Here is a 44,725-nt window from a genome sequence, read left to right on the forward strand (position 1 = left end):
AGCACAACGTGCATTAGTGGTACAGGCAAAAGCGAGTTGGTGTATTGTTCAACGTTTATCTCGCAACAGTGATGTGGAAAAACGCCTCAATCGCCGTGAATTAGCTTATCAATCGGCAGAAGAGTTACGTTCTATTTCCGATAAAGCCTTAGGTGCATTGCGTACAGCGGTGGCGGATAATGAATACTTGCGTGACAGCTTGCGAGCATCGGAAGATAGCCGTAAGCCGGAGAACAAAGTGGCGTTCTTTATTGCGGTTTACCAACATCTGCGTGAGCGTATTCGTCAGGATATTATCAAAACAGACGACCCGATTGATGCGATTGAGCAGATGGAAATTGAGCTTTCTCGCTTAACGAATGAGCTAACCGGTCGTGAGAAGAAATTAGCGATCAGTGCGGAATCGGTGGCAAATATTTTACGCAAAACGATTCAACGTGAGCAAAACCGTATTCTTCAACTGAACCAAGGGCTACAAAATATCGCCTTCGGTCAGGTGAAAGGAGTGCGTTTGGTGGTGAATATTCGTGATACGCACGCCATTTTACTCAATGCGTTATCGAATAACCGTGAAGAGCATAAAGATCTATTTGACAGCCAAAAACTCAGTTTCTCAGAGGCGTTGGCAATGCTTTATAAACGTGTGAATCCGCATATCGAAATGGGGCAGCGTACACCACAAACGATTGGCGAAGAGTTGTTAGATTACCGCAACTACCTCGATTTAGAAGTGGAAACCTTCCGTGGGGCAGATGGCTGGATGCGTGCAGAAAGTAGTGCGTTATCCACCGGTGAGGCAATCGGTACAGGTATGTCGATTCTCTTAATGGTGGTGCAAAGCTGGGAAGAAGAGGCTCGCCGTATGCGTGCGAAAGATATTCTGCCGGCTCGTTTGCTCTTCTTAGATGAGGCGGCTCGTTTAGATGCAACTTCCATCAACACACTCTTTGAATTGTGTGAGCGTTTGGATATGCAGCTCTTAATTGCGGCTCCTGAAAACATCAGCCCTGAACGTGGTACAACTTATAAATTAGTGCGTAAGATCGCTAATAACCAAGAGTATGTTCACGTAGTGGGCTTAAAAGGTTTCGCTAAGTAAAACTTAGAAAGCGATTCTTATTTTTCATACACCCAAAAGCTCTTTCAGCTTTTGGGTTTTTACTTTTCTCGGATTTTTGTATATGAAACTTGCTCGAAAAGCTCAACGGAAATTATCTTTCCTAAGAGTATTTACCCTCGCCTTTGCGGCATTTATTGTTATTACAACAGAATTTATCCCTATTGCCTTGCTGTCAGATATTGCTGCGAGTTTTCAAATGGAAACCTCTAGCACAGGTATTATGATTACGGTATATGCTTGGGTGGTATTTGGATTATCGTTGCCATTGATGTTGCTGACAGCAAAAATGGAAAGAAAAAAATTACTTATCCTGCTTTTTACTCTCTTTACTCTTAGCCATATTTTGTCGGTTATTGCGTGGAATTTCTGGGTGTTATTAATTTCTCGTATCATTATTGCAGTGTCTCACGCCATTTTTTGGTCGATTACCGCCTCATTGGTTATTCGTGTTGCCCCGAAAGACAAGAAAAGACAAGCACTCGGTATGCTGGCACTAGGAAGTTCACTAGCGATGATTTTAGGTTTACCTCTTGGGCGAATGATCGGGCAAGCATTAGGCTGGCGAGCAACCTTTAGCATCATTGGTGTTATTGCTTTTATTGTGGTAATAATGCTCTGGCGATTGTTGCCTTATTTACCAAGTAAAAATGCAGGCTCAATAAAAAGTTTGCCGATTTTATTTAAACGTCCATTGCTAGTAGGTATTTTCCTGCTAGTTATACTGATTGTTTCCGGACACTTTACGGCTTACAGCTATATTGAGCCATTTATGGTTCAAATTAGTGCTATTAGCCCGAAAACGACCACATTAATTTTATTAGTCTTTGGCTTAGCGGGTATTACAGCCAGTTTCTTATTCGGCAAACTATACGGTAAAGCCCCGAATAAATTTATTTTAGGTGGCATTGGCATTATTATGTTAAGCCAGTTAAGTTTATTACTACTAAGCGGTTCTACGATGGCAATGTTCGTATTAGCATTTGTATGGGGCATTGGTATTACTGGGATGAGTATTGCACTACAAATGAAAGTACTCGAACTCGCTCCTGATGCCACGGATGTTGCAGCTGCGATTTTTTCCGGAACTTATAATTTAGGCATTGGCACAGGAGCATTACTGGGTGGAATTACCATCAATCAGCTCGGCTTGCCTAACATAGGATTTGTCGGTGGAGGCTTAGCTTTTATCGCTATTTTATGGTTTATCTTTATTACGTTAAGATATAGAACGGCTAGATAATAAAGCAACAAGCGGTCATATTTTCTTTAATTTTTGCAAATTTTTCGGAAAATATGACTGCTTGTTTATTTTTATTTCTCAATAAACTGATTGCTTTGCTGAATCATTTGCAAGAACAAAGCAAGTGGTGGGCGAGTGTCCTTCTCTATTTCTCCATTTGCATTGAAATGTTTGAAATTCCCTTTGCGATCAATATGGTATTGCTCGCCATTTGGCATTATTGCCACATTCCATTTATGGTTAGAGCTAGATACCCACAGGCGTTGGCTCTGGGTACTTAAATCAATACCTTGTGCATAATCGCTAAGCGGATTTTGCACTTTAAAGAAGCCACTTAATAACGTTGGCATAATATCTAAATGGCTTGAGAGGAAATTGTACTCTTTACTTTCGCCTTGCCAATAAAATAGCATTGGAACTTGAATGTGTTTCTTCGCAAACGGATTTTCATCGGTTGAGTCATTGTTGGTAGTATCAGAAGTAATCATAACCAACGTATTACCTAATAATGCATTTTGCGTTAAGTGTTGCCAAATTTCAGCGAATTGCAGATCGAATAGTTTTTGTTGATCTTGACTAGATGCTGCTGATGGCACACTTAAATCCAAATAACTAAAAAACGGATTATCCAGCGAACGACTGCTAATCCAACTTTTCCATTGTGAAATTGCCCCAACATTGCTATGTGCTGTAGGTAATAAAATACCAGAGAAAATAGCTTGATGATAAATCGGATCAGCAAATCCGTTATGGGAGAAAAGCCCTAGCTGATAATTCGATTTTTTGAAAACTTGAATTAATGGTGAAACGGTTTTATCTGCCAATACAGAATCTAAATATTTCCCACTTAAACTATAAAATAACCCTAACGCACCTGCTGAATGGTTATCGCCACTGCTATAGTGGTTCATAAAGCGATAAGAGTGCTGACTGACTTCGGAGAGATAAGGCATATTTTCAGCATTAATCATCTCTTTAGCCAAACCTGAGAGATTAATTAATAAAATATTTGTATTTGATTGCTGAGTTGGGACTAAAGAAGCCTTAGGATAATTTAAGAAAAAGGTATCTAAACGCCCGCTTTCTTCAATTTCTTGATCTAATTCCGCTCTATCAATAAATCCGTGTTTTTCTAAAAAGTTACGAGCGGTCATCGGGTGAGACAACGGATAATTCGCTTTTTGGGCGGTAATCGGGCGATAAGCATTCATATCAGCCCACGCATAGATTAAATGGGTGGCAGTAAAGCTTACTAAGAAAAATAACGCAACATATTTTCCCCATTTTTGGCGACTGAAGCTACGCAGCTTCTGCCAACACCAACGAGAGTAAATCATTTCTGCTAATAAAATCAGTGGCATTGGCACAAATAATAGTTGCCATTTTCGGGTAAGTTCACCTTCTTCGGGATTGACTAATAAATCCCATACAAGCGGTGATAAATGCAAAGAAAATTGCTTAAAGACTTCAGTATCAACTAATAAAACAGTTTGCCCGATTGTGGCAAGAATAACCGAAAGCCCTCGATAGGTACGGTCATTTTTAATGATGAAACTGAGTGGAAACAAAATTAGTAGAAAAGCCGCAAAAACGACAAAACTGAAATGCCCAAATAAGCTGACAAAAAAGTAAAGTTTGCCGACAAGAGTATTTGGCCAGTCTGCATTAAATGCATAACGAGACGAAATGAGTAACGCTAACACAATATTAAATAGTGCAAACCAGTGTCCCCACGTTATTTTCTGTGAGGTGGCATCCCGATATTGGCGGGAGTTTGCCGGCAATAAAGCGTGTAGGCGTTTAAACATAATTGTTATTTAGCTTTTAATGATTGTTTTAGTGCGTCTGCAAAAGCTTCTGCGAGAGCTTCACGCTGCGAGGGGTTTTGAATATTTTCGCTTAAAATATTCGTTACCATATTACCTAATGCCATTAAAGATAAATCAACGGGAGCTTTGTGCTTTTCAATAGTTACAATAAGATCGGCTAATAATGCATCAAATTGCTTTGTATGATATTTAGATTTTGTTGCCATAAATAGATAAAAGATATATTAAAGATATATTTCAATAGTAGCATAAAAATAGGCAGAAAGTAGCATTCAGACTTATTGTTTGGCTGATTTTTGCAAAGTTTTGACGAAATCCGACCGCTTGTTCAAAAAAATTTAATTTTTTCAATGAATTTATTCATCATTTTCATCATTTTTATGATTTTTCTGCTTTCTTTTTTCCTAAAAATGGCTAAAATGAACGACCGTTCATTATAGGCTAGGAGATCAAATGTCTAGGCGGATCGAGCCAAAAGAAGAGATGGTAAATCGTATCTTATCAGCCACTGAAAAGCTAATCGTAGATGAGGGTTTACAAAACCTTTCAATGCGTAATATTGCCAAAGAAGCAGGTATTGCTTCGGGTACATTGTATCTTTACTTTAAAACAAAAGATGATTTATTGCACGGGTTAGCAACTCAATTGCTTGAATGTTATAACAATTACTTGTCTTTTGAGTTTATCTCTGAAATGGACTTGTTTCAGCAATATCAAGCATTGATGCAAAAGAAATGGCAGTTTTTAACAGAACGATTGGAGTTGGTAAAACAATTTCAGGCAGTTGTTGGAATTGATGAGCTAATTCGGGAAACCATTGCAGATGAAAATTCATTTTGGAATAAGTTAATTTTTAAAGGTAAGAAGCAAAAAATAATTGTAGATTTACCAAATGAATTACTCTATGCGTTAAGTATTGGTACATTGGTAGATATTAAGTATCTACAAAAGCTCAATCAAGACAGTAATTTTGAAGCATATCTTGATGAGATTATTTTACGCACTTGGAAAGCAATTACTTTTTAGGTTTATTTTTTATTTATTTACGGAGAATGTATGACAACGGAAACGCAGAAGCCGGGCAAAGGCAGAAAGTTTTTAATTGTACTCACATTGTTAATTGTATTGATTGTATTTGCTGCAATCGTAGGATTACAAAAAATCGGGGCGATGAAAAAAACAGAAGCTGCGGCAAATATGCCTGAATCTGTTAGTGAAGTAACGGCAATGCAGGTTACTACACAAGAATGGACACCCACAATTTCAGCAGTTGGTTATATTCGCCCAAATCAAGGGGCGATGTTGAGTGCTGAAACTTCAGGTGTGGTAAGCCGTGTGCTGGTTACATCAGGTCAGCGTGTGAAAAAAGGTGATCTTTTAGTTGAATTTGACAGCAGCGTCGAACTCGCTAATTTAAGAGCTTCAGAAGCCCAGCTGTCAACAGCTAAAGCCAATTTTGAACGTTATCGCAATTTGATTGCATCGAACAGTGCTTCAAAAGCAGAATTTGATAATGCTCAATCAACCTATAACCAACTATTGGCGAATATTGAGTCATTACGTTCAATTATCAAACGTCGTCAAATCTATGCCCCATTTAGTGGTGTGGCGGGTATTGTGAATGTAAACGTAGGACAATACATCACAATGGGAACTGAAATTGTGCGTGTTGAAGATCAATCTTCTATGAAAGTACGTTTTACCCTTCCACAAACTAATGTTGAGCAAGTTTCGGTTGGTCAAAAAGTAACAGCAGAGATTGATGCGTTACCTGCACAAACTTTCCCTGCTCGTATTGTGGCAATTGATCCTGCCGTTGATCGTTTAACAGGTTTAATGAATGTTGAAGCGGTGATTGAGGAAGGGCAAGAAAAATTGCTTTCAGGTATGTTTGCACGTTTAAATGTAGCGTTACCAACTCAAACAGAGCAGGTTGTTGTGCCACAAATTGCGGTAGCTTATACAATGTATGGTGAAACGGTTTATGTGTTGCAGCCTTTATCTGAGGAAGATAAAGAGAAGGTTAATAAAATGGCAGCACAAAATCCAAGTTTAGATGTAAATAAAATGTACCGTGCAAAACAAGCGGAAGTGAAAACCGCTGACCGCAGAGGTAATTATTCGCAATTAGTTAAAGGTGTGAAAGCCGGTGATTTAATTGTAACGGGTGGATTACAACGTTTGAGTAATAACTCGTTAGTAAAAGTGTCTGATATTGAAGCCGTTGGTATTAGCACACCAGCAAAAAACAGCAAACTTTAATGGAGTAGTAAGTGAAATTTACTGACATCTTTATTAAACGCCCTGTTTTAGCCGTTTGTATTAGCTTACTCATTACGATTTTAGGCTTACAATCGATTGAAAAATTGCAGGTGCGTGAATATCCGGAGATGACTGTTTCTATTGTAACGGTAAGCGTGAACTATTCAGGTGCTGATGCCGGTTTAATGCAAGCTCTTGTTACCTCACAGTTAGAAGAGGCGGTCGCTCAAGCGGATAATATCGACTATATGACTTCATCAAGCTCGCCAAGTACGACAACAGTTACTGCGAAAATGAAGTTAAATACCGATCCGAATGCAGCACTTTCAGACATTTCGGCAAAAGTGAATGCGGTACGTTCTAATTTACCGAGAGGTATTGATGACCCGTCTATCAGAGTTTCGACCGGTTCTAATGATGCGTTAATGTATATTCGATTTGTGTCTGATGAATTAAATACGGCACAAGTAACCGATTACCTGAACCGTGTGGTTAAACCGCAATTCTTTACCGTAAATGGTGTTTCAAGCGTAGATGTGTATGGTTCAACTTTTGGCTTACGCATTTGGTTAGATCCGGATAAAATGGCGAGCAATAAGCTATCGGGCTCAGCGGTTTTATCGGCATTAAGTGCTAATAACTTACAAACTGCAGCCGGTAATGCTAACGGTTATTATACGGTATATAAAAACAAAGTTTTATCAACAACGCCTTCTGTTCAAGAGCTAGAACAAGTTACCGTTTCAACGACACCAGATGGTAGAACAATTAAACTCAAAGATATTGCCACCGTAGAATTAGATAAAGCTAGTGATGCTGCTCGTGCAACAGTAAGTGGCAAAGAAGCGGTGGTTTTAGCGGTTTCAGTTGCAGCTACAGCTAACTCATTGACTGTAGCAAAAGATATTTACCCAATGTTTGATCAGGTCGTGAGAAACTTACCGGATAGCATTCAAGGGGATATCGTTTATGATAAAACCATTGCGATTGATAGCTCAATCAATGAAGTGATTCGTACTATTTTAGAAGCAACCGTTATTGTATTAGTTGTGATTATCCTATTCTTAGGTTCGCTTCGTGCAATGATTGTACCCGTTATTACCATTCCGATTTCACTTATCGGGGCATTGTTCCTACTTCAAATGTTTGGCTTCTCAATCAATCTTCTAACCTTACTTGCGTTAGTATTAGCGATTGGTTTAGTTGTAGATGATGCGATCGTAGTACTTGAAAACGTAGAACGCCACGTTAAAGAAGGTAAAACGCCATTTGATGCAGCAATTATTGGTACGCGTGAAATTGCCTTACCGGTAATTTCAATGACAATTACATTAGCAGCAGTATATTCCCCAATGGCATTAATGACAGGGGTAACAGGTACACTTTTCAAAGAGTTTGCTTTAACTCTTGCCGGTGCGGTATTTATTTCAGGAATTGCAGCTCTTACGCTTTCACCGATGATGTCTAGCCGAGTGTTAAAAGAGCATAAAGAAGGTGAAGAATCTCGTTTTGCACGCTTTGTTCATCGCTCGCTAGATAAAATGACAAGCTGCTACACCAATATGCTAAGTGCGGTAATGGCAGTTCGTGGTTTTATGCTGTTCTTTGCAGTATTGATTTTTGCAAGCCTACCGTTCTTATTTACCTCACTTTCAAGTGAAGTTGCTCCAACAGAAGATCGCGGTTTCGTTGTAGGGATTTCGAATGGTCCATCTAATACAAATTTAGATTATACAGAAGCAGCCTTAGCTCCGTTTACTGAGGAAGTATCTAAAGTCTCTGAAGTTTCATCGGTTATGACGATCTCAGGGTTCAATGGTGGTAATAGTGCATTATCGATTATCGCATTAAAAGATTGGAATGATCGTACTCGTGAGCGTGCAGAAATTTCAAACGAAATTGCAGCTCTAGGGAAAAAAGTAGTTGCAATGGACGTAAATGCGATTGCTTTCCCTGAGATCTCAACAGGCGAAAACGGCTTACCGTTCTCACTTGTGATTACAACTGCAGACAGCTATGAAAAATTAGCGGTAGTGGCTTCCGAGTTCTTGAAAAAAGCACAGGCATCTGGGCAGTTCTTCTTTGCGAACCTAGACCTAAAATTTGACACGGCAACGATGAATATGAAATTCGACCGTGAAAAAATGGGGGCTTATGGCGTAACGATGCAGCAAGTAAGTGGTACATTAGGGGCATTCTTATCGGGTGCAATTATTACCCGTGTCGATATTGACTCTCGTGCTTATCCAATTGTATCGCAAGCAGTACGTAACGACCGTTTAAATCCTGAAGATTTAATGAACTACTATGTTACGACTGCAACTGGAGAGTCTATTCCGTTAGGTTCATTTGTTACAATGGAATTAACTACCTCACCATCTTCATTACCTCGTATGAGCCAGTTAAACTCTGCGACAATTGGCGGTGTAGTATCCGGTTCTATCGGTGATGCCGTAAATTGGGCGAAAGCAGAATTAGATCGCACTTTACCTACTGGTTATCAGTACGATTTTAGAGGTGAGTCTCGTCAATTTATTCAAGAAGGTAATGCAATGGCAATGACATTTGCACTTGCGGTTGTGATTATCTATATCGTACTGGCAATTCAGTTTGAGTCTTGGCGTGATCCACTAGTAATCTTAGTTTCTGTTCCATTGGCAGTAAGTGGAGCATTACTGGTTATGAACATTCCATCAGCAATGAAAGGACTGTTTATGGGAATTGCCGCCGGCACAGGCTCTAAAGATATGATGGCATTTGCCAATAGTATTTGGACGGCAGGCTACACGCTCAACATCTACTCGCAAGTGGGCTTGATTACGCTTGTTGGCTTAATCACCAAACACGGTATCTTGATGTGTGAAGTGGCAAAAGAAGAGCAATTAAATCACGGCAAATCTCGCTATGATGCTATTGTTTATGCGGCAACCATTCGTTTACGTCCGATTATGATGACAACAGCAGCGATGATTGCAGGCTTAATTCCGCTATTATTTGCGGTAGGTGCAGGTGCGATTGCCCGTTTCAGTATGGGAATGGTCATTGTGGCAGGTCTTGCGATTGGAACACTATTTACCCTGTTTGTACTGCCTGTGATTTACACCTTCTTAGGTCAGGAGCACAAACCTTTACGTGAATTTGATGAGGAAAAATATTTTCCAACCACAAAAGAAGCGTAAAACTTAATACAAAGGAAGGACGTAGCAATATGTCCTTTTGGTTACAAGCGGTTAGATTTCCTCATTTTTTTGCAAAAAATAAGAGAAATCTAACCGCTTGTTTATTTTATTTACAAATAACGAAAACGTTTGCCTAGAAAGTTTACAACTTACATTTTTATCTGTATAATCCGCTCGCAATTTTCCAATACAGTTTTTTCATTTTAATCACTTTTTAAGGAATTATTGCAATGTTACGTATCAAACAAGAAGCACTCACTTTTGATGATGTTCTTCTCGTCCCAGCACACTCCACAGTGCTTCCAAACACAGCCGATCTTTCAACTCAATTAACTAAAACCATTCGCTTAAACATTCCAATGTTATCTGCTGCGATGGATACAGTAACCGAAACCAAATTAGCGATCTCGTTAGCCCAAGAAGGCGGCATTGGTTTTATTCATAAAAATATGTCGATTGAACGCCAGGCTGATCGAGTGCGTAAAGTGAAAAAATTTGAAAGCGGTATCGTCTCTGAGCCGGTAACCGTTTCACCTGATATTACCCTTGCTGAATTAGCGAATATCGTGAAACAAAATGGTTTTGCAGGTTATCCGGTGGTGGATGAAAACCAAAATTTAGTGGGAATTATCACCGGGCGTGATACTCGCTTTGTGAGCGATTTAAGCAAAACCGTGCGTGAATTTATGACGCCAAAAGAGCGTTTAGTTACGGTAAAAGAAGGTGCAAGCCGTGATGAAATTTTTCATTTAATGCACGAACACCGTGTTGAAAAAGTATTAGTGGTGAGTGATGACTTCAAATTAAAAGGGATGATCACCTTAAAAGATTACCAAAAAGCCGAAAGCAAACCGAATGCGTGTAAAGACGAATTAGGACGTTTGCGTGTTGGGGCAGCAGTCGGTGCTGGTCCGGGCAATGAAGAGCGTATTGATGCCTTAGTGAAAGCAGGTGTAGATGTGTTGTTAATTGACTCTTCACACGGTCATTCAGAAGGTGTTTTACAACGTGTGCGAGAAACCCGTGCAAAATATCCAGATCTCCCGATTGTGGCAGGTAACGTAGCAACGGCTGAAGGAGCAATTGCGTTAGCGGATGCCGGTGCAAGTGCAGTGAAAGTGGGGATTGGTCCGGGTTCAATTTGTACTACTCGTATCGTAACAGGCGTGGGCGTGCCACAAATTACTGCGATTGCCGATGCGGCAGCTGCATTAAAAGAGCGTGGAATTCCTGTAATTGCAGACGGTGGTATTCGTTACTCAGGCGATATTTCTAAAGCGATTGCAGCCGGTGCAAGCTGTGTTATGGTTGGCTCTATGTTCGCCGGTACGGAAGAAGCACCGGGCGAAATCGAACTTTACCAAGGCAGAGCATTTAAATCTTACCGTGGAATGGGGTCTTTAGGTGCGATGAGCAAAGGCTCAAGCGACCGCTATTTCCAATCAGATAACGCCGCCGACAAATTAGTGCCGGAAGGCATTGAAGGGCGTATTCCATACAAAGGCTTATTAAAAGAAATTATCCATCAACAAATGGGCGGATTACGTTCTTGTATGGGCTTAACTGGCTGTGCAACTATTGAAGAATTACGTACTAAAGCTCAATTTGTACGCATCAGCGGTGCTGGTATTAAAGAATCACACGTTCACGATGTTACCATTACCAAAGAAGCTCCAAACTACCGTATGGGCTAATGTTGTAGGGGCGAAAAATATTTCGCCCCTACAAATAATTGTAATATTTTGCGAAAAATTAACCGCTTGTAAAGAGAGGCTCTATGCTCCAAGCTATCATTTTTGATATGGACGGCGTGATTGTCGATACCGAATATCTTGAGTTTTCACTGCAAAAACAGTTTATTGAAGATCTCAAAGAACACAACCGCCCGATTACACTTGAGCAACAATCCGAAGTAGTTGGGAAATGTTTAAAAGAAATTCCGGTAATTGTGCAAAAATTAAGTGAATCCAGTTTGCCGATTGAAGAAATCCGCAGCCGCTACTATGCCTTTTTCCAAAACTTATTTAGTACGGTAGATTTTCGTACCATTTTCCGAGCCGATATTCAAAAGATCATTGATTTCGCCAAGCAAAACAATATCAAATTAGCGGTGGCGTCTTCATCAGCAAAATCGCATATTGACAATATTTTGACCGTATGCGGCATTAAAGATGAATTTGATTTTATCGTCAGCGGCGAACAATTTGAACACAGCAAACCAGACCCAACTATTTACCGCTACACCTGCGAAAAATTAGGTGTGCAGCCTGAAAATGCGGTAGCGATTGAAGATTCCTACTACGGAATGAAATCTGCAAAAACCGCAGGCTTAAGCGTAATTGGCTATGAAGAAAAACGGATGCTAATCGACCAAAGTTTAGCGGATTATATGGGGAAGGATATGAATGAGATTTTGGGCATTTTGCAAAAAATTTGAGATAATTAACCGCTTGACTACTAACCAAAAGGAAAAATAATGAACGCAGCAGAATTAAATGAGGCATTATTGCCTGCTGAAAATGCTTTGGCTCAATTAAGCCAATCCGAATTAGAAACTTTATTAAAAGAAATCGGTTATAGTTCAAATGCGATTGATGTGTTGGTGCAATACCAAACATTGACCAAAGCATTCCGTGAAAAAATGGGATTGATGTAAAGAAAAGCAACAAACGATATCGAATAGCTAGGGGGCAACAAGTTGCCCCTACGGATTAAGCAAAAATTTAATTAAATAAAGAGAAATTCAAATGACAAATATCCACCACCATAAAATCTTAATCCTCGACTTCGGTTCACAATATACCCAACTAATCGCCCGTCGTGTGCGTGAAATTGGGGTTTATTGCGAGCTTTGGGCTTGGGACGTAACGGAAGAACAGATCCGTGAATTTAATCCAACGGGGATTATTCTTTCAGGAGGACCTGAGAGTACCACTGAAGAAAACAGCCCTCGTGCCCCTGAATATGTATTCAATGCAGGTGTGCCTGTGCTTGGTATATGCTACGGAATGCAGACGATGGCGATGCAATTAGGTGGCTTAACCGAAACCTCCGATCACCGTGAGTTTGGTTATGCATCTGTGGCATTACAAGCAACCGATAACCTATTTGCAAAATTAAACGATGATTTAACCGCTAGTGAGCCAAAATTAGATGTTTGGATGAGCCACGGTGATAAAGTAACGCGTTTACCTGCAGGTTTCCAAGTAACTGGCGTTACACCAACTTGCCCGATTGCGGCAATGTCGGACGAAAGTCGCCGTTTCTATGGCGTGCAGTTCCACCCTGAAGTAACACACACAAAAAGTGGTTTAGAACTTCTAACCAACTTTGTGGTAGGCATTTGTGGCTGTGAGCGTAACTGGACACCGGAAAACATTATCGAAGATGCCGTTGCTCGTATTAAAGAGCAAGTGGGCGATGATGAGGTAATTTTAGGTTTATCAGGTGGAGTAGATTCGTCTGTAACGGCATTATTATTACACCGTGCTATCGGCAAAAACTTACACTGCGTATTCGTGGATAACGGCTTGCTCCGTTTAAACGAAGGCGATCAAGTAATGGAAATGTTCGGCGATAAATTTGGTTTAAACATTGTGCGAGTAAATGCAGAAGATCGCTTCTTAGATGCGTTAAAAGGTATTGACGAACCGGAAGCAAAACGTAAAACCATCGGTAAAGTTTTCGTGGACGTGTTCGATGATGAATCGAAAAAATTAACCTCAGTAAAATGGTTAGCACAAGGCACAATCTACCCTGATGTAATCGAATCTGCCGCAAGCAAAACAGGTAAAGCACACGTGATTAAATCGCACCACAATGTGGGCGGTTTGCCGGATTATATGAAACTCGGCTTAGTTGAACCATTGCGTGAATTATTTAAAGATGAAGTACGTAAAATCGGCTTGGCACTCGGCTTACCGGCTGAAATGCTGAACCGCCACCCATTCCCAGGACCGGGCTTAGGCGTGCGTGTACTTGGTGAAATCAAGAAAGAGTACTGTGATTTACTGCGTAAAGCCGATGCTATTTTTATCGAAGAGTTATACAACTCAGGCTGGTATTACAAAGTCAGCCAAGCCTTTACTGTATTCCTGCCGGTGAAATCGGTTGGCGTAATGGGGGATGGACGTAAATACGACTGGGTTGTGAGCTTACGTGCTGTTGAAACCATCGACTTTATGACCGCACATTGGGCTCACTTGCCTTATGATTTATTAGGTAAAATCTCCAACCGTATCATCAACGAAGTAAACGGTATTTCCCGTGTGGTGTATGACGTTTCAGGTAAACCACCCGCAACGATTGAGTGGGAATAATATAGTCATTAAGGGAGAACAATTTGTTCTCCCTTACTTTTCTATTTACACAAAAATAAAGCCTTGTTTTCACAGAGGCTTTTGCAAAAAATCAGCAGAATTTAACCGCTTGTATTATTTCTTTTTGGTTGGGCGTTGCCAGCCTTGAATGTGGCGTTGTGGCACGCGGCTGATAACAAGCTCGTTTTCGCCGACATCTTTGGTTACCGTAGCTCCGGCACCGATGGTAGAGCCGCTGGCAATGGTAATAGGTGCAACTAATTGGCTGTCTGAACCGACAAATACATTATCACCGATAATGGTTTTAAATTTGTTCGCTCCATCGTAGTTACAGGTGATTACACCGGCACCGATATTACAATCTTTACCTACTTCCGCATCACCCACATAGGTTAAGTGGTTCACTTTAGAACCTTTGCCGATAGTGGCTTTTTTGATCTCAACGAAGTTGCCGATATGGGTTTCTTCCGCTAATTCTGCACCCGGGCGTAAGCGAGAGAATGGACCGATAGCGGATTTCGCACCTACTACTGAATCTTCAAGCACAGAATAAGGTTTGATTTCCACATTATCGCCAATTTCACAATTTTTCAGTACGCAGCCGACACCGATTTTCACGTTATTGCCTAGTTTGATTTCGCCTTCTAAAATTACATTCACATCAATAGAGACATCTTTACCGTGAGTTACCGTACCGCGAATATCAAAGCGAGTCGGGTCGATAATCGTAACACCTGCAAGCAATAATTTTTCTGCCTCGCGTTTTTGGTAGAAGCGTTCTAATGCGGCAAGTTGTAAACGGTTATTTGCTCCTTCTACTTCCATAAATTCAGTGGCTTGAACCGCTTGTACTTTGAAGCCGTCTTGGTTTGCCATTGCGATCACATCAGTAATGTAATATTCGCCTTGTGCGTTGTTATTATTGAGGTTTTTCAACCATTTTTTGAAACTTGCACCACTTGCTACCATTACACCGGTGTTTACTTCTTTCACTTTAAGTTGTTCTTCGCTTGCATCTTTTTGTTCAACAATAGCAACTACTGAGCCGTTTTCACGAATAATACGTCCGTATCCGGTCGGATTTTCCAATTCAACAGTTAATAGTGCAATACCGTTTTCAGGCTTAGCTGCAATTAAGCGTTCTAAGGTAGCTTTAGTAATCAAGGGTGCATCGCCATAGAGCATCACAATATTTTCATCATCAGCAAAAAATGGGGCAGCTTGTTGCATTGCGTGCCCTGTGCCTAATTGATCGGCTTGGAATACCCAGTTTACAGGCTCTTCACTTAAGCGTGTTTTTAATAAATCCGCACCGTGTCCGTAAATTAAATGAATTTGTTTGGCATCCAACTGTTTTGCAGTATCAATAACGTGTTTTACCATCGGTTTACCGGCAACCGGGTGCAACACTTTTGGTAAATCTGAATACATACGAGTGCCTTTACCCGCTGCTAAAATTACAACGCTCAGTTGAGTCATAAAAGATCCTTATTTAATTAATGTGTTACTTTAGCAAGATATTTAAATGATATGCCAAAGCGTGATTTTTGCGATATTTTACTCTTTTTATTCAATAATTTCATTTATTGGAGCAAAAAATTCCGTTTGGGCTGAGTTTTATGATTTTTTAAGAGAAGATTTAGCGGATCGTGGAATAAATAGGTATTACTTATTTCTTATATTTCTCTACAACTAAAAATCTTTTTGATAGAATGACAAAATGGAGTACGTAACTAATTAATATTAAGGAGAATTTATGCCAACAGTACAAAAAGGTCATCAGCCTTTGCCTATTTGGTCGCTTTTATTACCTATTGCAGCTTGGATTATCTATTTTGTCGGCATAAAAGAAAGCCTGGTTTTGCAATTAGTCGCAGGTGCTTTTCTGATTGGGAGTGTTTTATCAGCGGTTCATCACGCAGAGGTTGTAGCACATAAAGTAGGCGAGCCTTTTGGTACTATTATTCTTGCATTAGCCATTACCGTGCTTGAGGTATCGCTAATTGTATCATTGATGGTTGCTGGTGGAGATAATACCGCTTATTTAGCCCGTGATACCGTTTTTGCGGCAATAATGCTCATTCTAAACGGTATTTTAGGTGGTTGTTTATTAATTGGTGGATTAAAGCATCGTGAGCAATTTTTCAGTCAAAAATCAGCCAGCACAGCATTAGTAACTTTAGTTGTTATTTTAGTGATCACTTTAGTATTACCAAACTTTACCACAAGTACAGATGGTGCAACTTATAGCTCATCCCAATTAATTTTTGTCGCAATTGCCTCTATTGTGCTTTATGCGTCATTTATTTTAATTCAGACGGTTCGCCACCGTGATTATTTTTTAGTTGAAGATGATGACAACCCATCGCATCACGCAGAACCACCTTCAATGAAAGTAGCACTAACAAGTTTATTATTTTTAATTATTTGCTTAGGTATTGTTGTCTTTCTAGCGAAAGCACTCTCGCCATCTATTGAACAAATGGTGTTAGGTGCAGGGGCTCCGGTGGCTTTAGTTGGGGTAATTATTGCAGCAGTGGTATTATTACCGGAAGGATTAGCAGCATTAACAGCAGCACGCCGCAACCGTTTACAAACCAGCATAAACCTTGCACTAGGTTCTGCGGTAGCAAGTATCGGCTTGACTATTCCGGCAGTAGCTATTGTTTGCGTATTATATGACATCAATATGGTGTTAGGGTTAGACTGGAAATCAATGGTCTTACTTTCACTTTCATCTTTTGTGGCAATGCTTTCGCTTAATCACGGTCAAACCAATATACTTTATGGTATTGTGTTACTCATAATTTTAGCGACTTATGTATTTACCGTAATTGTTCCTTAAGAACAATAAATATTAATATTCAAGAGCTGACGAAGATTAATTTTTCGTTATCTCTTGAATTCGTTAATTTAAACCTTATTATTAATTCTTGGATTAACTAAACAAAAAGAAAAATGGGTAGAAAACGTAGTGCAAGTTCCTCTCGCTGGCTTGCGGAACATTTTAAAGATCAATTTGTACAAAAAGCACATAAACAAAAATTACGTTCACGTGCATATTTCAAATTAGATGAAATTCAACAAACTGACCGTTTATTTAAACCGGGTATGACAGTTGTGGATTTAGGAGCGGCGCCAGGCGGTTGGTCGCAATATGTGGTTACACAAATTGGCAGTAAAGGCAGAGTTATTGCTTGCGATATTTTAGATATGAACCCGATTGTCGGGGTTGATTTTTTACAAGGCGATTTCCGTGAAGAATCTGTTCTGAACGCGTTATTAGAACGTGTTGGGGAAGAAAAAGTTGATGTGGTAATGTCTGATATGGCACCTAATTTTAGCGGTATGCCTTCTGTTGATATTCCTCGTGCAATGTATCTGGTGGAATTAGCATTAGATATGTGTCGTCAAGTATTAGCACCCAAAGGTAGTTTTGTGGTAAAAGTGTTTCAAGGCGAAGGATTTGATGAATATCTCAGAGAAATTCGTTCGCTATTTAGTGTAGTAAAAGTCAGAAAACCGGAAGCTTCACGAGATCGTTCTCGAGAAGTTTATATAGTTGCAACAGGCTATAAAGGTTAGAAACCACACAAGCGGTTGTTTTTTGCTAAAATTTTGCAAAAAAGTTAAGAAATTTAACCGCTTTTATAGTAACCTTAAACAGTTTTTATTAAGAAGATAGGGGATTAACCTTGAACGATATGGTTAAAAATATTTTGCTTTGGGTGGTGGTTGCCATTGTAATGATGACTGCCTACGAAGGCTTCAATTCTAATTTTGGTGGAGCTTCAAACACTGTGCCATATTCGACTTTTTTGAGTGATATTAAAGAAAATCGCTTAAAAGGGGTCGATTTCAAACAGAATGACGACACTATTGTGGTTACCAAGAACGATGGTGCAACTTACCAAACCGTAATGCCAATGTATGATGAATATCTGATGGCGGACTTGGCTAAAACCAATGCGGTGATTACAGGGCAACCGGCAGAGCGTCGTGGTTTGTTATCGCAAATCTTGATTTCGTGGTTCCCAATGTTGCTATTGATCGGCTTCTACATCTTCTATATGCGACAAATGCAAGGCGGGGGTGGTCGAGGTGCAATGGGCTTTGGTAAAAGCAAAGCGAAAATGCTGACAGCCGATGAAGTCAAAACCCGTTTCTCTGATGTTGCCGGTTGCGATGAAGCGAAAGAAGAAGTAGGTGAAGTCGTTGAATTCTTGCGTGATCCAAGCAAGTTCCAAAAACTAGGCGGACGTATCCCAAAAGGGATCTTAATGGTTGGACCTCCGGGAACTGGTAAAACCTTATTGGCAAAAGCAATTGCCGGTGAAGCTCGCGTGCCGTTCTTTACGATGGCTGGTTCGGATTTCGTTGAAATGTTCGTTGGTGTGGGTGCTTCGCGTGTGCGTGATTTATTTGACCAAGCGAAGAAAAATGCCCCTTGTATTATTTTCATTGATGAGATTGACGCAGTAGGTCGTAAACGTGGTGGAGCAGGCTTTAGTGGCGGACACGATGAGCGTGAGCAAACACTTAACCAAATGCTAGTAGAAATGGACGGTTTTGAAGGTTCGGAAGGTGTGATTATCATCGCTGCCACTAACCGTGCTGATGTGCTTGATGATGCTTTAACCCGTCCGGGACGTTTTGACCGCCAAGTAACGGTTGATTTGCCGAATGTAAAAGGTCGTGAGCAGATCTTGAAAGTTCACTTGAAAAAAGTACCGCTTGCAGAAGGTGTTGATCCAATGCAAATTGCTCGTGGTACACCGGGTTATTCAGGTGCTCAATTAGCAAACTTAGTGAATGAAGCAGCCTTGTTCGCAGCACGTAAAAATAAGCGTGTAGTAACGATGGAAGATTTTGAAGAAGCTCGCGATAAAATTAATATGGGTCCGGAACGTCGTTCAAATACGATGACGGAAAAAGAGATTATCAACACAGCTTATCACGAAGCAGGACACGTTATTGTCGGTTATTTAATGCCGGAACACGATCCATTAAATAAAGTAACGATTGTACCTCGCGGTCAAGCACTCGGTTTTGCACAGTTCTTGCCGGAAGGCGACCGTGTAAGTGAGACCTTCACCAAATTAGAAAGTCAGCTTTCAACTTTATTTGCAGGTCGTATCGCTGAAGGTTTGATTTTCGGGGAAGATAAAATCACCACTGGGGCATCTTCTGATATCCATCGTGCAACCCAAATTGCACGAGCAATGGTAACGCAATGGGGTTTCTCGAAGGAGCTTGGTCCGATCTTCTATCAAAATGAAGACGGAATGGGGGCGATTAAAGGCGTATCGGAAGAGTCGCAAAAGCTTATTGATACCGAAATGCGTAAAATCATTGATAGAAACTATCAACGTGCTAAACAAACGCTTGAAGAGAATATGGATATCTTACACGCAATGAAAGATGCCTTATTGAAATACGAAACCTTAGATAGTAAACAAATTGATGACTTAATGGCTCGTCGCCCGGTTGGAGAACCATCAGGTTGGAGTGATACACCAACCAAAGATGACAATGCAACACCACCAAGTGGTGAGCAAGCAGCAGATACTACTTCCATCATAGATGATAAGCCAACTAAGGATAACAATATTGGTGATTCCCTTGCTGATACTAAAGCGGAGCACTAATAGATAAGTTAAAAAACCGAGAGCAATTTGCTCTCGGTTTTTTGTTTACAAGCGGTCGTTTTTCATTAATTTTTTACCAATAAGGCAAAGCATTAATCTGTACTTATTTCTTTCCAGTTGTAACAAAACTTTTACTGGTAAAATAATCCTTTCTCTACTAAAATCACGTGATATTTTAATAAGAAAAACAGAGGTTATTATGCAATTTTTCAACATCGCCAATGAAGGGGTGAAATCGCTTTCGCCTTATCAAGCAGGAAAGCCTATTGAGGAATTAGAACGTGAATTGGGCATTCAAAATATCATCAAACTGGCTTCAAATGAAAATCCGTTTGGTTTCCCTGAAAGTGCTAAACAGGCGATTATCAACCAACTTGATGATTTAACGCGTTACCCTGATTCAAACGGGTTTGAGCTTAAATCGACTATCGCAAAAAAATTCAACCTACAGCCAAATCAAATTACTTTAGGTAATGGTTCAAATGATTTATTAGAACTATTTGCTCATACCTTTGCCAGCGATAAAGATGAAATTATCTATTCACAATACGCGTTTATTGTTTACCCACTGGTTACAAAAGCTATTAATGCCGTTGCTCGAGAAATTCCTGCTAAAAATTGGGGGCACGATTTAGAGGGCTTTTTAGCGGCGATCAACGAAAAAACCAAGCTAATTTTTATTGCCAATCCAAATAATCCAACAGGTAACTTCTTAACGCAAGCTGAAATTGAGACTTTCTTAGCAAAAGTGCCAAGCAATATTATTGTGGTGCTAGATGAGGCTTATACTGAATTTACGGCTGTAGAAGAAAGAATTGATTCTTTCGGCTTATCAGCAAAATATCCGAATTTAATTGTTTCTCGCTCACTTTCTAAAGCCTACGGCTTAGCTGGACTTCGTATTGGTTATGCGGTGTCCAATCCTGAAATTGCGGATTTATTAAATCGTGTTCGCCAACCGTTTAACTGCAACAGCCTTGCACTAGCTTCTGCTATTGCAGTGATGAATGATGATGCTTTTGTACAAAAAGTAGCAAAAAATAACCGCTTGGAAATGGCTCGTTTTGAGGCATTTTGCCAAGCAAACGGATTAGACTATATTCCGTCTAAGGGCAATTTCATCACTATCGATTTTAAACGCCCAGCAGCCCCAATTTATGAGGCATTATTGCGTGAAGGCGTGATTGTTCGCCCGATTGCAGGCTATGGAATGCCAAATCATTTGCGTGTGAGTATCGGGTTGCCGGCAGAAAATGACAGATTTTTTACTGCTTTGTTGAAAGTGTTGGCTTAACAAGCGGTTTCTTTTTATCAAAATTTTACAAATTATAAAAACAAATGGAAAAATTAACATTAAATCCAATTTCCCGAGTAGAAGGGGAAATTAACTTACCTGGTTCAAAAAGCCTCTCTAACCGTGCATTATTACTGGCAGCATTAGCTAAAGGCACAACACGGGTTACCAATTTATTAGATAGCGATGATATTCGCCATATGCTTAATGCGTTAAAAGCCTTAGGTGTAAATTATGAGCTTTCAGAAGACAAAACCGTTTGTGAAGTACAAGGCATTGGTGGGGCTTTTCAAGCTCAAAATGGCTTATCGCTCTTTTTAGGGAATGCCGGTACGGCAATGCGACCATTAGCTGCCGCGTTGTGCTTAAAAGGGGAGAATAGGGCTCAAATTATTTTAACAGGTGAGCCTCGAATGAAAGAACGCCCAATCAAGCATTTAGTTGATGCGTTACGCCAAGTTGGGGCAGAAGTAGAATATTTAGAAAATGAAGGCTATCCGCCATTAGCCATCACAAATAGTGGTTTAAATGGTGGAAAAGTACAAATTGATGGCTCAATTTCCAGCCAGTTCTTAACCGCATTATTGATGTCTGCACCTTTAGCTGAAAATGATATGGAAATTGAAATTATTGGTGATCTGGTATCAAAACCTTATATTGATATTACGCTATCAATGATGAAGGATTTTGGGATAACCGTTGAAAACCGTGATTATCACATATTTTCAGTAAAAGGCAATCAAACCTATATCGCACCACAAGGCAATTATCTGGTGGAAGGCGATGCCTCCTCTGCTTCTTATTTCTTAGCCGCCGGGGCGATTAAAGGTAATGTTAAGGTTACGGGCATTGGTAAAAAATCAATACAAGGCGACCGCTTGTTTGCTGATGTATTAGAGGCAATGGGGGCAAAAATCACTTGGGGTGAGGATTTTATCCAAGCAGAGAAAGCCCCGTTAAGAGGTGTGGATATGGATATGAACCATATTCCTGATGCGGCAATGACGATTGCTACCACTGCCTTATTTGCGGAAGGGGAAACAGTTATTCGTAATATCTACAATTGGCGGGTAAAAGAGACTGACCGTTTAACTGCAATGGCTACGGAATTACGCAAAATCGGGGCAATTGTTGAAGAAGGTGAAGATTTTATCCGTATTCAACCTCTTGAATTGGATAAATTCCAACACGCAGAAATTGAAACTTATAACGATCACCGAATGGCGATGTGTTTTTCATTAATTGCGTTGTCTAATACACCAGTAACGATTTTAGATCCAAACTGTACGGCAAAAACCTTCCCGACCTATTTTACTGAGTTAGAGAAATTATCAGTAAGATAGAAATGAAAAAAGGATTTAGTTTTAAGCTAAATCCTTTTTATCTTTTTATTAAGCCCAACCACCACTATTACGTTTTCGGCGAGGAATTAAGAATGGAACAAGTAAGCCGAGTAGTAAACCAGCCCCTAAAACAGCACCACCGTAGATAAACCATTGAATTACAATTTCACGCTTTTCAGAATCGTGCATTGTTTCTAAATCACGGTTTTTGTTTTTTAAGATTTCCAATTCACGTTTTAACTGAGCGTTTTCTTCTACTAAATCACTACTTTTTTGAACGGCATCTTGCGTTCTACGCTGCATTTCCGCCGTACGTTGTTGCCATTCAGTATCAATTTTGCTCAAGCGATTGGTTAAGTCTTGAACCTGTTGATTTAACTGGGGAATAAGCTCTTTTGGGCTTGCGGTATCACTTAAATCAGAATTTAATACCCAGCCTTCACGGTTTCGGGTGTCTCTAATTAAGCTATAACGATCTTTTTTGTCTAATACCGTTACCTTTTCTCCTGCTTGGATTGCACCGGAAATTCTAAAATTATCCCCTGCACCTTTACGCATATAGGTATTAAGATTTTCGCTAATATATTGCGTTTGAGCAAGTGTAGGGAGTGCCGTGCAGAACATTAGTCCTACAAGTAAATAAACGGTTTTTTTCATAATGCTCCTTGCAATTTAAAATAGAAAAGGGGTAAGCAGAGTTACCCCTTAAATGAGTAAGTGGATTAATGAAAAATTGCACTTAAGATATAGTAAATCACAATGGATAGCAATGCTCCTGCCGGTAAAGTAATTACCCAAGATGCGATGATATTACGAATTACGCTCAGGTTTAATGCCGCAATACCTCGTGCAAAAGCTACACCAATAACTGCACCTACAAGTGTTTGCGTTGTAGAAATTGGAAGCCCTGTACCGGATGCAAGTACTACTGTAGCTGAACAAGCAAACTGAGCTGCAAAACCACGACTTGGTGTTAAATCAGTAATACCTGTGCCGATAGTACCCATTACTTTATGACCCATTACCGCAAGACCAACTGCAATACCTACCGCACCTAATGGTAAAACCCAAGGAGCCATAACTGTTTTTCCTTCAATTACACCGCCGTGATCAACAATAGAAACCACTGCAGCTAAAGGACCGATAGCATTAGCAACGTCATTTGAACCGTGTGCGAAAGCCATTGCACAAGCAGTAATCAGCATTAAAATGCTGAATACTTTTTCTACACCGCTAAATGTAGAGTTTTCCTTTAAGCTTGCTTTGAAAGCATTACTACGAAGATAAAACACACAAATAATGGCACAAACTACAGAAATTGCAGCGGAAAGAAGAGCCGTCTGTAAACCACTAAGATCTAAACCAACGTGTTTTAAGCCTTTTTCTAGCGTAACAATACAAATAATAAATACTGTTAGAGCTGTATAATAAGGGGCATATTTCTCAGCATTTGCCATTGGGGTTTCAGTATCAAAAATCATTCTTTGTGTAGACACAAAGATAAGATAGGCAACAATACCAGCAATAAATGGCGTAATAAACCAGCTACCTACAATACCGCCAAATTGAGACCATTGAACAGCTTCCATACCAACGGAGATAACTGCAAAACCAACAATAGCACCAATGATAGAGTGAGTAGTTGAAACCGGCCAACCTTTTTGTGAGGCTACAACTAACCAGATACCTGCAGCAAAAAGGGCTGACATCATACCTAGAATGAGAATATCCGGGCGACCAATGAAAGCATCAGTTGAAATAATACCGCTTTTAATTGTTTCAGCTACTTCACCACCGGCAAGGTAAGCTCCAAAAAACTCGAAAACTAACGCAATATAGATTGCTTGTTTTGCGGTAATGGTGCGAGAGCCAACAGCAGTTCCCATTGCATTTGCAACGTCATTTGCACCAATACCAAATGCCATAATAAAACCAAAAACGGCTGTAATGACAACAATAATAAAACCGTAGTTGTTAATCAGTTCCATTGTACTTCCTATGATTTAGCTAACATCAATTCAATGCGAGAACCGATTCGCTGTGCTTGATCGGCTAAAATACTGATACGTTCGATACATTTGTATAAGAACATCACATCAATCGGATTAAGTGTTTTTTCCAATGATAACAGAGTATGGCGTAATGTAATTTGGTATTGATCAGTGTCGTCTTCGATCTGGTCGAGTTCAAGAATCATCTTATTGACGAAGTCCAGCTCTCTACCTCTAAAGCCGGTTTCTAATAGTTCATCCATTTCATCTAATACTTTGCGTACTTGACGGCTGGCATCAATACTACGAGAAAGGAATTTTTTGAATAGTGGTTGCATTTCCGCAGGAATAACTAGCTGACGTCCGATAATGCGACCAGAAATATCTCTTGAATAATTTGCAAGTTTGTCTAATTGTGTTACTAGCTCTAACAAATCCGTTCTTTCTAACGGCATAAATAAGCCACGAGGAAGTTTTAGGCGAATTTCACGTTTTAGTGAGTCTGCACGACGTTCTAAATCAACAATTTGACCACGAACTAAAGAGGCTTTTTCCCAATTATGTTCAAAAGTAGCCTCAAAAAAAGATTCTAGTAATTCGCTACATTCTACCACTTTATTCGAGTGTTTTTGTAACGGCTTAAGTGGGGACTGGGCGAATAAACCTAAAATGTTATTCAATGCCATAGAATATCTCCATAGTGATAAATTTAAAATGATTTCCTATTTGAAATCCTGCGTATTTTACTTGATGTATCAGCAAAGATCACGGTGTAATGAGTGTTTTTTAAACAAGCGGTCGGATTTTGTAAGCATTTTGCAAAAATTTAAAGAAATTTGACCGCTTGCTATTGTTCGAATAAGGTATAAAAAATGCAAATTTCAATTTAATGTAAATTCCGATAAACTATACCAATCAAACTTTATTTAATAAGAGATGAAAATGGCAGAATATAACGGCACACCTCGTGAAAAAGTAAAAGATAAGCAAGTTGAGCAGATTAGCATTTCTCCGCATTCTATTGAGGCAGAGCAGGCAGTGCTTGGCGGCATTATGCTAAGTAACGATCATTGGGATAATGTGGCTGAGCGTGTGCAACCGCACGATTTTTATAATTATGCTCACCGCATTATTTTTGAACAAATGGCAGATCTGGTACGTGCTAACAAGCCTGTTGATATTATTACTCTTGACCAAGCGTTAAAAGATAAAGGCGTGTTACAAGATGTCGGCGGTTTTGCCTACCTTGCAGAACTCTCTAAGAATACCCCAAGTGCAGCAAATATCCTTGCCTATGCGGATATTGTTCGGGATCGTTCCGATTTAAGAAGTGTTATCAGTGCAGGCAATCAAATTGCGGAAATGGGTTATAAAACCAAAGGGCGAAATTCTAAAGAGGTTTTAGACGAAGCTGAACGTATCGTATTTGAAATTGCCGAAAAGCGAAATAATGCTAATGAAGGTCCGCAACGCATTGATGATATTTTGTTAAAAACGTTGGCGAGAATGGATACCTTGTCTAAAAATCGTCATAACGGTGGGGTAACGGGCGTTTCCACAGGCTTTACCGATCTCAATAAAAAAACGGCTGGATTACAGCCTTCGGATTTAATTATTGTTGCTGCTCGCCCATCAATGGGGAAAACGACTTTTGCGATGAATTTATGCGAAAATGCCTCGCTTATTGATATTGAAGATAAAGACGATTTAGATGAAAACGGCAATCCGAAGAAAAAACCTGCAAAGCCTGTACTGATTTTCAGTCTTGAGATGCCAGCCGATCAAATTATGATGCGTATGTTGGCTTCTCTTTCTCGAGTGGATCAAACCAAGATTCGAACAGGGCAAATCTCAGACGATGAAGATACTGCTAAAATTTCCACTACAATGGCAATTTTGCAAGAACGTAATAATATTTATATTGATGATAGTTCAGGCTTAACGCCAACAGAGCTTCGTTCCCGAGCGAGACGTGTTTACCGTGAAAACGGTGGTTTGAGCTTGATTATGGTCGATTATTTACAATTAATGCGTGCTCCGGGTTTTGCTGATAACCGAACGCTTGAAATTGCGGAAATTTCCCGTTCCCTAAAAGCATTGGCAAAAGAATTAGAAGTCCCTGTGGTGGCTCTTTCACAGCTTAATCGTAGCTTAGAGCAACGTGCAGATAAACGTCCGGTAAACTCGGATTTGCGTGAATCCGGCTCTATTGAGCAAGATGCGGACTTAATTATGTTTATTTACCGTGATGAAGTTTACAATGACAATTCTGATCTGAAAGGCATTGCCGAGATTATCATCGGTAAACAACGTAACGGTCCAATTGGACGAGTGAGATTAACCTTTCAAGGACAATATTCCCGATTTGATAACTATAGTGGTGGACATTATGACGATGAATACTAAACCAATGGCACTTTGTGCGATTTATAAAAGCAAAGCAAAAGATGAAATGTATTTATATGTAGCAAAGCGAGATCAATTTGAACAAGTTCCGGAGACTTTACGTCAAATATTTGGCAAACCTGAATTTGTGATGATGTTCAATTTAGCAGGCGATAAACAGCTGGTTCGAGCTAAAAACGAAGAAGTTTTGCAAAAATTAGCAGAGCAGGGTTACTATTTGCAAATGCCTCCGCCGCCGGAAAATTTGCATAAAGCTTTTATCGCACAGCAAGCAGCACAACAAAAAGGGGAAAAATAATGCGTTGCCCGTTTTGTTCAACCGAAGAAACCAAAGTGATTGATTCACGTTTGGCGGCAAACGGCTACCAAATTCGCCGTCGCCGTGAATGTGTGGGGTGCAAAGAACGCTTTACCACCTTTGAATCGGCAGAATTGGTTGTGCCTTATGTGATTAAAAATAACGGTAGTCGAGAGCCGTTTGATGCTGAAAAGCTCAGAATGGGTTTAAGACGAGCTTTAAACAAACGCCCTGTGAGTGCTGATGATGTAGAAAAAGCCATCAGCCAAATCATCATTCAGCTACAAGCAATGGGCGAGCGAGAAGTGCCAAGCCGTCATATCGGCACACTTGCAATGAATGCGTTAAAACAACTAGATAAAGTGGCTTATATCCGTTTTGCCTCCATTTATTTGAGTTTTAGCGATATTGAGGAATTCACAAAAGAAATTGAAAAATTAAAAGAGTAAAAGATCGTATGTTAGCTATTATTTCCCCTGCTAAAACCCTTGATTTTGAAGCTAAAATTGGCGGATTTGCATTTTCTCAGCCAAATTTGACCGCTTACAGCCAAGAATTAATTGATATTTGTAAACAACTTTCGCCTGCTGAAGTGGGGAGTTTGATGTCAATTAGCGACAAATTAGCTGCACTTAATGTTGCTCGTTTTACTGAATGGACGCTTGAACATAACGAACAAAATGCGAAAGCGGCAATTTTTGCCTTTAAAGGCGATGTTTATACAGGCTTGGATGCCGAGAGTTTAACCAAAGCCCAAGTGGAATATGCTCAAAATCATTTACGTATGCTCTCAGGCTTATATGGTTTATTAAAACCGCTAGATTTAATGCAGCCATATCGTTTGGAAATGGGAACGAAGTTATCGAATTCAAAGGGCAAAGATCTTTACGCATTTTGGGGGAATATCATCACTGAAAACCTACAAAAAGCGATTGATGAACAAGGTGATGATATTTTAGTTAATCTCGCCTCTGATGAATATTATGGAGCAGTTAAGCCTCAAAATCTAAATGCAACAATCATTAAGCCGGTTTTTTTAGACGAGAAAAACGGTAAATATAAAGTGATCAGCTTCTATGCGAAAAAAGCGAGGGGAATGATGGTTCGCTTTATGTTGGAAACTCAACCAACTAAAGTTGAACAGCTCAAACAGTTTAACTACGGTGGTTATTGGTTTGATGAGGAAAGTTCAACCGCAACAGAATTGGTGTTCAAGCGAGAAGAACAAAATGATTAAGCGTTTATTTAGCAGGCAAATGCTATTTGCTCCTACTATTTTGATAATGGCAGGCTGCGTTAGCCAAAGTAATCAATTTGCTGTGCCGGAAAAAGTGGATTTTCAAGGGCAGACTTACATTAAAGTTACGACAAATCAGCTTGATGAAATGCAGCATTTACTTTACTTACCTGAAATTGGTGAGAAAAATGCTGAAAATTGGGAAAAAGGGATTTTGTTTTTCTTAGATAAAAACAGTAAAAATCAGACGTTGGAACAACGATCCGCTTTTCGTCAATCCAGTTTTGCCAAACAACAAGATGTGATTGCGAAATTTAAGATTGAGCAAAACGAACTCCAGAGTAATGTAATTTATCCGCCAACAGAACGTTTTAATAATGTAATGCTAGAAGTAACGCGTGGGCGTAATTTGGATTGTGGTTATGGGCAGATCCAATTTTCAGATAAAAGATCGTTGAATAACCCCGAATTTGCAAAAAAATCGAAAAATTTGACCGCTTACAGCCAAGCAATGACAAAACTTGCTTTTGAATTTAATCAACTTGCTTGGTTAGTTGAATGTAGAAAATGACAGAAAATTATAACAAATTAGTGAAACGAGCTGCCAATTTTGCCATTATTGTTGCGGTTTCACTTATCATTATTAAAGCCTTTGCGTGGTGGCAAACAGGTTCTATTTCCATTTTAGCGGCAATGACCGATTCGGTTGTGGATCTGTTTGCCTCTCTTACTAATATTTTAGTGCTACGTTTTGCACTTCAACCTGCTGATGATAATCACGCTTTCGGACACGGCAAGGCTGAATCTTTGGCGGCACTTGCACAAAGTGCTTTTATTTCCGGTTCGGCAGTGTTCTTGCTATTGCAAGGCTTTCATAAATTAACCAATCCGGAATTGATTACTCAATCACATATTGGGGTAATTGTCAGTATTGTTTCTATTATAGCGACAGCAATTTTAGTGTTATACCAACGTTATGTGGTGAAAATTACGCAGAGTCCGGCAATTGAAGCAGATTCGCTACATTATCAAACAGATTTATTTATGAATGCGGCGATTTTGGTGGCGATGTTACTTAATGTAGCGGGCTTTATCTATGCAGATGCGATTTTTGCTATCGGTATTGCACTTTATATTGCGTTCAATGCGGTAAAAATGTTTTGGGAGGCAGTACAAACCTTGCTCGATAAATCATTGCCGGATGAAGAAATTGAGCAAATTAAAGAAATTGCTTCGCATCACCCAAATATTTTAGGTATCCACGATATTCAAACTCGTCGTGCCGGGGCTGTGCGTTTTATTCAACTACATTTGGAATTAGATGATCACTTAACACTTTTAGTTGCACACGAAATTACCGATAGTCTTGAGCAGAAATTACTAGAGGCTTTTCCAATGTCAAAAGTGATTATTCATCAAGAACCCACAACGGTGGTTAAGCAAGAATTTCAAGATATGGCAGAGAATATTTAATGTATCAAGTTATCGTTCATTTCAGTTATCAAAATTTTGAACAAGACCCTGTAACGTTAATTGGGCAGATTTTAAATCAATGGTTATATAATGGGCAAGTAATTGGTAGAGAAATGCCGATTACTTTTCATCAAAATGGATTTCAAGCTAGCGTTTGTACGCCTGAGCAAGAGAGTTTATTACCGGATAATAATAGTGAGGAAGTAAATGAGGTACTGTTACAAGCGGTCGAAAATGGCGTAAATTTTACCGGTTTCGAAATTGTTGGGCGTGATTATCAAGGTGAAGAAACAAGCCATAATAAACAGCCTAAATTCCAAATTTTATACACAACGCATTTAGATACCTGTTCGCCACTTTATGACGGTGAGCAATTTGCCCCCATTCCACTATATCGTTTAAAAGATCAAGCATTGAGCGAAGTATTACTAGAGTGGCAGCAAAATTGGCAAGCGTGCGATCTCTTGCAAATGAAAGGATCTGTTTTAGAGGAAAGTGCGTTAATGCAGATCTCGGATAATCGAAGCGAATTGGCGATATCCGGTTTAGATTTATGCAAACAAGTCGAAGAAAAAACGCAGATTCCGACTTTTTATTATCTCTATCGCTTAGGTATAGATGAGCTAGAAGAACACAATAGGAAATGCCCTTCTTGTAATGGCGAGTGGAAGTTGGCATCGCCATTACACGATATTTTCCATTTTAAATGCGAACATTGCCGTTTAATTTCTAATCTAAGCTGGGAGTTGTTATAACTTTTAGTTATGATAAAGTAACAATTCGTCTTTTAGAAATGCCGTAAACATAATAACCTTGCGGCATTTTTTATTATATGACTATTTATATTGGGAGGCTTTGTGCTTATTCTAAATTTAGTGGTTTTTGCTGCTATTTTATTTTTACTGGCGAGAATTTATAAATCGACGCAAAAACTGGGGCAAACCGTATTTATCGGCTTAGTGTTAGGTCTTGCAAGCGGTGTAATTTTACAAACTTTTTACGAAAAACCACTTATTGATGCAACACTTGATTGGATCAATTTAGTGGGTAACGGTTATGTACGTTTATTACAAATGATCGTAATGCCGCTTGTTTTTGTTTCAATTCTATCTGCAATTACCCGTTTAAAAGAAGCGGGAGCATTAGGCAAAATCAGTTTTGGTGTGCTGTCAGTATTATTAGTTACTACCGCAATTTCGGCAGTTATCGGCATTGCGTTGGTTTATCTATTCGATCTTTCAGCAGAAGGGTTAGTAGCTGGCACACGTGAAATTGCTGCACAAGAAAAAGTCGTGGGGCGTGCAGAGCAAGTGAGTAACTTATCGGTGCCGGCAATGTTACTTTCTTTTATTCCTAAAAATCCGTTTTTAGAATTGACAGGTGCAAATCCAACTTCCATTATTAGTACAGTAATTTTTTCCGCTTTATTAGGTTTTGCTGCATTAAGTTTAGGTAAAGAGGACAGAAATTTAGGTGAGCGTATCGCTCAAGGCGTAGAAACCTTGAATAAATTAGTGATGCGTTTAGTGCGTTTTGTCATTCGTTTAACGCCTTACGGAGTGTTCGCTTTAATGATCAAAATGGCGGCAACTTCGCAATGGAGTGATATTGTAAACTTAGGCAGCTTTATTGTTGCTTCTTATATCGCAATGGCGTTGATGTTTATCGTACACGGTATCTTGCTATTCATCGCCAAAGTGAACCCGTTTGATTATTATAAAAAAGTTTTACCGACATTAAGTTTTGCTTTCACTTCACGCTCAAGTGCAGCAACGATTCCGCTGAATATTGAAACGCAAACGAACAAATTAGGCAACCATAGTGTGATTGCAAACTTTGCTGCAACCTTTGGGGCAACTATCGGTCAAAATGGCTGTGCAGGAATTTATCCGGCAATGTTAGCGGTAATGATTGCTCCAACTGTAGGGGTTGATCCCTTTAGTTTAAATTACATTTTAACGCTGATTTTAGTTGTGGCTATTTCATCATTTGGGATTGCAGGCGTTGGTGGTGGGGCAACATTTGCCGCGATTGTAGTGCTATCAACCTTAAACTTACCGATTGAGTTAGTGGGACTATTAATTTCTGTTGAACCACTTATCGATATGGGACGAACTGCATTAAATGTAAATGGGGCAATGGTAGCTGGCACAATTACAAATAAATGGGTAAAACCAGAATAAATGAGATAAAAATGGGCGAAATAAATCGCCCATTTTTATAAATTCCACTTTAGATTATTCAATCCACTCAATCACTTCTTCTACCGGTTTGCGTGATTTTTTCTTAATATCTTTGTTGCGGTAGCCAAAAGTTACCATACACGAAATACCATATTCATTGAGATCAAATAAGCCTTCATCAGCTAAAATCTGATTTACTTTATCATAATGGAAACCTTCAATCGGGCAAGAGTCAATACCGATTAAAGCCGCACCGCTCATCATATTACCTAATGCGATATAGGTTTGTTTGGTACTCCAATCAAATAAAGCTCTCTCACTTTCTAAAATTTTCATATCTTCTTCTTGGAAACTTTTATAGCGAGCGATAGAGCCTTCAATTTGTTGTTCGGTTAAACCACGTTTAATCAGTGAATCTCTTAAATATTGTGAGTCATAGCGAACGTTTTTCTTAGCAAGAATGATCACTAGATGGCTCATTTCTTCCATCGGGTGCTTAATTCCCCAAGAGAACGGTGCAATTTTGCTGCGAATTTCAGGATTTTGTAGCACTAAAAATTTCCAAGGTTCAGAGCCTACCGAGCTAGGAGAAAGACGGCCTAACTCTAAAATGTAGTCCATATCTTCTTTGCTGATTTTTTTCGTGGTGTCGTAATGGCGGCACGCAGAGCGGAAATTAAAGGCATCCAGAACTTGTTGTTTAGTGATGTTAAACATAATTTTTCCTTTTCGAGAGTGATAAATTTTCGCTGCAATTATACTGTCATTTTGGAGAGAAATCGACTTTCACTCACAAGCGGTCGTTTTTGGTAAAATTTTTGCAAAATTTAACCGCTTGCTTTACCTTAAAAATCAACTATTTAGATTATCTGTCGATTTACTTTTCCTCGATAACGTATTATCATTTGGGCAATTTTAATCAGTTAATTTTTAGAGGATAGAATGCACAACTTAGAAAGTTTAGTTGCACAGGCAGTTGAGGCGGTAAATACCGCAAACGATGTTGCCGCATTAGAAGCAGTGAAAGTCGAATATTTTGGTAAGAAAGGGCATTTTACCGCCTTAATGCAAGGCTTGCGTGATGTGCCGGCAGAAGAGCGACCGGCTGTCGGTCAAAAAATTAATGACGCCAAACAAATTGCTCAAGATGCGTTAAATGCGAAGAAAGAGAGTTTAGAAACTGCTGAATTAAATGCCAAATTAGCCAATGAAAGTATTGATGTGTCATTACCGGGGCGTAAAACCGAATTAGGTGGCTTACACCCTGTATCTATCACGATTGAGCGTGTAGTGAAATTCTTCTCTGAATTAGGTTTTACGGTGGCAAACGGCCCAGAAATCGAAACCGATTATTATAACTTTGATGCGTTAAATATTCCTGCTCATCACCCGGCTCGTGCCGATCACGATACTTTCTGGTTTGATGCAAAACGTTTACTCAGAACCCAAACTTCAGGCGTACAAATCCGTACGATGGAAACTGTAAAACCACCAATCCGTATTGTAGCTCCGGGGCGTGTATATCGTAACGATTACGACCAAACCCACACACCGATGTTCCACCAAATCGAATTACTTTATGTGGATAAAAAAGCGAACTTTACTGAATTAAAAGGCTTAATTCACGATTTCTTAAAAGCGTTCTTTGAAGAAGATTTACAAGTGCGTTTCCGCCCATCGTTCTTCCCGTTCACAGAGCCTTCAGCAGAGGTGGATGTAATGCGTCAAAACGGTAAATGGTTGGAAGTGTTAGGCTGCGGTATGGTTCACCCGAATGTATTACGCAATGTAGGCATCGATCCTGAAGAGTACAGTGGTTTTGCTGTGGGTATGGGCGTTGAGCGTTTAACTATGCTTCGCTACAATGTAACGGATTTACGCTCATTCTTTGAAAATGACTTACGTTTCTTAAAACAATTTAAGTAATTCGCTCACAACAAGCGGTCAAAAAGAACAAAAATTTTGCAAATTAAAGGATATAAATAATGAAATTCAATGAATCTTGGTTGCGTGAATGGGTTAATCCAGCCATTACGACAGAGCAATTATGCGACCAAATTACAATGTTAGGTTTAGAAGTTGATGATGTAGAGCCGGTAGCAGGTGCATTTTCAGGCGTGGTTGTAGGCGAAGTGGTAGAGTGTGCCCAACACCCGGATGCCGATAAATTACGTGTAACTAAAGTAAATGTAGGCGGCGAGCGTTTATTAGATATCGTGTGCGGTGCTCCAAATTGCCGTCAGGGCTTAAAAGTGGCGTGTGCAGTGGATGGTGCGGTTTTACCGGGCGATTTCAAAATCAAGAAAACCAAATTGCGTGGTCAGCCGTCAGAAGGAATGTTATGTTCTTACTCGGAGCTAGGTATTAAAGAGGATCATAGCGGTATTATTGAATTACCGGCTGATGCTCCTATCGGTCAAGATTTCCGTGAATATTTGAATTTAAACGATGTAGCGATTGAAATCAGCTTAACGCCAAACCGTGCCGATTGCTTAAGCATTTCAGGTATCGCTCGTGAAGTGGGTGTGATTAACCAAATTGATGTGAAAGCACCGGTAATTACTCCTGTGGCAGCGACTATTGCCGATAAAGTAGCGGTGGAATTACAAGCCCCTGAAGCTTGCCCTCGTTATTTATCTCGTGTGGTGAAAAATGTGAATGTAAAAGCAGCTTCACCATTATGGTTGCAAGAAAAATTACGCCGTTGTGGTATTCGCTCTATCGACCCAATCGTGGATATTACTAACTTAAGTTTATTAGAACTTGGTCAGCCGATGCACGCCTTTGATGCGGCAAAAATTGATGGCAATATCCAAGTGCGTATGGCGAAAGATGGCGAAGAATTAGTGTTATTAGACGGCACAACGGCTAAATTACAAGCTAATACGCTTGTGATTGCTGATAGCAAAGGTGCTTTGGCAATGGCGGGTATCTTTGGTGGCGAAGCCAGTGGTGTGAGTGAAAATACCAAAGATGTGGTCTTAGAAGCAGCATTTTTTGCACCATTAGCCATTACCGGTCGTGCGCGTCAATATGGTTTACATACTGATGCTTCTCATCGTTTTGAGCGTGGTGTTGATCCAGAATTAACCCGTAATGCAATGGAACGTGCAACCGCATTATTATTAGATATTTGTGGCGGTGAAGCGGGTGAAATTGTAGAAGCAGTGAGCGAAGAAAATCTACCAAAACGTAATACTGTCACGCTACGCCGTAGTAAATTAGATGCGGTTATCGGTCACCATATTGAAGATGCAACCGTAACGGATATTTTGACGCGCTTAGGTTTAAATGTGACTTTCGATAATGATAGCTGGACAGCCATTGCTCCAAGCTGGCGTTTTGATATTGAAATTGAAGAAGATTTAATTGAAGAAGTCGCGCGTATCTACGGCTATAACAGTATTCCAAATAATTCTCCGCTTGCGCATTTAACGATGAAAGGTACACCGGAAAAATTATTGGAAGCAAACCGTATCTGTATGGCGTTGGTGGATAGTGATTACCAAGAAGTGATTACTTATAGCTTTGTAGATCCGAAAAAACAGGAACTATTACATCCAAACCAAGAGGCGTTAATTTTACCTAACCCGATTTCAAGTGAAATGTCGGCGATGCGTGTTTCACTATTAACCGGCTTGTTAGATACTATCGTTTATAACCAAAGTCGCCAGCAAAACCGTGTGCGTATTTTTGAAGGTGGTTTACGCTTTATTCCAGATAGCAATGCAGAATCAGGTGTTCGCCAAGAATATGTATTTGGTGCCGCCATTGTGGGTGATAAACGCCCTGTACATTGGGAAGCAAAAAACGAAGCAGCGGATTTCTTTGATTTGAAAGGTGATATTGAGCGTGTTCTTTCATTGACCTCTGTTCGCCACGATTTACAATTTGTGGCAAAACAGTTTGCAGCATTACACCCAGGGCAATCTGCTGCGATTATGTTAGACGGCGAAGAAATTGGCTTTATCGGTACGGTTCACCCATCAATTGTGCAGAAACTCGGTATTAAAGGTAAACCGATTGTGTGTGAAATTTTAGCGTCTGCGATTGCAGAGCGTCCTGTTGCACAAGCGGGTGAAATTTCACGATTCCCTGCAAATAACCGAGACATAGCAGTTGTGGTGGATGAATCTGTACCGGCAGGAGAAATCTTGAATGCTTGCCGTAAGGCAGCTGGTAGTCAATTAGTTGGCTTAAATTTATTCGATGTTTATCGTGGTGCAAATTTAGCTGAAGGTAAGAAGAGTTTAGCGATTAGTTTGACTGTTCAAGATAAAGAAAAAACATTAGAAGAAAGTGAAATTAATGCTGTCATTCAAAAGGTATTAGTTGAATTGGCAACAAGTTTCAATGCGGTACTTCGTGATTAATCATCAAATAAAATATGGCTGGTGTCATACCAGCCATAAAAATAAATAAGGATCAATTATGGCACTTACCAAGATTGAAATTGCAGAAAACCTAATTGAAAAATTAGATTTAGAAAAGCGTGTTGCTAAGCAATTTGTTGAATTATTTTTTGAAGAAATTCGAGCATCTCTTGAGAATGGTGAGGAAGTAAAATTATCAGGTTTTGGTAATTTTTCACTTCGAGAGAAAAAAGCAAGACCCGGTCGCAATCCTAAAACAGGCGAGAATGTAGCAGTATCTGCTCGTAGAGTAGTAAGTTTTAAAGCAAGTCAAAAATTGCGTGAACGTATTGAGCAGGCAAATATTCAAGTAGAATAATAAGCTTATATTTCATAGACAATGATGTAAATGCTCAGAATAGGGGTATTAAATGAAATTAGTAAAAAAATGGCTATCATTAGGCGTTGTTCTAGCAAGTGCAATCGTATTATCTGCCTGTTCTAGTTCAGATAGAACAGCTTCCAAAGCACAAGCAAGAAGTAAAATTTATCATTCTACCTATCACGCAGATCTTTCTGATCCTATTATGGCAATTAGCCGTTTAAGTGAACACCAGTATGAATGGAAAGGAACACGCTATCGTTTAGGTGGTAATAGCAAATCAGGGATTGACTGTTCCGGTTTTATGCAGGTTACCTTTAGAGATTTATTCGGAATTAGCTTACCAAGAACAACTAAAGATCAAGCCAAAGAAGGGGAACGAATTTCTAAACGAGAATTGAGAACCGGGGATTTAGTTTTCTTTAATACAGGGAGAGGTCCAAACGGTAAACACGTTGGTGTTTATGTTAAAAATGGGCAATTTCTTCACGCCTCAACAAAAGGTGGTGTGATCTACTCTGATATAGATTCTCCTTATTGGTCAAAAGCATTTTGGCAAGCACGCCGTTTATAATTAAGTAATTAAGTTTCAAGGGATTCACAATGCTGAAAAAAATCGGGCAAGCGGTCATTTTTGGACTTTTTTGTGCAATTTTAATTTTGTTCATTGCTCCCTTATTTCAACATAAAAGTAATGGATTTTCCTTTTTAGCATTAAATCAGAGAGAAATTGCCAGTTACAACCAAGCTGTAAGAATTGCATCGCCAGCAGTAGTAAATGTGTATAACCGAAATTTTAGTGCTGAAAGTTCAGCATTTGAAGTTAAAAATTTAGGCTCGGGCGTGATTATGAGTAATGATGGTTATATCTTAACAAATAAACACGTTATTGATGATGCAGATCAAATAGTTATTGCTTTGCAAAATGGTTTAATTTCAACAGATGTAAAATTAGTTGGTGCGGATTCTCTTACTGATTTAGCCGTACTCAAAATAGAGGCTGAAAATCTGCCGACAATACCACAAAATACCGAGCGAAAAATTGAGGTTGGAGATGTGGTTTTAGCCATCGGTAATCCGTTAAATCTAGGTCAGAGTATTACTCAAGGTATAGTCAGTGCCATTGGGCGAAATACTCTAACAGAAAGTGGGCGACAAAATTTTATCCAGACGGATGTGTCTATCAATCAAGGAAACTCAGGTGGTGCATTAATTAATAGTGCAGGAGAACTTATTGGTATTAATACCTTGCGTTTAGGTAAAAATACTAATGAATTATCTGAGGGATTGAATTTTGCTATTCCCATTAATCTGGCTAACCAGATTATGCAAAAAATTATTCGAGATGGTCGTGTAATTAGAGGTTATTTTGGCGTAAGTACAGATTTATTTGATACAGCTAAAATGCAAGGCTATGAAAAAGGCGTAATTATTGGTGATGTAAGTAAAAATGGTCCGGCAGCTAAAGCAGGTATTCAAGCTGGAGATTTGATTCTTAAAATCGGTAACGTTGAAGCATTATCGCCTTCACAAATGATGGAAGCACTAGCTGAAATGCAACCATACTCTACAGTTCGCGTGATTGTTCAACGCGGTAGTCAATTATTAAATTTTGATGTAACTATTACTGAGTTACAAGCACAATAGGGTAAAGAAATGGAAAAAATAGTTATTACAGTTGATGGACCTAGCGGTGCTGGGAAAGGTACACTATGCCACGTTTTAGCAGAAAAACTGGGCTTTGATTTTTTGGATTCTGGGGCACTATATCGAATTACTGCCCTAAGTGCAGTAAAAAAGGGTATTGCACTGGATGACGAAGAAAAATTAGCGGAACTAGGGCGTAATCTAAATATCCAATTTGTGCCTGCAAATGGCGAAATTAGTGTGATTTTAGATGGAGAAAATGTAGGTAATCAAATTCGTACTGCTGAAGCAGGGCAGAATGCTTCTAAAGTCGCTGCTTTTCCTAAGGTAAGAGAGGCATTATTAGAACGTCAAAGAGCCTTTAGTACGGAAAAAGGATTGATTGCAGATGGTAGAGATATGGGGACAGTCGTATTCCCAAATGCTCAAATTAAGCTCTTTTTAGATGCAAGTGCAGAAGAACGTGCAAAAAGACGCGTAAAACAGTTGCAAGAAAAAGGATTTAATGCTAACTTTGACGAGATTTTAGCCGAGATAAAAGAACGTGATTTTCGCGATAGAAATCGTGCAGTTGCTCCCCTTGTCCCTGCTAAAGATGCGTTATTGTTAGATTCAACGTATTTATCCATTGAAGATGTGGTTAAACAAGCGTTAGATCATATCGCTCAATATATTAGATTTTAGTTTGTTGGCTTTACATAGGATTTGTTTAGCTTTTATTACCAACCCCGTTTAACAGGACGTTAGATGGATGTTTATTTTATAGAAGATTTATTATGTCAGAATTATCGTTTGCTCAACTACTTGAAGAATCATTTGCAGCTACACCACGTTTAGGTGATGTTGTTAAAGGTACTGTTGTTGCTATCCAGAAAGGTTTAGTGATTGTTGATACAGGTTTCAAATCTGAATCAGCTATCGATGCATCAGAATTTACTAATGCACAAGGTGAATTAGAAGTTCAAGTTGGTGATGAAGTAGATGTAGTGCTTAAAGCTGTAGAAGATGGCTTTGGTGCAACAGTTGTTTCTCGTGGTGATGCAAAACGTAACGAAGCTTGGATTGCTTTAGAGAAAGCATTTGAAGAACAAGCTACAGTTATCGGTTTCGTTAATGGTAAAGTTAAAGGCGGTTTCACTGTTGAATTAAACGGCGTACGTGCATTCTTACCAGGTTCATTAGTTGATACTCGTCCAGTTCGTGATTCTTTAAACTTAGAAGGTAAAGAGTACGAATTCAAAGTAATCAAGTTAGATCAAAAACGTAACAACGTAGTTGTATCTCGTCGTGCTGTAATCGAAACAGAAAGCAACCAAGATCGTGATGCTGTATTAGCGAACTTAGTTGAAGGTTCAGAAGTTAAAGGTACAGTTAAAAACTTAACCGACTACGGTGCATTCGTAGATTTAGGTGGTGTTGATGGCTTGTTACATATCACAGATATGGCGTGGAAACGTGTTAAACACCCAAGTGAAGTGGTTAATGTTGGTGACGAAGTTACTGTTAAAGTATTAAAATTCGACAAAGATAAAACCCGTGTATCATTAGGCTTAAAACAATTAGGTCAAGATCCTTGGGCTGTAATCGCTGAAAACCACCCAGTAAACAGCAAATTAACAGGTAAAGTAACTAACTTAACTGACTACGGTTGCTTCGTTGAAATTTTAGACGGCGTTGAAGGTTTAGTTCACGTTTCAGAAATGGATTGGACAAATAAAAACATTCACCCATCTAAAGTGGTTAATGTAGGTGATGTAGTTGAAGTAATGGTACTTGAAGTTGATGAAGAACGTCGTCGTATCTCATTAGGTTTAAAACAATGTAAAGCAAACCCTTGGGAACAATTCGCTTCTACTCACAATAAAAACGATAAAGTATCAGGTAAAATCAAATCAATCACTGATTTCGGTATCTTCATCGGTTTAGAAGGTGGTATTGACGGTTTAGTTCACTTATCTGACATTTCTTGGAATGTTTCAGGTGAAGAAGCAGTTCGTAACTACAAAAAAGGTGATGAAGTTGAAGCTGTAGTTCTACAAGTTGATGCAGTGAAAGAGCGTATCTCTTTAGGTATCAAACAATTAGAATCTGATCCATTCACAAACTTTGTTGATGGTGCAAAAAAAGGCGAAATCGTTTCTGCAACAGTAGTAGAAGTTGATGCTAAAGGTGCTAAAGTTGAATTAGCAGGTGGCGTTGAAGGCTACATCCGTGCAGCAGATTTAAACGGTGAAGTTGCAGTGAACGATACAGTTGAAGCAAAATACACCGGCGTAGATCGCAAATCTCGCATTGTTCACTTATCTATTCGTGCAAAAGATCAAGCTGAAGAGTCAGCAGCACTTGCACAAGTGAACAAAGAAGAAGTTGCAGTACCAAATGCATTTGCTGAAGCATTCAAAGCTGCTAAAGGCGAATAATTAGATTTAACTGATAATGAAATGGGTATGTTTAAAGCATACCCATTTAAACTTAAATTGCCATTTTAAATATTCATTTAGTGATGAGTGATTATTTAAAATTGCTATATTAATTTTACTGAGGAAACAATGACCAAGTCTGAATTAATTGAGAGTTTAGTGGCTAAAAATCCAAATTTACAGATTAAAACAGTAGAGAATTGTGTAAAAGAGATTTTAGAGCATTTAACACTAACATTAGAAAAAGGCGAGAGAATTGAGGTGAGAGGCTTTGGGAGCTTTTCATTACATTATCGCCAGCCTCGTGTAGGACGAAATCCTAAAACAGGAGACAGTGTCGCATTATCCGGAAAATATGTCCCTCATTTTAAAGCAGGTAAAGATTTAAAAGAGCGTGTGGACTTAATTTAATTCTATCAAATTATAAATTTCTGTAGTGAAGGAGATTATATGCTTAAGTATATTTTAGGGATTTTAGTTGTAATTGCAGTTATCATCGTTGCAGTTACAATTGGGGCAAATAATGATCAACTTATTACTTTCAATTATATTATTGCTCAGAGTGAATTACGCCTATCAACACTAGTAGCAATTTTGTTTGGTTTTGGATTAATTTTGGGCTGGTTAGTAACAGGTATTTTTTACTTAAAAGTTAAATTGCAAAATATTGCGTTAAATCGCCGTGTAAAACGTCAAGCACAGCAGATAACTGAATTAACCACGCCAAAGGTTGAGTAATCAATGCTTGAATTATTGTTCCTTTTATTGCCTATTGCCGCATTATACGGTTGGTATATGGGGCAACGTAGTGCTAAAAAGGATCAAGAAACTGCTAATAATAAGTTTTCCCGTGAATATGTTACGGGATTGAACTTTCTTTTATCTAATCAACAGGAAAAGGCGGTTGATCTTTTCCTTTCTATGTTACAAAAGCAAGAATCTGAAAATCAAATTTCTACTGAATCCCAATTTGAGGCGGAATTAACCTTAGGTAATTTGTTTCGCTCAAGAGGTGAGGTAGATAGAGCCTTGCGTATTCATCAAGCCTTAGAAAATAATCCAGATTATTCATTTGAACAGAAATTATTAGCCAAACAACAATTGGCTAAAGATTTTATGGCAGCGGGTTTTTATGATCGTGCAGAAAATTACTATATTTCATTGGTTGATGAACCTGAATTTGCTAAGCATTCATTGTCTCAACTTACTGTGGTTTATCAAAAAACACGAGAGTGGAAGAAAGCGATTAATGTTGCTGAAAAGTTATTAAAAATTTCGCCGGAATCCGATACAATTCCCTTATCTCATTTTTACTGTGAATATGCACAAGCGGTTAAAATTGAAGATAAAATTGCATTTTTAGAAGCTTTAAATAAAGCCCTAGACTATTATCCTCAATCCACAAGAGCTTCAATAATGCTGGGTGATTTCTATTTAGAGCAAGCAGAATTTACCAAAGCATTAGGTTATTTTGAGCAAATTTTACAGCAAGATCCCGATTATATTAGTGAAGTGCTTGGACGAGTAAGGCAATGCTATACGGCACTAAATGATTCAAATGGCTATGAACTATTCTTGATAAAAGCCAACCAAGTAAAACATAATAGTAGCGTAGATATTGCATTAACCGAATTTATTGAAGAAAAAGACGGTATTAATGCGGCACATTCTAAATTATATCAGCAATTAAGTGCTTACCCGAGTTTGATTACATTCCATCGTTTTATTCGCTATCAAGCAGACTTTGCAGAAGAAGGAAATGGTAAAGAGAGCTTGGTACTACTGCATAATATGGTGGGTAACCAAATCAAAAGAGGTTTTCAATATCGCTGCTTAAGTTGCGGTTATCAAAGTTATCGCTTAATGTGGCAATGCCCATCTTGTAATCAATGGGAAAAAATTAAACCGATACAGAGTATCGATGGTCTTATCTAATAAAAATTGAGGAGTTCAGTATGAACAATAAAGTCATTGTTGCTTTAGATTATGAAACGGAACGTGAAGCATTGGAATTTGTTGACTTAGTTGAACCATCACTTTGTCGTTTAAAAGTAGGCAAAGAGATGTTTACAACATTAGGTACAAATTTTTTAAAACAATTACACGACCGTAAATTTGATGTATTCCTTGATTTAAAATATCACGATATTCCAAACACAGTTGCCCGTGCAGTACGTTCAGCCGCTGATTTAGGCGTATGGATGGTAGACTTACACGCTTCCGGCGGTTTAAAGATGATGGAAGATGCGAAAAAAATCTTAGAGCCTTACGGCAAAGATGCTCCATTGTTAATTGCAGTAACGGTTTTAACCAGTATGGAAGATTTAGATTTATTACAAATCGGCATTAATGCCTCACCAATGGAGCAGGTGATTCGTTTAGCCCATTTAGCTCAACGTGCCGGTTTAGACGGTGTGGTATGTTCTCCACAAGAGGTTGAAGTATTACGCACACATTGTGGAGCAGATTTCAAATTAATCACACCGGGTATCCGTCCGGAGGGCAGTGATTTTGCCGACCAACGACGTGTAATGACGCCAAAACAGGCAATAGAAACAGGTTCGGATTTCTTAGTAATCGGTCGCCCAATTACTCAAGCAGCAGATCCATTAGCAGTACTCAAATCAATAAATCAATCTATTAATGGTTAATAAATAAGGCGGAATTTTCCGCCTTTTTAATGATACAAGCGGTCGTATTTAAGGAAAAATTTACCAATGACATTAGTTTATTCAACAGAAACCGGTAGAATAAAGCCGGAAATTATTCAAGAAGAACGCCCTAAAGGCGATGGGATTGTACGCATTCAACGCCAAACCAGTGGGCGAAAAGGGAAAGGTGTTTGTGTCATTACCGGACTTGATTTAGATGATAAAGCAATTAACTCGCTTGCTTCAGAGCTGAAGCGTAAATTAGGCTGTGGAGGTTCATTTAAAGATGGCATTATTGAGATTCAGGGCGATAATCGTGAATTTATTAAGCAAATTTTAGAAAGTAAAGGCTTTAAAGTAAAATTGTCCGGCGGCTAAAAAAATGGGGAAATCGTTTGATTTCCCCATTAACGTTTAATTATTTGAAAATAATGTCATTTTTCGGATCGTATTTATCTGCTTCAATCACTTTATTTTCTTCAAAGAATTTTTTCAGCATTTCCGCATCAATGAAGCCGGTATTTACATAAGTAGGGTGTTTTTTCAGTAATGGATAACCATCACCACCGGCTGCAACGTAGTCAGGTAAAGAAACTTTATAGGTTTTGTTTTCATCAAATGCTTTACCACCAATTTTTACATCAGAAATAGTTTTTGCATTACGATCAACTACCATTGAAATACCTGAAAATTGTGGATATGCACCTGTATCAACATCTTTCAATGCGATAGCCGTAATGGTATCTAACAACTCTTTGCCTTTTAAATCAACTGTTGCAATCATATTACCGAATGGTTGCACAGTCAGTAGGTTTTTATAGGTTACTTTTCCTTCCTCAATTGAAGTGCGGATACCGCCGGAATTCATAATACCGATGTCTGCTTTTACACGCTCCATTTGAGATTGAGCAATTAAGCGACCGAGATTGGTTTGATGGAAACGAATATGCTCGCGTTTACCATCTAATAAGCCTTTAACACTTCCGACCTCAATGTTCAGTTTTTGGTCGCCTTCATCTTGATATTTTTTGAGTAATTGATAAGTGGCTTCATCCGCTTTAATTTCAGGTTGGTAGAGTTGGTATTCTTTTGTACCATCTTCTTTTTTGATGGTTTTTTTCAAGTTTACAGGGATTAACTCATATTTTACTAAAGTTGTTTTGCCGTTCTTAAACTCAAAATCAGCACGTCCAACAAATTTACCCCATTCACCGGCTTGCACAATCCAAGTACCATTTTGGAAATCCGGTTTACACTCTTCGCCCGGCGTGTATTTCGCTTTGAATTGACCTTTATCATCAATACATACTGTATCGTGAGTATGTCCACCAATGATTAAATCGAAAGCTCCTTTATCTAAGGTGCGAGCCATTGTTACATCGCCCGGTGCATTAGTGCCGTGTTTACCGTCAAAGTAATAGCCCATATGAGTTAGAGCAATACGCACATCC

42 protein-coding genes are annotated in these 44,725 nt (G+C 39.1%); 34 read left to right on the forward strand and 8 right to left on the reverse strand.

Annotated elements, in window-relative coordinates; translation table 11 throughout:
• Both mukB and ACJHV0_RS08330 read left to right on the forward strand, forming a co-directional pair.
• Positions 1-1,099: chromosome partition protein MukB (gene mukB, locus ACJHV0_RS08325; RefSeq protein WP_483133903.1), on the forward strand; the 1,099-nt coding region annotated here is incomplete at its 5' end.
• An 82-nt stretch (positions 1,100-1,181) separates the two neighbouring features.
• Positions 1,182-2,360 carry a sugar transporter gene (locus tag ACJHV0_RS08330; protein WP_483133904.1) on the forward strand — a complete coding sequence of 393 codons (1,179 nt, stop codon included), beginning with the start codon at positions 1,182-1,184 and terminating at the stop codon, positions 2,358-2,360.
• Between the two features lie 71 nt (positions 2,361-2,431).
• Here ACJHV0_RS08330 and ACJHV0_RS08335 read toward each other — a convergent pair whose 3' ends face one another.
• Entirely contained in the window at positions 2,432-4,168 is a 1,737-nt protein-coding gene (locus ACJHV0_RS08335; RefSeq protein WP_483133905.1) for a DUF3413 domain-containing protein, read from the reverse strand.
• Between the two features lie 5 nt (positions 4,169-4,173).
• Complete coding sequence (locus tag ACJHV0_RS08340) at positions 4,174-4,395, reverse strand: YejL family protein (protein WP_025236117.1); 222 nt, start codon at positions 4,393-4,395, stop codon at positions 4,174-4,176.
• Between the two features lie 247 nt (positions 4,396-4,642).
• On the opposite strand from ACJHV0_RS08340, the gene ACJHV0_RS08345 reads away from it, so the two are divergent.
• The 7 genes from ACJHV0_RS08345 (at position 4,643) to guaA (ending at position 13,949) form a co-directional block, all read left to right on the forward strand.
• Positions 4,643-5,215 carry a TetR/AcrR family transcriptional regulator gene (locus ACJHV0_RS08345; RefSeq protein ID WP_483133906.1) on the forward strand — a complete coding sequence of 191 codons (573 nt, stop codon included), beginning with the start codon at positions 4,643-4,645 and terminating at the stop codon, positions 5,213-5,215.
• A 30-nt stretch (positions 5,216-5,245) separates the two neighbouring features.
• The gene (locus ACJHV0_RS08350; RefSeq protein ID WP_025236115.1) at positions 5,246-6,451 is read left to right on the forward strand and encodes an efflux RND transporter periplasmic adaptor subunit; all 1,206 of its coding nucleotides are present in this window, start codon (positions 5,246-5,248) and stop codon (positions 6,449-6,451) included.
• Between the two features lie 11 nt (positions 6,452-6,462).
• Positions 6,463-9,630, forward strand: a complete 3,168-nt coding sequence (locus ACJHV0_RS08355) for an efflux RND transporter permease subunit (RefSeq protein WP_025236114.1) — start codon at positions 6,463-6,465, stop codon at positions 9,628-9,630.
• 230 nt (positions 9,631-9,860) lie between these two features.
• Entirely contained in the window at positions 9,861-11,324 is a 1,464-nt protein-coding gene (gene guaB / locus ACJHV0_RS08360; protein ID WP_283385800.1) for an IMP dehydrogenase, read from the forward strand.
• A gap of 83 nt (positions 11,325-11,407) precedes the next feature.
• A complete protein-coding gene (locus tag ACJHV0_RS08365) occupies positions 11,408-12,067 on the forward strand; it encodes an HAD family hydrolase (protein ID WP_483133907.1) in 660 nt (219 codons plus the stop codon).
• A gap of 39 nt (positions 12,068-12,106) precedes the next feature.
• Complete coding sequence (locus ACJHV0_RS08370; protein ID WP_025342666.1) at positions 12,107-12,286, forward strand: hypothetical protein; 180 nt, start codon at positions 12,107-12,109, stop codon at positions 12,284-12,286.
• A gap of 91 nt (positions 12,287-12,377) precedes the next feature.
• On the forward strand, positions 12,378-13,949 hold the full coding sequence (guaA, locus tag ACJHV0_RS08375; protein WP_334234626.1) for a glutamine-hydrolyzing GMP synthase: 1,572 nt from the start codon (positions 12,378-12,380) through the stop codon (positions 13,947-13,949).
• 114 nt (positions 13,950-14,063) lie between these two features.
• Here the strand turns inward: guaA and glmU are convergent, their stop codons facing one another.
• Positions 14,064-15,428: a bifunctional UDP-N-acetylglucosamine diphosphorylase/glucosamine-1-phosphate N-acetyltransferase GlmU gene (gene glmU, locus ACJHV0_RS08380; protein ID WP_483133908.1), complete on the reverse strand. Its 1,365-nt coding sequence runs from the start codon at positions 15,426-15,428 to the stop codon at positions 14,064-14,066.
• A gap of 277 nt (positions 15,429-15,705) precedes the next feature.
• Here glmU and ACJHV0_RS08385 point away from each other — a divergent pair, with 277 nt between their 5' ends.
• The 5 genes from ACJHV0_RS08385 (at position 15,706) to aroA (ending at position 22,234) form a co-directional block, all read left to right on the forward strand.
• Entirely contained in the window at positions 15,706-16,794 is a 1,089-nt protein-coding gene (locus ACJHV0_RS08385) for a calcium:cation antiporter (protein WP_483133909.1), read from the forward strand.
• A 113-nt stretch (positions 16,795-16,907) separates the two neighbouring features.
• Positions 16,908-17,534 carry a 23S rRNA (uridine(2552)-2'-O)-methyltransferase RlmE gene (rlmE, locus tag ACJHV0_RS08390; RefSeq protein ID WP_025236107.1) on the forward strand — a complete coding sequence of 209 codons (627 nt, stop codon included), beginning with the start codon at positions 16,908-16,910 and terminating at the stop codon, positions 17,532-17,534.
• Between the two features lie 119 nt (positions 17,535-17,653).
• Positions 17,654-19,597 (forward strand): ATP-dependent zinc metalloprotease FtsH, encoded by a 1,944-nt coding sequence (gene ftsH, locus ACJHV0_RS08395; protein ID WP_038644139.1) that lies wholly within the window; start codon positions 17,654-17,656, stop codon positions 19,595-19,597.
• Between the two features lie 199 nt (positions 19,598-19,796).
• Complete coding sequence (gene hisC, locus ACJHV0_RS08400) at positions 19,797-20,891, forward strand: histidinol-phosphate transaminase (RefSeq protein ID WP_483133910.1); 1,095 nt, start codon at positions 19,797-19,799, stop codon at positions 20,889-20,891.
• 44 nt (positions 20,892-20,935) lie between these two features.
• On the forward strand, positions 20,936-22,234 hold the full coding sequence (aroA, locus tag ACJHV0_RS08405; RefSeq protein ID WP_483133911.1) for a 3-phosphoshikimate 1-carboxyvinyltransferase: 1,299 nt from the start codon (positions 20,936-20,938) through the stop codon (positions 22,232-22,234).
• A 48-nt stretch (positions 22,235-22,282) separates the two neighbouring features.
• On the opposite strand, the gene ACJHV0_RS08410 is transcribed toward aroA, so the two are convergent.
• The 3 genes from ACJHV0_RS08410 to ACJHV0_RS08420 all read right to left on the reverse strand — a co-directional run bounded on the left by ACJHV0_RS08410 (position 22,283) and on the right by ACJHV0_RS08420 (position 24,911).
• Positions 22,283-22,858, reverse strand: coding sequence for a TIGR04211 family SH3 domain-containing protein (locus ACJHV0_RS08410; protein WP_483133923.1), 576 nt, complete (start codon positions 22,856-22,858; stop codon positions 22,283-22,285).
• Between the two features lie 98 nt (positions 22,859-22,956).
• On the reverse strand, positions 22,957-24,222 hold the full coding sequence (locus ACJHV0_RS08415) for an inorganic phosphate transporter (RefSeq protein ID WP_483133912.1): 1,266 nt from the start codon (positions 24,220-24,222) through the stop codon (positions 22,957-22,959).
• 8 nt (positions 24,223-24,230) lie between these two features.
• Positions 24,231-24,911 carry a TIGR00153 family protein gene (locus tag ACJHV0_RS08420; protein WP_334236323.1) on the reverse strand — a complete coding sequence of 227 codons (681 nt, stop codon included), beginning with the start codon at positions 24,909-24,911 and terminating at the stop codon, positions 24,231-24,233.
• 256 nt (positions 24,912-25,167) lie between these two features.
• Between ACJHV0_RS08420 and ACJHV0_RS08425 the strand changes: the two genes are divergently transcribed.
• From ACJHV0_RS08425 to ACJHV0_RS08460, 8 genes are all read left to right on the forward strand, one after another.
• Positions 25,168-26,631: a replicative DNA helicase gene (locus tag ACJHV0_RS08425; protein WP_025236066.1), complete on the forward strand. Its 1,464-nt coding sequence runs from the start codon at positions 25,168-25,170 to the stop codon at positions 26,629-26,631.
• A complete protein-coding gene (locus tag ACJHV0_RS08430) occupies positions 26,615-26,929 on the forward strand; it encodes a YcgL domain-containing protein (protein WP_432765830.1) in 315 nt (104 codons plus the stop codon). The genes ACJHV0_RS08425 and ACJHV0_RS08430 overlap by 17 nt, the downstream gene beginning before the upstream one ends.
• On the forward strand, positions 26,929-27,378 hold the full coding sequence (nrdR, locus tag ACJHV0_RS08435; protein ID WP_025236064.1) for a transcriptional regulator NrdR: 450 nt from the start codon (positions 26,929-26,931) through the stop codon (positions 27,376-27,378). The genes ACJHV0_RS08430 and nrdR overlap by 1 nt, the downstream gene beginning before the upstream one ends.
• Positions 27,379-27,386: 8 nt before the next feature.
• On the forward strand, positions 27,387-28,166 hold the full coding sequence (yaaA, locus tag ACJHV0_RS08440; RefSeq protein WP_483133913.1) for a peroxide stress protein YaaA: 780 nt from the start codon (positions 27,387-27,389) through the stop codon (positions 28,164-28,166).
• Positions 28,159-28,737 carry an ABC transporter ATPase gene (locus ACJHV0_RS08445; RefSeq protein ID WP_334229198.1) on the forward strand — a complete coding sequence of 193 codons (579 nt, stop codon included), beginning with the start codon at positions 28,159-28,161 and terminating at the stop codon, positions 28,735-28,737. Before yaaA ends, ACJHV0_RS08445 begins: the two co-directional genes overlap by 8 nt.
• Complete coding sequence (locus tag ACJHV0_RS08450) at positions 28,734-29,639, forward strand: cation diffusion facilitator family transporter (RefSeq protein WP_483133914.1); 906 nt, start codon at positions 28,734-28,736, stop codon at positions 29,637-29,639. The genes ACJHV0_RS08445 and ACJHV0_RS08450 overlap by 4 nt, the downstream gene beginning before the upstream one ends.
• The gene (locus ACJHV0_RS08455; protein WP_483133915.1) at positions 29,639-30,394 is read left to right on the forward strand and encodes a Zn-ribbon-containing protein; all 756 of its coding nucleotides are present in this window, start codon (positions 29,639-29,641) and stop codon (positions 30,392-30,394) included. Before ACJHV0_RS08450 ends, ACJHV0_RS08455 begins: the two co-directional genes overlap by 1 nt.
• 102 nt (positions 30,395-30,496) lie before the next feature.
• Entirely contained in the window at positions 30,497-31,822 is a 1,326-nt protein-coding gene (locus tag ACJHV0_RS08460; RefSeq protein WP_334234636.1) for an L-cystine transporter, read from the forward strand.
• A gap of 54 nt (positions 31,823-31,876) precedes the next feature.
• On the opposite strand, the gene ACJHV0_RS08465 is transcribed toward ACJHV0_RS08460, so the two are convergent.
• A complete protein-coding gene (locus ACJHV0_RS08465; RefSeq protein ID WP_283385818.1) occupies positions 31,877-32,539 on the reverse strand; it encodes an NAD(P)H-dependent oxidoreductase in 663 nt (220 codons plus the stop codon).
• 225 nt (positions 32,540-32,764) lie between these two features.
• On the opposite strand from ACJHV0_RS08465, the gene pheS reads away from it, so the two are divergent.
• The 12 genes from pheS to yciH all read left to right on the forward strand — a co-directional run bounded on the left by pheS (position 32,765) and on the right by yciH (position 43,652).
• Complete coding sequence (gene pheS, locus ACJHV0_RS08470; RefSeq protein WP_483133916.1) at positions 32,765-33,748, forward strand: phenylalanine--tRNA ligase subunit alpha; 984 nt, start codon at positions 32,765-32,767, stop codon at positions 33,746-33,748.
• A 59-nt stretch (positions 33,749-33,807) separates the two neighbouring features.
• Positions 33,808-36,195 carry a phenylalanine--tRNA ligase subunit beta gene (pheT, locus tag ACJHV0_RS08475; RefSeq protein ID WP_483133917.1) on the forward strand — a complete coding sequence of 796 codons (2,388 nt, stop codon included), beginning with the start codon at positions 33,808-33,810 and terminating at the stop codon, positions 36,193-36,195.
• 58 nt (positions 36,196-36,253) lie between these two features.
• The gene (locus tag ACJHV0_RS08480; RefSeq protein WP_025236055.1) at positions 36,254-36,553 is read left to right on the forward strand and encodes an integration host factor subunit alpha; all 300 of its coding nucleotides are present in this window, start codon (positions 36,254-36,256) and stop codon (positions 36,551-36,553) included.
• 52 nt (positions 36,554-36,605) lie between these two features.
• On the forward strand, positions 36,606-37,130 hold the full coding sequence (locus ACJHV0_RS08485) for an NlpC/P60 family protein (RefSeq protein WP_025236054.1): 525 nt from the start codon (positions 36,606-36,608) through the stop codon (positions 37,128-37,130).
• 29 nt (positions 37,131-37,159) lie between these two features.
• A complete protein-coding gene (gene degS / locus ACJHV0_RS08490) occupies positions 37,160-38,203 on the forward strand; it encodes an outer membrane-stress sensor serine endopeptidase DegS (RefSeq protein WP_483133918.1) in 1,044 nt (347 codons plus the stop codon).
• A gap of 9 nt (positions 38,204-38,212) precedes the next feature.
• Complete coding sequence (gene cmk, locus ACJHV0_RS08495) at positions 38,213-38,887, forward strand: (d)CMP kinase (RefSeq protein WP_283385822.1); 675 nt, start codon at positions 38,213-38,215, stop codon at positions 38,885-38,887.
• A gap of 92 nt (positions 38,888-38,979) precedes the next feature.
• Complete coding sequence (rpsA, locus tag ACJHV0_RS08500; RefSeq protein ID WP_025236051.1) at positions 38,980-40,623, forward strand: 30S ribosomal protein S1; 1,644 nt, start codon at positions 38,980-38,982, stop codon at positions 40,621-40,623.
• A 129-nt stretch (positions 40,624-40,752) separates the two neighbouring features.
• On the forward strand, positions 40,753-41,034 hold the full coding sequence (locus ACJHV0_RS08505; RefSeq protein WP_025236050.1) for an integration host factor subunit beta: 282 nt from the start codon (positions 40,753-40,755) through the stop codon (positions 41,032-41,034).
• A gap of 39 nt (positions 41,035-41,073) precedes the next feature.
• On the forward strand, positions 41,074-41,361 hold the full coding sequence (locus tag ACJHV0_RS08510) for a LapA family protein (protein WP_483133919.1): 288 nt from the start codon (positions 41,074-41,076) through the stop codon (positions 41,359-41,361).
• Between the two features lie 3 nt (positions 41,362-41,364).
• A complete protein-coding gene (gene lapB, locus ACJHV0_RS08515; protein ID WP_483133920.1) occupies positions 41,365-42,558 on the forward strand; it encodes a lipopolysaccharide assembly protein LapB in 1,194 nt (397 codons plus the stop codon).
• A 20-nt stretch (positions 42,559-42,578) separates the two neighbouring features.
• Positions 42,579-43,274 carry an orotidine-5'-phosphate decarboxylase gene (gene pyrF / locus ACJHV0_RS08520; RefSeq protein WP_025236047.1) on the forward strand — a complete coding sequence of 232 codons (696 nt, stop codon included), beginning with the start codon at positions 42,579-42,581 and terminating at the stop codon, positions 43,272-43,274.
• A gap of 66 nt (positions 43,275-43,340) precedes the next feature.
• Positions 43,341-43,652, forward strand: coding sequence for a stress response translation initiation inhibitor YciH (gene yciH, locus ACJHV0_RS08525; RefSeq protein WP_483133921.1), 312 nt, complete (start codon positions 43,341-43,343; stop codon positions 43,650-43,652).
• A gap of 40 nt (positions 43,653-43,692) precedes the next feature.
• Here yciH and ACJHV0_RS08530 read toward each other — a convergent pair.
• Positions 43,693-44,725, reverse strand: a 1,033-nt coding sequence (locus tag ACJHV0_RS08530; protein ID WP_483133922.1) for a 5'-nucleotidase C-terminal domain-containing protein, incomplete at its 5' end; no start/stop codon positions are given.

It is taken from the genome of Mannheimia sp., assembly GCF_056854775.1.

Bases quoted from the DNA above. Each gene is read 5' to 3' on its own strand.
- ACJHV0_RS08330 (WP_483133904.1), top strand. From the start codon at position 1,182: ATGAAACTTGCTCGAAAAGCTCAACGGAAATTATCTTTCCTAAGAGTA.
- ACJHV0_RS08335 (WP_483133905.1), bottom strand. From the start codon at position 4,168: ATGTTTAAACGCCTACACGCTTTATTGCCGGCAAACTCCCGCCAATAT.
- ACJHV0_RS08340 (WP_025236117.1), bottom strand. From the start codon at position 4,395: ATGGCAACAAAATCTAAATATCATACAAAGCAATTTGATGCATTATTA.
- ACJHV0_RS08345 (WP_483133906.1), top strand. From the start codon at position 4,643: ATGTCTAGGCGGATCGAGCCAAAAGAAGAGATGGTAAATCGTATCTTA.
- ACJHV0_RS08350 (WP_025236115.1), top strand. From the start codon at position 5,246: ATGACAACGGAAACGCAGAAGCCGGGCAAAGGCAGAAAGTTTTTAATT.
- guaB (WP_283385800.1), top strand. From the start codon at position 9,861: ATGTTACGTATCAAACAAGAAGCACTCACTTTTGATGATGTTCTTCTC.
- ACJHV0_RS08365 (WP_483133907.1), top strand. From the start codon at position 11,408: ATGCTCCAAGCTATCATTTTTGATATGGACGGCGTGATTGTCGATACC.
- ACJHV0_RS08370 (WP_025342666.1), top strand. From the start codon at position 12,107: ATGAACGCAGCAGAATTAAATGAGGCATTATTGCCTGCTGAAAATGCT.
- guaA (WP_334234626.1), top strand. From the start codon at position 12,378: ATGACAAATATCCACCACCATAAAATCTTAATCCTCGACTTCGGTTCA.
- glmU (WP_483133908.1), bottom strand. From the start codon at position 15,428: ATGACTCAACTGAGCGTTGTAATTTTAGCAGCGGGTAAAGGCACTCGT.
- ACJHV0_RS08385 (WP_483133909.1), top strand. From the start codon at position 15,706: ATGCCAACAGTACAAAAAGGTCATCAGCCTTTGCCTATTTGGTCGCTT.
- rlmE (WP_025236107.1), top strand. From the start codon at position 16,908: ATGGGTAGAAAACGTAGTGCAAGTTCCTCTCGCTGGCTTGCGGAACAT.
- ftsH (WP_038644139.1), top strand. From the start codon at position 17,654: ATGGTTAAAAATATTTTGCTTTGGGTGGTGGTTGCCATTGTAATGATG.
- hisC (WP_483133910.1), top strand. From the start codon at position 19,797: ATGCAATTTTTCAACATCGCCAATGAAGGGGTGAAATCGCTTTCGCCT.
- aroA (WP_483133911.1), top strand. From the start codon at position 20,936: ATGGAAAAATTAACATTAAATCCAATTTCCCGAGTAGAAGGGGAAATT.
- ACJHV0_RS08410 (WP_483133923.1), bottom strand. From the start codon at position 22,858: ATGTTCTGCACGGCACTCCCTACACTTGCTCAAACGCAATATATTAGC.
- ACJHV0_RS08415 (WP_483133912.1), bottom strand. From the start codon at position 24,222: ATGGAACTGATTAACAACTACGGTTTTATTATTGTTGTCATTACAGCC.
- ACJHV0_RS08420 (WP_334236323.1), bottom strand. From the start codon at position 24,911: ATGGCATTGAATAACATTTTAGGTTTATTCGCCCAGTCCCCACTTAAG.
- ACJHV0_RS08425 (WP_025236066.1), top strand. From the start codon at position 25,168: ATGGCAGAATATAACGGCACACCTCGTGAAAAAGTAAAAGATAAGCAA.
- ACJHV0_RS08430 (WP_432765830.1), top strand. From the start codon at position 26,615: ATGACGATGAATACTAAACCAATGGCACTTTGTGCGATTTATAAAAGC.
- nrdR (WP_025236064.1), top strand. From the start codon at position 26,929: ATGCGTTGCCCGTTTTGTTCAACCGAAGAAACCAAAGTGATTGATTCA.
- yaaA (WP_483133913.1), top strand. From the start codon at position 27,387: ATGTTAGCTATTATTTCCCCTGCTAAAACCCTTGATTTTGAAGCTAAA.
- ACJHV0_RS08445 (WP_334229198.1), top strand. From the start codon at position 28,159: ATGATTAAGCGTTTATTTAGCAGGCAAATGCTATTTGCTCCTACTATT.
- ACJHV0_RS08450 (WP_483133914.1), top strand. From the start codon at position 28,734: ATGACAGAAAATTATAACAAATTAGTGAAACGAGCTGCCAATTTTGCC.
- ACJHV0_RS08455 (WP_483133915.1), top strand. From the start codon at position 29,639: ATGTATCAAGTTATCGTTCATTTCAGTTATCAAAATTTTGAACAAGAC.
- ACJHV0_RS08465 (WP_283385818.1), bottom strand. From the start codon at position 32,539: ATGTTTAACATCACTAAACAACAAGTTCTGGATGCCTTTAATTTCCGC.
- pheS (WP_483133916.1), top strand. From the start codon at position 32,765: ATGCACAACTTAGAAAGTTTAGTTGCACAGGCAGTTGAGGCGGTAAAT.
- pheT (WP_483133917.1), top strand. From the start codon at position 33,808: ATGAAATTCAATGAATCTTGGTTGCGTGAATGGGTTAATCCAGCCATT.
- ACJHV0_RS08480 (WP_025236055.1), top strand. From the start codon at position 36,254: ATGGCACTTACCAAGATTGAAATTGCAGAAAACCTAATTGAAAAATTA.
- ACJHV0_RS08485 (WP_025236054.1), top strand. From the start codon at position 36,606: ATGAAATTAGTAAAAAAATGGCTATCATTAGGCGTTGTTCTAGCAAGT.
- degS (WP_483133918.1), top strand. From the start codon at position 37,160: ATGCTGAAAAAAATCGGGCAAGCGGTCATTTTTGGACTTTTTTGTGCA.
- cmk (WP_283385822.1), top strand. From the start codon at position 38,213: ATGGAAAAAATAGTTATTACAGTTGATGGACCTAGCGGTGCTGGGAAA.
- rpsA (WP_025236051.1), top strand. From the start codon at position 38,980: ATGTCAGAATTATCGTTTGCTCAACTACTTGAAGAATCATTTGCAGCT.
- ACJHV0_RS08505 (WP_025236050.1), top strand. From the start codon at position 40,753: ATGACCAAGTCTGAATTAATTGAGAGTTTAGTGGCTAAAAATCCAAAT.
- ACJHV0_RS08510 (WP_483133919.1), top strand. From the start codon at position 41,074: ATGCTTAAGTATATTTTAGGGATTTTAGTTGTAATTGCAGTTATCATC.
- lapB (WP_483133920.1), top strand. From the start codon at position 41,365: ATGCTTGAATTATTGTTCCTTTTATTGCCTATTGCCGCATTATACGGT.
- pyrF (WP_025236047.1), top strand. From the start codon at position 42,579: ATGAACAATAAAGTCATTGTTGCTTTAGATTATGAAACGGAACGTGAA.
- yciH (WP_483133921.1), top strand. From the start codon at position 43,341: ATGACATTAGTTTATTCAACAGAAACCGGTAGAATAAAGCCGGAAATT.